The 57,671-nt window shown below is 31.5% G+C and carries 37 protein-coding genes and 1 other RNA gene (1 of these 38 running past the window's edge); 5 read left to right on the forward strand and 33 right to left on the reverse strand.

The window, feature by feature from the left end; translation table 4 throughout:
• Positions 1–386, forward strand: a 386-nt coding sequence (locus OF365_RS01935) for a hypothetical protein (protein ID WP_263817929.1), incomplete at its 5' end; no start/stop codon positions are given.
• Between the two features lie 363 nt (positions 387–749).
• Here the strand turns inward: OF365_RS01935 and OF365_RS01940 are convergent.
• The 9 genes from OF365_RS01940 to OF365_RS01980 all read right to left on the reverse strand — a co-directional run bounded on the left by OF365_RS01940 (position 750) and on the right by OF365_RS01980 (position 20,974).
• Positions 750–1,223: a hypothetical protein gene (locus OF365_RS01940; protein ID WP_263817930.1), complete on the reverse strand. Its 474-nt coding sequence runs from the start codon at positions 1,221–1,223 to the stop codon at positions 750–752.
• A gap of 2 nt (positions 1,224–1,225) precedes the next feature.
• Positions 1,226–6,499 (reverse strand): ABC transporter substrate-binding protein, encoded by a 5,274-nt coding sequence (locus OF365_RS01945; RefSeq protein WP_263817931.1) that lies wholly within the window; start codon positions 6,497–6,499, stop codon positions 1,226–1,228.
• Between the two features lie 12 nt (positions 6,500–6,511).
• Positions 6,512–14,149 (reverse strand): PDxFFG protein, encoded by a 7,638-nt coding sequence (locus tag OF365_RS01950; protein WP_263817932.1) that lies wholly within the window; start codon positions 14,147–14,149, stop codon positions 6,512–6,514.
• A gap of 13 nt (positions 14,150–14,162) precedes the next feature.
• Positions 14,163–15,482: an ABC transporter ATP-binding protein gene (locus OF365_RS01955; RefSeq protein ID WP_263817933.1), complete on the reverse strand. Its 1,320-nt coding sequence runs from the start codon at positions 15,480–15,482 to the stop codon at positions 14,163–14,165.
• Complete coding sequence (locus OF365_RS01960) at positions 15,472–16,887, reverse strand: ABC transporter ATP-binding protein (protein WP_263817999.1); 1,416 nt, start codon at positions 16,885–16,887, stop codon at positions 15,472–15,474. The genes OF365_RS01955 and OF365_RS01960 overlap by 11 nt, the downstream gene beginning before the upstream one ends.
• A 295-nt stretch (positions 16,888–17,182) precedes the next feature.
• Positions 17,183–18,199: an ABC transporter permease gene (locus OF365_RS01965; RefSeq protein ID WP_263817934.1), complete on the reverse strand. Its 1,017-nt coding sequence runs from the start codon at positions 18,197–18,199 to the stop codon at positions 17,183–17,185.
• A 3-nt stretch (positions 18,200–18,202) separates the two neighbouring features.
• Complete coding sequence (locus tag OF365_RS01970) at positions 18,203–19,324, reverse strand: ABC transporter permease (RefSeq protein WP_263817935.1); 1,122 nt, start codon at positions 19,322–19,324, stop codon at positions 18,203–18,205.
• A 20-nt stretch (positions 19,325–19,344) separates the two neighbouring features.
• A complete protein-coding gene (locus tag OF365_RS01975; RefSeq protein WP_263817936.1) occupies positions 19,345–19,785 on the reverse strand; it encodes a hypothetical protein in 441 nt (146 codons plus the stop codon).
• Positions 19,772–20,974: a hypothetical protein gene (locus tag OF365_RS01980; RefSeq protein WP_263817937.1), complete on the reverse strand. Its 1,203-nt coding sequence runs from the start codon at positions 20,972–20,974 to the stop codon at positions 19,772–19,774. The genes OF365_RS01975 and OF365_RS01980 overlap by 14 nt, the downstream gene beginning before the upstream one ends.
• Positions 20,975–21,454: 480 nt before the next feature.
• On the opposite strand from OF365_RS01980, the gene OF365_RS01985 reads away from it, so the two are divergent.
• Positions 21,455–21,703, forward strand: a complete 249-nt coding sequence (locus OF365_RS01985) for a DUF2188 domain-containing protein (RefSeq protein WP_263817938.1) — start codon at positions 21,455–21,457, stop codon at positions 21,701–21,703.
• A gap of 105 nt (positions 21,704–21,808) precedes the next feature.
• Here OF365_RS01985 and tuf read toward each other — a convergent pair whose 3' ends face one another.
• The 18 genes from tuf to sufC all read right to left on the reverse strand — a co-directional run bounded on the left by tuf (position 21,809) and on the right by sufC (position 43,883).
• Positions 21,809–22,990 (reverse strand): elongation factor Tu, encoded by a 1,182-nt coding sequence (gene tuf, locus OF365_RS01990; protein WP_263817939.1) that lies wholly within the window; start codon positions 22,988–22,990, stop codon positions 21,809–21,811.
• A gap of 103 nt (positions 22,991–23,093) precedes the next feature.
• Positions 23,094–25,163, reverse strand: a complete 2,070-nt coding sequence (gene fusA / locus OF365_RS01995; protein ID WP_263817940.1) for an elongation factor G — start codon at positions 25,161–25,163, stop codon at positions 23,094–23,096.
• Positions 25,164–25,189: 26 nt separating this feature from the next.
• Positions 25,190–25,657, reverse strand: a complete 468-nt coding sequence (rpsG, locus tag OF365_RS02000) for a 30S ribosomal protein S7 (protein WP_263817941.1) — start codon at positions 25,655–25,657, stop codon at positions 25,190–25,192.
• 25 nt (positions 25,658–25,682) lie between these two features.
• A complete protein-coding gene (rpsL, locus tag OF365_RS02005) occupies positions 25,683–26,105 on the reverse strand; it encodes a 30S ribosomal protein S12 (RefSeq protein WP_263817942.1) in 423 nt (140 codons plus the stop codon).
• 121 nt (positions 26,106–26,226) lie between these two features.
• Complete coding sequence (ylxM, locus tag OF365_RS02010; RefSeq protein WP_263817943.1) at positions 26,227–26,535, reverse strand: YlxM family DNA-binding protein; 309 nt, start codon at positions 26,533–26,535, stop codon at positions 26,227–26,229.
• Positions 26,528–27,583, reverse strand: coding sequence for a signal recognition particle-docking protein FtsY (ftsY, locus tag OF365_RS02015; RefSeq protein ID WP_263817944.1), 1,056 nt, complete (start codon positions 27,581–27,583; stop codon positions 26,528–26,530). Before ftsY ends, ylxM begins: the two co-directional genes overlap by 8 nt.
• A gap of 2 nt (positions 27,584–27,585) precedes the next feature.
• The gene (locus OF365_RS02020; RefSeq protein WP_263817945.1) at positions 27,586–30,537 is read right to left on the reverse strand and encodes an AAA family ATPase; all 2,952 of its coding nucleotides are present in this window, start codon (positions 30,535–30,537) and stop codon (positions 27,586–27,588) included.
• Positions 30,538–30,650: 113 nt separating this feature from the next.
• Positions 30,651–32,483: a hypothetical protein gene (locus tag OF365_RS02025; RefSeq protein ID WP_263817946.1), complete on the reverse strand. Its 1,833-nt coding sequence runs from the start codon at positions 32,481–32,483 to the stop codon at positions 30,651–30,653.
• Positions 32,484–32,534: 51 nt separating this feature from the next.
• Positions 32,535–32,963: a Holliday junction resolvase RuvX gene (ruvX, locus tag OF365_RS02030; RefSeq protein WP_263817947.1), complete on the reverse strand. Its 429-nt coding sequence runs from the start codon at positions 32,961–32,963 to the stop codon at positions 32,535–32,537.
• Positions 32,956–35,658 carry an alanine--tRNA ligase gene (alaS, locus tag OF365_RS02035; protein WP_263817948.1) on the reverse strand — a complete coding sequence of 901 codons (2,703 nt, stop codon included), beginning with the start codon at positions 35,656–35,658 and terminating at the stop codon, positions 32,956–32,958. Before alaS ends, ruvX begins: the two co-directional genes overlap by 8 nt.
• Positions 35,646–36,971: a thymidine phosphorylase gene (locus tag OF365_RS02040; RefSeq protein WP_263817949.1), complete on the reverse strand. Its 1,326-nt coding sequence runs from the start codon at positions 36,969–36,971 to the stop codon at positions 35,646–35,648. The genes alaS and OF365_RS02040 overlap by 13 nt, the downstream gene beginning before the upstream one ends.
• Before the next feature lie 58 nt (positions 36,972–37,029).
• Complete coding sequence (locus OF365_RS02045; protein ID WP_263817950.1) at positions 37,030–37,962, reverse strand: hypothetical protein; 933 nt, start codon at positions 37,960–37,962, stop codon at positions 37,030–37,032.
• A gap of 56 nt (positions 37,963–38,018) precedes the next feature.
• Complete coding sequence (gene proS, locus OF365_RS02050; protein WP_263817951.1) at positions 38,019–39,437, reverse strand: proline--tRNA ligase; 1,419 nt, start codon at positions 39,435–39,437, stop codon at positions 38,019–38,021.
• A 1-nt stretch (position 39,438) separates the two neighbouring features.
• On the reverse strand, positions 39,439–40,836 hold the full coding sequence (sufB, locus tag OF365_RS02055; RefSeq protein WP_263817952.1) for a Fe-S cluster assembly protein SufB: 1,398 nt from the start codon (positions 40,834–40,836) through the stop codon (positions 39,439–39,441).
• Entirely contained in the window at positions 40,826–41,272 is a 447-nt protein-coding gene (locus tag OF365_RS02060; protein WP_263817953.1) for an iron-sulfur cluster assembly scaffold protein, read from the reverse strand. The genes sufB and OF365_RS02060 overlap by 11 nt, the downstream gene beginning before the upstream one ends.
• Complete coding sequence (locus tag OF365_RS02065; RefSeq protein ID WP_263817954.1) at positions 41,259–42,470, reverse strand: cysteine desulfurase; 1,212 nt, start codon at positions 42,468–42,470, stop codon at positions 41,259–41,261. The genes OF365_RS02060 and OF365_RS02065 overlap by 14 nt, the downstream gene beginning before the upstream one ends.
• Entirely contained in the window at positions 42,470–43,081 is a 612-nt protein-coding gene (locus OF365_RS02070) for a SufD family Fe-S cluster assembly protein (protein WP_263817955.1), read from the reverse strand. The genes OF365_RS02065 and OF365_RS02070 overlap by 1 nt, the downstream gene beginning before the upstream one ends.
• Positions 43,068–43,883 (reverse strand): Fe-S cluster assembly ATPase SufC, encoded by an 816-nt coding sequence (sufC, locus tag OF365_RS02075; protein ID WP_263817956.1) that lies wholly within the window; start codon positions 43,881–43,883, stop codon positions 43,068–43,070. Before sufC ends, OF365_RS02070 begins: the two co-directional genes overlap by 14 nt.
• 128 nt (positions 43,884–44,011) lie before the next feature.
• Here sufC and OF365_RS02080 point away from each other — a divergent pair, with 128 nt between their 5' ends.
• The gene (locus OF365_RS02080) at positions 44,012–47,302 is read left to right on the forward strand and encodes a DUF3713 domain-containing protein (RefSeq protein ID WP_263817957.1); all 3,291 of its coding nucleotides are present in this window, start codon (positions 44,012–44,014) and stop codon (positions 47,300–47,302) included.
• Between the two features lie 2 nt (positions 47,303–47,304).
• Positions 47,305–47,973: a beta/alpha barrel domain-containing protein gene (locus OF365_RS02085; protein ID WP_263817958.1), complete on the forward strand. Its 669-nt coding sequence runs from the start codon at positions 47,305–47,307 to the stop codon at positions 47,971–47,973.
• 45 nt (positions 47,974–48,018) lie between these two features.
• On the opposite strand, the gene OF365_RS02090 is transcribed toward OF365_RS02085, so the two are convergent.
• Positions 48,019–48,813, reverse strand: a complete 795-nt coding sequence (locus OF365_RS02090) for a Vmc-like lipoprotein signal peptide domain-containing protein (RefSeq protein ID WP_263817959.1) — start codon at positions 48,811–48,813, stop codon at positions 48,019–48,021.
• Positions 48,814–49,527: 714 nt separating this feature from the next.
• Between OF365_RS02090 and ssrA the strand changes: the two genes are divergently transcribed.
• Positions 49,528–49,939, forward strand: a transfer-messenger RNA (tmRNA) gene (gene ssrA / locus OF365_RS02095).
• A 76-nt stretch (positions 49,940–50,015) separates the two neighbouring features.
• Here the strand turns inward: ssrA and glpK are convergent.
• The 5 genes in view from glpK to OF365_RS02120 are tightly spaced (at most 27 nt apart) and all read right to left on the reverse strand, a layout consistent with a single transcriptional unit that may run on beyond the window.
• The gene (glpK, locus tag OF365_RS02100) at positions 50,016–51,527 is read right to left on the reverse strand and encodes a glycerol kinase GlpK (protein WP_263817960.1); all 1,512 of its coding nucleotides are present in this window, start codon (positions 51,525–51,527) and stop codon (positions 50,016–50,018) included.
• Between the two features lie 5 nt (positions 51,528–51,532).
• Positions 51,533–52,087, reverse strand: coding sequence for a hypothetical protein (locus OF365_RS02105; protein ID WP_263817961.1), 555 nt, complete (start codon positions 52,085–52,087; stop codon positions 51,533–51,535).
• A gap of 27 nt (positions 52,088–52,114) precedes the next feature.
• Positions 52,115–52,591 carry a nucleoside 2-deoxyribosyltransferase gene (locus OF365_RS02110; protein WP_263817962.1) on the reverse strand — a complete coding sequence of 159 codons (477 nt, stop codon included), beginning with the start codon at positions 52,589–52,591 and terminating at the stop codon, positions 52,115–52,117.
• Positions 52,592–52,609: 18 nt separating this feature from the next.
• The gene (locus tag OF365_RS02115; RefSeq protein WP_263817963.1) at positions 52,610–53,482 is read right to left on the reverse strand and encodes a tRNA 2-thiocytidine biosynthesis TtcA family protein; all 873 of its coding nucleotides are present in this window, start codon (positions 53,480–53,482) and stop codon (positions 52,610–52,612) included.
• A 2-nt stretch (positions 53,483–53,484) separates the two neighbouring features.
• Positions 53,485–57,671 carry the 3' portion of an ABC transporter permease gene (locus tag OF365_RS02120; protein ID WP_263817964.1) on the reverse strand. It continues 970 nt past the right edge of the window, so 4,187 of the gene's 5,157 nt are visible here — the last part of the coding sequence; its start codon lies off the right edge, out of view — the gene reads right to left on this strand; it ends in the stop codon at positions 53,485–53,487.

The raw sequence follows: 57,671 nt of genomic DNA on the forward strand, positions 1-57,671 counted from the left end.
GAATTAATTTTCAATATTATGAAAAAGATTCGCTGTTTGAAATCAAAAATAGTTACCCCGATTTTTTAATTAAATATAATGACCATGAAATATTTATCGAAATCAAAAGCAGTGATGATTTTGATGTTCTAAAATCCGAAGGGATTATTGAAGCGTTTGAGCAATACATTGCTGAATTAAATGATTATCAAAATCGTTATCAACCACTAATTAAGCACTTGACTTTACTAGTTGTTTACTTGGATAGAACCCAAAATAACCGAATGTATTTGCAGGGAGATAGCAACCATTTAGGGATGCAAAAATTGTTGTTAAAACAAAAAGGTTATCACACGACAATGAGTGATTTATTTACTGCGATTAGAAAAGATAGTAAAGAAGTTTAATTTTTTTCTCCAGGTATATTCTTCTTTCAAAAAGAAAACTATTTGTAGCACTACAAAACTTGGAGGATAAGTTATTTGCCCACCCTGTTTTTATTAGACTACGAATTATTTCTTAATTGTGCATATTATTAATTACTCTAAATTAGAGTAAGTTTGATTTTCATCCAATTAATAAATTTCTCTGATTCATTAAATTAATAAATCACTGTTTTCATAATTATGTTGTTCTAAAAAACTAGAAGCAAAGAAGTCAAACATTTGAAAAATCAGAACGATTAATAACATTTAAATAAAATAAATATAAATAAAAAATAAAAAAAGAGGGGTTAGCCTCTTTTTTTGTTTGTGTATAAAGTTTTTTACCTAATATGCTGAAATATATTCGTGCGTTTGAATATTTAAAGCTTTGTTTCAATCATTTAAGTTTGTGTAATAAACCAATAAAATTGGGAAGACAAACAGGTTAACAATTGGGATATAGCTTAAATATAAACAAACTTTTACTTTTCAATTAAATTCTTTTTTAATTTTAGCAATATATTTTTGTAAGAAAGTAGTGATCACAATTAAATTAAAAACATAAGCAGATATAAATAAGAATAATAAGATAGTAAACATAATAATTAAATTCACTATTTGTTGTTGGTATCAATGAATTTCTTGCATTGTATTTAGATCATAATAATCTTGATAATTTAAATCAAAATTTGCTGTTAAATGATTCTGATAACTAACCCAAAAACCAATGGTAATTAATAAGGGAATCAGGAATAAGTTTTGGCATAAATCCATTATGGATACAAACCGTAAACGTCTATTTAATAATCTATCTATCATAACTATACTCCTTCATCTTCTGGGGAAGTTGGTAATCCTGCACGCGGAGGGTGTTTATAGTCATATGCATATTGTAAATAATATGTATATAAATGTTCTACCCCACCTAATGATTTAATTGATCATAAAGTATCTGTATCCATAATTGGTAAAATACCTGCTTGGTCACGGATAATTAATTCTAAATCACGCATGATATTAAAGATATCATTTTCTGATTCTCATCCACCACGGTTTGAATTAAAGAAGTTTTTAATTCGTTCACGGTGTGTTCCATCATCTTCTTTTTTAATTGTGAAGATTTCGTTATCAACAATATCAGTGTTGAATTTATATGGAGAAGAAACTGTGATTGCCCGTTTTTTTGGATCACGTGGATCAATGGCAAAAACCTTAACTAAACTATAAGAAGAAGGTTTTAGTTTTGCATCAATGATGTTAAAACTATAAGGAATTCGCTCTTTATTGGTTTTTCAAATTAATGGACTGTTTTCCTTACCAAAGTATTTTTCTAGATTAGCTTGGTTATAAACATTATCTTCGTCCACATTTAAGACTTTGTTTAAAGTAACAGTATAAACTTCCTGACTAATGTTATCTTTAATTTCGGCAAATAATTCGTGGTGCGCATTTTCTTCTGCAACTATTTTAGATAAATAAACTTTTTGGTTGGCAAAATCCGTTGTTTCACGAACTAATGGTAGTTTGTGTTGTAAAAGTTCTTCGTATTTTTTTAAAAGTTCGTTTTTCTGTTTAATTTGGGCTTTTTTAAGCTTTAATAATTCGTCTTCTAAATTCTTGATTTCAACATCTAAAGTATTTAAATCACGCAATTGTTTATAATAGTTGTTTAATTCGACTGCCGAAACAACATAATTAAATAATGGGAAAGCTTCGTTTTTTAAACTAAAACCTCGTTGATAAGAGATATCAAATTCTTGTGATAATGATCTTTGATCTGCTAATAATTCACTAAAGAATTTTTCTTGATCGTTAGTATAAGTTAATAATTGGTTGATTTTTTCTTTTAAATTATTTAAACGTTCTTGGTAGAAAGCATTTTCTTGAATGAATAAATCACTATCTAATAAGTAATCTTCAATATTGTAAGGAGGATTTTTTTGTACTTCGGATACCTTTTTGGCAAAAATGCTTGCTTCTTTTATTTTATTTACCCGGTTGTATATTAACATTACTCATTTGTAAAGTTTTTTATCTTTTTGATTAACTAGGTTTTCTACTAATAAATTAATCTCATTAGCAGCAGAGTTAAAGTTTGTTCAACTAACAAATTCGTTCGGTTTTTTAGCAGCTGATTGCATTAATTGATCAAGATGATGTATTTTAACTAATAAACCTAATTCATGCAACGCATTCATAATCAACTCATGATCTTGGTCATTAGCAATTGTTAAGAAGGCTTTTAACATAACTGCAACTTTTTCATAATTGGCTTGGGAGAAATCGTTGAATAAAGTCGTTAGTGTCGTAGTAAAATTAACGACTAATTGCTTATTTTTTGCTAAAACTTCAAATTGTTTGAAAGTATTTTTTAATTCATCTAACTTATCAAATGTTTGATCTGGGAGTTCAAATAGTTGTTGAACTTCCTTTTTTTCTTCCTCTGTTAAGACTGGTAATGAAGAGCTATGTAACTTGTCGATTAAGTTTTTATGTGTAGCATAGTGTGTTGATGTTTTTAAAACTTGTGCATATTCATTAAATAATCTTAATAAGTCTTTTCGGTTCACATCTACTACTTTATTTAAAGATGCTGGTAAATGCATCAACTCATTTTGCAATGATGTTTGTCTAAATCCTAAGAAGCTATTCAACAAGTTATGTAAATATGTAAAATTAGCCTCGTTAGCTGTTTGATTTGTAAAGAATACTTTGAAGTCTGCAACATTGTTTAGAAGTTTGAAACCATTAATTAAACTTAAAGTTTGCATCTTTAATTGTGCATCATTTTTTAATGAACTATTATCAATTTGATCAATAAAAGTTTTTAGAATATCAAATTGTTTTTGTGCTTTATTTAAATCTAATTGCTTTTCATTCAGGATTTCAGCTTGTGTATTTAAGAGTTTACTTAATTCAAAATCCTTTTCTAAAAGTTGGAAATCTAAATTAGTTGATTTTAATAAATTTAAAGCTTGCGTGTGCAATGTTTGTTTATCATTAACTAGTTTGTTTTCTAAAGCTGTAAGGAACTTTTGATTAAAGCTATTAATTAAATCAAAGATTGCTGTTCATTTGGCAACCACTTCTTTGGCTTTAGCTTCCATTTCTGCAACTGCAGTATTGGCATCGTTTTGAATAAATAACTCTAATTCAGTATTTTTAGCTTCTAAATCCTTAAGAGTTTCTTGCATCGATGCTAATAAACTAGCCGCTGGATCTGGTTGAGTTTTAAATTGATCATACATGTTAGCAACATTCTTAAATAAGACTTTTTCTTGATCATGATAAGCATTAATTTGAATTAAGCTAGCTTGTAAGCTATTTGCATAACGACCTAGATTAAATAAATAATCATGTCATGTTTGATGATCCTGTTGTGCTGGAGTTTGGATGATATCTTTGTGCGTTTTTTCATCAGCTAATAAACTTTTTTGTTTAGCTGCAATTAATTCTTTAGTTAAACGAATTGGAGTAAGTGAATCAGCTGCATTACTTAGCACTTTGAAAATATTTTGTAGGCGTGCAAAAGCATTGATGTATCATTGGGGAACAAATACTTCTTGAGTTTTTAAATTACCCAGATAAGCTAATTCGCGAATAATATTAGCTTCAGCTTTAGGAATACCTAAACGATCTAAAGCATACTGTAAACTAGCTTCGTCTTTGTATGTTTCAAAGAAATCTTTAAAAGTTCAACCTCCTGAAGGATTTAATTCAAATCCTTGGGTTTTCCGAGTTTCTCAGTTCACTCCATCTTTGAGGAAAAAAGCTCCCATTGGAACAGAGTATTCTGATTTCCCGAATTTATCCAAATTGTTATATGTTAAATCAAATTTTCCTGAATTTAAATAAGAAACATAAGTACTTGGAGGCAAGGCTTTTAGATCAATAACCACTTTAGTTTGGGCATTAGATAACGAACGTTCAACAATATCCTTAAAAGCAATTGCAGCTTTAGCATTTTCTGCTGGCTCTGTTGAATACAAGAAAGTTAGATGAATTTCTTTATCTTTGTATTCTGGGTGATTTTGCACAAAACGATTTAAGTAATTACGACCCATTTCCGGATCAAACCCTTTATCTAAACGTTCAACGTTTTCGAATTTATAACTTTTAGCTGAGTGTGTCATAAAGGTATCATTTTGCATTAAATACTCTTTTAGTTGACCATTTTTATCCTTAAATTCAGATTTAAATTTAACATCATCAAATCATAATTCTAAATTATCCCCTTTAGAATTTTTAATAACACCAAATGCGGTTCAATTCGACACTGGGAATGATGAGGTTCAACCTGTTAATAAAAGAATGTTTTGACGGTTAGTTGCAAAAGCGATTGCTCTTCGTAAATCTGGATCTAATAAAGGAATGAAGTCATCTTTATGAGCCACATAATCTTCATAAGAATCATATCGAGAGTCTTTGTTTAAGTTGAACTGGATAGCTACAGTCCCAAACCCCTGGCTCTTACTCATTAACTTACGCGTATGTTCTTGTGATCAGAATTTTAACATGTAAGATGTCGGCATATCTGTGGCCGAAATAATCCCTTGTTCAAACCACAATGATTTAACTTCGTTTTTTGAATTAAAGTAAATCTTTATATTATTTGGTATGGTTTGGTCTGCTCCGTAATAATTTTTATTTTTACTTAAAGTAATATAACCTTCAGGACCCAAAATTGTTGAGTCGATGTTAAAAGCTGATGAATAAACAAAATTATCTAGGTTGGTTCCAAAATTATGAATTCCCCCATGTGTTTCAATGAACTTTCGGTTAGCAGGTAATAATTCTTGCTTACCGTTTAAATCATTCACAACAGTAATTGAATTAGGTTTTGGCGCAAACGTTTCAAACTCCATTAATAATTCAAATCGTGAACGTGGTAAAGCAAAATAACGTAATAATTCATCCTGGTTAGCCAAATCCCGCACGTGTTTAAAACGACGCGCTTTAATTTGATCAACCGTTAAATCCTTTTCTTTCTTTTCGAAATCTAAATTTTCAACATTGAAAATTTGGCGTTTTGCAAAATAAGGATTTTTTTGCAATTTAAACTTAACTGGTTCAGCATTCGGATCGTTGTTGGGTTTAACATAAATGTATTGCAAGTTATTCAAGTCTAATGATTGGTTTTCTGGTAATGACAAAGCGTTTTTAAAATCTTCATTTGTAATATTTCAAAACATTTGCCCTGTTGATAAACCAATATCTAAAGCCGCCGCTTTAATATCATTAACCTCTTTAGTGTCTAATGGGTTGTGGTTTTCATCAAACATTTGGTTTTGGAAAGGAACAAAGTTTGGATCTTCTTTTCATTCCTTAGTAATTTGATCAAAAATAAATGGTGGGCGACCAAAAGGATTTTTATAGGGAACACCATGTTTACGAATATAAGCTTCTTGAACATCATTCATTCGTTGTGAACCTTTAATATTAATGTTCAACAACGCTGTTCTTAATTGTGAACCTGTATTCAAGTCCATAATATATTGATAACTGTCAATAAAATCCTGGGCTGTTAATTCCTTACCGTCACTTCATTTCGAAGCTCCGTTGTTTAACCCTAATTTGACAGCTACAGTTTTTTGGTTTTTATTGTTAAAAGTAATGAACGATTGGTAATCATCAGAAACAAAGGAAGCTAAAGCTTCAGGTGCAATCCCAAATGATGATAAGTCATAAAATGAAGAGCTAATATTATTTACTGTGAAAGTATTTTCTAAATCACTAGTTGTTATTTGATCAAAGTTTAAACCATCAATTGTACCATCGAATTGTTTAGCATATAACTTCGGTAATCCTAATAAGTTGCCAATTTTTGAATTGGTTGATGGCGCTTGTTTGAAGAAACCACCAACTAAAGTAGGAGAAATTGAACGTAAACTAGTAAATTTTAAGTAGTTAAAAGAGTTGATTGCCGGAATAGCAATTCCGAAATCATATTTTCGGTCACTCTTTTTTTGTAGTTCAGGCGCTTTTTTATTGTCTTTATATTGACAACTTACAGCTACCCCTGCGATTAATGACAACCCACTAAGAACTCCAGCGGTTGTTAATCATAATTTTTTACGAGTGGCTTTAATTTTCATAAATTCCCCCTTTTATAATTTAAATTGATTTTGAATCTTAATTAAGACCATATCATCATTTTCGTTTTTTGGTTTAAAGGCATAAATTGGTGCCGTGTTATATGATTTGTTGTTTTCTGCAATATACTTACGAGAACCTAGTGTTAAGAGATTTTTTCCATCTTTATCTAGTACACGTTGGTTGTTTTCATCAACAAAATATAGTTCAAAATCATTTTCTGAATTAATATTTACCAATGCGTTTGTATAATTGGCAAGAATTGCATAATCACTTGTTCAAGAGACGAAACCTTCATCTAATAAAGTGTGTTTTGTACTTGAATCACCTTGGCGTTTTAAGTAGAATAAGTTGTTCGTGTTATCGAATGTGATATCAATATAAACGACAACTTCACTATTTAATGCTTTGAAAGCTAACTTCTTAATTCGCGGTGCGTCCTCTTTACGTACAAAACCTCAGAATAAGGTAGAGTCTAATTGTTCATTTCGGTGAATACCTGTTAATGTTCTGTTTCCAATCCCCTGTGATTTTAGTGAGTAAATTCACATAGCACGAGGTCGATCTTGGATGATTTGGTTGTCTAAATCCTTAATTTTAATGTGCGTGTCAATAATTGGGTTTCGGTTTTCATCATATAATTCTCAATTTAAAGACTTACGTAATCATCGATCTTTAAAATATCCATTGTTGGTAATTTTTGTTTGACCAATATAACTTAACTGACTTGGGTCAGCTTGACGTAACCCCTCATAATTCTCAAAATCAGTTAAAACTGCATTTGGATTTTGAATTTTCTTCATTAATTCATCTAATGGGTTTTTTAGTTCATTAAAACTAATGAATAATTCATAGATGTGTTTTTGCATCTCAAGTAGCTTAGTTTTAATTTTTTTCTTGTTTTCATCACTAACGACAAGAGTTTGTGCTAAATGTTCTTGTTTTGCACTAATCTTAGTTAAAATAGCTGTGATTTCTTCTTCAGATTGTGCTTTTAAAGTTTTAATAGCTGAATCAACTTGTTTTTTTAAAACATCTAGCATAAATAGCAGATCTTTTATCTCAACTATTTCTTTATCCATTATTTTTTTATTTAATGCGTTTGCTGAAGTAACTAATTCATTAATCGATTTAATTAAAAGTGCTTTTTGAGCAAAATTAACTGTTGACGAACTTAATTCGTTTTTAATAAAACCAAGTAAATCAGCATAATTAGTAATAGCTGTTGCAGCTAAATCACTTTCGATTTTTACTGTTGCTTGTCAGTCTTTAACCAAAAGATCTAAAGAAGCTTTCGCACCACTTAACGGCGAGTTGATCAATACGGCATCTTTTTTTAATAGGTCAATTAGTGCTTTTAAATTTAAATTCGTTGACGCTAGTGTAGTTGTTAAGTCTTTATCAGCAAAGTCTTGCGCTAAAAAGTTTAATCATGCTTGAGTTCATTTTTCTTCATTAAGCAATGTTTTGTTAAAGACACTTAATTGGTTGTTGATTTGTTGATAATCTAAAGCTAAACGCATTAAGTTGGCTGAAACAGCGTTTTGCTTACTTCAACTACTTGTTCCCAGATCATTAATTGCTTTTGTTCAATACAGGGTATTATTTCCAGCAAAAACATATTCAGAACCTGAGTTTCACTCAGATAAATTAGAAATAAAGTTTGGTAAATTATCTAATTCCTGTGTCGAAGGCACGAAAGTAGTTTGGACATAATCTCGTGTTAATACTTCAGGTAAGCTGTATGTATAATCTGAGAAAACTTCGGCTAATTTATCGTATGAACGTTCTGCATTGGTTTGTGTATATCCAGAAGATAAAGCTTTATATTCACCATCAATTTTTTCAATACTTCCGTTTGTTTGTGTATTTGTTACGTTATATGCAAATAAATCAGCATATGTACTAATTGATCTTGTACCTTCAGGGTAAATATAAGTATAACCCATAGTAATATCTGCTAAAATCGCATAGTTAATTTCTAGTTGATCAATGTTCTTTTTAGTTGTGTCAACCATGTATTTTTGCACTAAACCAATAATATCATCAACCTTCCGCTGACCATCTACATTAGGATCTAATTCAAAGACGTTGTTTTTGTTTGGCAAAGCATAAGCTTTAATTTGACTAGCAGGTTGTGCTGTTAGGTTGTGAGGTGTATATGGATTACCAAATGACGCCACACCATCTAACCCCACATTTCCTTCGAAAATGTAGTTGTATTTATTTAAATCCTTTAGTGGGATATTGTTTGATTTAATGAATAATTGGTGATCACGAACTTTGAATTTAAAGTTCTCCATCGCCTCTGAAATCACACTAGCTTTTGAACGAATCCCACCTGTTTGTAGGTCATTTTTGTTCGCATCATAATAAGCGTTTGTGTCAAAGAAATGATTATCAACATATGCATATTCATCTGCGTTTGAAAATTCTATATTCTTTGTTGCTTTATTGTAATGGTATTTAGTAAAGTCTAAACCATAAAAAGCGACCGCTTCCTCCAGAGTGTTAAAACCAATGTAATCTATCGATATGTTTTCATGACGCATTTGACCATAAGTATACTTATTAACTTTTTGGTTAGCTTTATTTAAAATTTGTACAGGGAAATCAAATAAATATGAATATTTTGATTTGCTTACATTAGCGACAATTTTGGCATTTTCAGGATTTTTTAATTCTTGTTGAATGTAAAACAATGGTTGGTTGTTATCCGAATTCACCATAGTTCCTAATGGATAATATTTAAATTCGCCATCAACAAACGTTTGGGCTTTTTGATTAAACATAAACGCATCACTAAAAGCCACGGTTGTTTTGGCAACTACGGCTGATGCAGGACCATCAGTGGGTGCATATGCATAAGCTCGACCAAAGTATTGGTTAAAAGTGTGGTCTGCTTGTTCAAAACGCATTCCCCGTAAAAAAGGATGAGCAGTTGGTTGCAAGCTAAACGGTAAAGCAAGTCGCCCACCATCTACAATTCGCTTGAATCAATTTGAAACAACTGTTGATAAATACTCATAGTGTTGTTTTTGTTGCGGTGTATTCTTAGGGTCACTGATCATTTCGGGTAGTTTTTTTTGCATTAAAGGTCCTAAAACATTTATAACAGTTGGAACGATTGAACTACGGTCTATTACAAATTTTAAGCTTTCAAAAACATTTCCAGCTGCTGTTAAATTTACATCCTGACCAAAAGTTTGCACTAATGGATCAATAATATTAAACGCCTTTTCTTTTTCATAAGCATCTGTATAGGCTTTCTTTTGAGTATAGGCTCATGAAGAACTAATTGGCTCATCAGAATATGATTTACCATCTGATTCTCAACCATTAATTCCGTATTGAGGAGCATCGGTTGATCCTGGTACTAATAATAATGAGTAAATTTGATCAATTAACGCATCTACAGCTTTTAAGAATTTCGAAGCATCAACAAAACCGTTTTCATCGCTAAATGATGTCAAATTTAAAACATCGTTGTTGTCTCGTGTTTTTACATAAATAATAATGTTGGATTTATGTCAAATGTTTTTCTCATCCAATGAAGAATTTTTAAATCCAAAGATTACTGGTTTATTTTCTGAAAACTTAATTTCATTTCCCATTCCATCTTTTAAAATTCCTGCATATTTTGAAAAATCTTTGTTTTTAGCTGGGATTTCAAAGCTTGTTAGTTGAATTAAAGCAGCATCTGCTTCTTTTAACAATTGATCATAATCTGGTTGTTTTTTATTATTCTTATCAGCAATGAAAGCTTCTACTTTTTTTAATAACATTTCAGCCGTTTTAATAGGGTTGAAAGTTTGGTTATTATTTAACACGGTTGTTTTGTCAGTTTTTAAGTGAGCATAACGTTCTGTTAAGTATTTTTGTAAATTATTTAATGATTCATCATATGCTTGTTGGATATGTAATTGAACATCTGCTAAAGAAGCGTTAGGGTTTTGACTACGGTATTGAGTCGTGATTTTTTTAGGATCTACACTAAATGATTTAGTTAAGAAATAACGTGCAGCTAATAAATCTTTAGCAGCTAGAGCTGGTGTTAAAACTGCGTTTGAAATCGAAGGACTTAATGTTCCTGAGTGGTGGTCAAAAGCGTTTAATAAGAATAAATCAGCAATTTTAACCCCTCTCAATTTAGCAGCTTCATCTAATTGTTCATATGATTGTAGAAAACGACGACGTTTATTTTTGTAAAAATTATTTGCCTTATCTGGTGCATCTGCTCCCCAAACATCTGTTGGTTTTTCTCAAATATATTTTGAACGATCATTATCTAAGACAGCATTGATTGAGAAGTTTGTCAACTCCCCATTAGGACTTGGTGTGTAATCGACTTTCATTCGACGTGCACCAATCCCTGAACTTCGTGCATCTAAATAATCTTGTAAAACATTAATGTTGTATAAACTATCTAAACTTAAACCACCACGTGAAGTAATTCCACCTACTTCTGAAATATCCCGAGTATCCGAAATATCTTTAATGTATTGTAGGGTTTGGTGGTGGCCATATTCGTGTGCCCCCACATATTTTAAATAATTGATTCCTGTCGTTTTAAAAGATGGATCAGTTTCGGCAACAATAGATAAATATGGTACACGATCAGTCGCAAAGAAACCATAGTATTCACCATCGACTACCTTAAAGTGCGCAGAACCATTTTCGTCATAATAAACTTCTTGGTGTACACCATTAATTTTTTTCATTAGGTACGGACGTTTGTTAACTACCTTATCAATTAATCCGCTAAAAACGTCAATGTAAATTTCGTACGATTTTTGCATTTCGTTGTCCACGAACTGGCTTTGTTCTTTAATGACTCGAGGCGTAAATGGATCAAAGTAATTAATGGCTACTTTAAAAGTATTAAAAGCATCATCAAAACTCGCATCATACAAGCGCCCCTTAGGATTATCTTTCGTTTTAGCTAATAAAGTATATGTAACTTCTGTTGGTTTTTGGTTATCTAAAACAACGCTTGGGTCATAAGATTTTAAAATTTCTGTTTTAATTTGTAAACGATCAGATTTTTTTACATCAGCAGTTGGTTCACCAAAACCAGCTGATAGAATTTTTACTTTGGTAATATTCTTTTCGTTAAAATCTTTTGTTTCATTTAATAATAAATTGTTAAATGAGTTGTAGAAACGCGGGTTTTCGTGATGATTATCATCATATACAAAGACTTCTTTATCTTTAATTAAATTATCGTAATTATAAAGGTTTCGGAAGTTATGCACATCTGCTTGTTCTAGAAATTTATCAAAATTCTTAATGATAGCATCATTTAAGCTATTAAAGAAAATTGAATCACTTGTCGATAAAAATGAACGTGATAAAGGATCACGTGAAGACGCTGCTACGGCCATTGATTCATCGATTTCACTACCATCGATATTAAATGGTAAAAGGACAAAGTTTTTTTGTTGATTATTATATTCAATATCAAACCCTACACCCGTAATTAATTCATTCGCCTTAATTTCGTGTTTATTTATTTTGTTAATAGTAATCGCGTGTACATCCGTTTCTTTTACCTGAACAAATCGTTGTTTTGCCTGCGGTTTTTTATTTAAACGAACGTTGTAACCATATTTATTGAAAATTTCGTATAAATAATCAGAAGCTAATTGGACAGCTGCTTGTTGATTAGCAGCGCTAAAAACGTAATTAAAACTTAAGAATGAGTGTAATTTGATAATTTTTTCTGCTTGTTCATTCATTTTTTGATTGAAGACTTGCGATAAAGCATTCTGATCATTCAGCGGGAATTTTTGATTAATGATTTTTTGAATTTTTTGAAATTTCGCTTGTAAAACTTGTAAGTTGTGTTTTACAATTTCTAATTCGCTTACTTGACTTAAATCAGCATCTTTTTGATCAAGATACGTCGTATATCATGTGTTGTTTTGTGAATTAAAATTGAAGGTTGATAATAAATAATCGACAAATAAAGTTACATCAACTGGTGGTAGTTCTTCATCTAGTGGTAATTCTTCATCTGTTTTCACAAATGGGTCAAATAAAGGTTTTAGACTCGCTTGCAGTGATGGGACAAAAGTATTTTTTAAATATTTTTCTTCGTGCTTAAAACTTGAAGTTAATTCATCTTTAATAGCCTCTTGATCTTCGTTAAATTTATCTAAAACATTTTTCAAATTTTGGTTTTTTGTAAATAAAGCTTGTAGTTGAGGATTGGTTAAATCTAGTGATTCAACGTCAAAATTAATGAACGCTTTTTTTAATGTAGAAATTTGACTTAAACTAGCTTGGTAAGTAAAATTTTGTTGAATAAAATTTTGTTCAAAAGTAAATACTTCTTGGATCAAAGAAATAAATGTACGAATATTTTGCGTATTTTCAATCGCTTGTGCTAATTGTGCTTTTTGTTCAGCTGTTAAATCAGCTTGTGTACTTTGCGATTGTAAATCTAATAATAAAGCATCCAATTGTTTTAAAAATGAAATAACAGCCGGCAAATCTAGCTGGTTTAAAACTGGTATATTTGTATAATTGTGTTTTTGGTATACAGGCGATTTTTTAGAAGCCTGTGTATAAACATCTAAAATATCAGCTACAGCTTTTTCATTAGTCAGTAATTGTTCTCAATTGTATTCTGATGTTTTTTTCTTAGCATCTTTTTTGGGTTTTGCAGGTCGAGTACCTAAATTGGCGAATGCTTCTTTAATTACGTGAGTATATGAATTATGATTAAAATCTTTGCTGAACGGATCAACTAAATAACTAGCTGCATCAAAGATATATAAATCTTTTGCCTTTACTAGAGCTTCATAGTTAACTACTCCGTGGAAGTCTTTTTGATTGTAAGCAGAAATTAAGTAAGGAAGATTTTTAAGATATTTAGTTAATTCATCCTTATTTAAATTTTTACTATTTAACTTATACGTTAATTTATCGTTGTATTGACCTTGACCTGATAAAGCTGAATAAATTGGCATTGAACCAAAGAAGGCATCAGGAGAGAATTTAATTTGTGTTTTTTCACGCGTTCCACTATGTGAACCTAAGATAATTGAATTCCCCTGTGTTTCCACACCTGGAGTTAACGAAAATTTGGTTAATGTTACTAAATCCGGTCCTCATGATACATTTTGTAAAAATCAGTTTGTATATTCAATGAATTCATCCGGACTTAACGCAGGAATATATTCATTAACAAATTCAATTGGTCCCGTTTTTAAAGTTAAACGCGGTAAATTATAATTATGTGTGTTGATAAATACGTCAAAAAATTCACCATATTTAATAACTTCGCCAGCTTTAAAGCTACCAATATCCTTTAATAATAAAACGGGTGTATTATCACCTTTTTTTACTCAATTTTTTAAAGGGTCAAAGTCTTGTTCGTCTGGGTTAAAGTCATATGAGTTAGTAATTGTGTTAAAAGCATATTTAGCAATGGGTTGTGAGAACTCATCTAATAATAATGCTTCAAGCACACGCCGTTGCTCTATTTTTGATTGTTTAACCGAAACTTTAATATCTACTCGACCTAAGGCCTTTTGAGATGCATAAAGTTTCATAAAACCAACGCATGAAGCCCCTAAAACAGCAATCGTACTGAATGCAATCGCTAATTTAGGAATTAATGATAGTTTTTTTCTATTTTTTTTCATGGTTAGCCTCCTTTTAATATTCGTTATTCTTTCATTTAGCAACTTCTTCATCGGTACCTAAAACTCAATGATCATTACCTAAATGAATTCATTTGGGTTGTAATTCTGCTGTATAGTTGTGCATCAAAGGATCATATGTATAGCCTAATAATGATTCTTTTTCTGATTCAATCGATGGAACAGCCTCCATCAATGATTTTGTATATGGGTGTAAGAAATTATTGACAATTTCTTTAGTTGGTCCGATTTCTAATAACGTCCCTTTATTCATTACCGCAATACGGTCAGAAATATATTCCACCATTCGTAAGTCATGGGCAATAAATAAGATTGTTAGATTATATTTTTCTTTTAAATCTTTAAAAATATTAATTACTTGCGCTTGAATCGAAACGTCTAAAGCTGAAATAGGTTCATCAGCAATTAATAAACGCGGTCGCATTGTAATCGCTCGAGTAATTCCAATCCGTTGTTGTTGACCACCCGAAAATTCTAGTGGATAACGTCCTAACACGGTTTCATCTAAACCAACTGATTTTAAAGATTTTAAAACAATATACTTAACTAGCTTATTGTGTGAAAAATCTTTTGTTTCATTAATTTCAGCAAAAATCTGATCTAACTGTTCTAAACTGATTTTCGTTGGTAAATGTTCTTGTTCATCAATCTTTGCTAATAAACCACGTAATAATTTTTGGTTTTCCTCTTTAGTTTGATCTCAAGCATCTTCTTTAAAAATAACTTTAATTTCCTCTAGAACCGGATTGTTTTGATCTAATTTTTGAGCAAATTCTAAAAAATTTCTACGGTAAATAAAAAAGTCAACGTTTAAAAAACCACGTTTTAGATCTTTTAGGTTATTTAAACCTTCAGCAACTACTGTTTCAATATTTTTATATGGGTTTAACGAGTTTGAAGGATCTTGAAAAATCATTTGGACATTATTCACTAAGAAATTACGCATTTGGTTTGATACGTATTCTTTTTGTTTAGGTAATACCTGACCAGCGATTTTAATTTCACCAAAATTATATTTAACAAGACCAATTAGAGCTGAACCTGTTGTTGATTTACCAGAACCTGACTCACCAACTAATCCTAAAACTTCGCCTTCATAAATATTAAACGACATATCTTTAACTGCACGGAACTTTTTAAAGCCTGAACCATAAACAATATCCATATGACGGACTTCAACTAAACGTTTTTTTTCTGGACAAGCAGCTAAACGTTCCACAGTTCCTTCTGTTACCGGTCGAACTGTTATTTTCGATTTTAATATCGGGCGTTTTTGATAGTTATAAAAGTATTTTTGCTGGTTGTTATCTTTCATCGCTATTTACTCCTTTATTTTTTGCTGCTTGGCGTTTTTTAAATTCGTTTCATTTCTTTTGAATAACTTCGGGTGGTGTATATTCTGGTGCTTGTTTATCTAATAAAGCTGTTTTTGCACGGTGCGTTGGTGAGACATAATACATGTCTGGTTCAATAGTAAAGTCTCGTACCAAAGCATAATCATTACGTATAGCAAAAGCATCACCAACAATCCCGTTCAAACGTGAAGGCACAGAACCTTTAATGGTTGCTAAACGATCTGCTTTGTTCACATCAGGCATTGAAGCGATTAACCCTCAAGTATATGGATGTTGCGGATTTCATAAAATCTCTTCACGTGTTCCTTCTTCAATAATTTGACCTGCATACATAATAGAAATGTAATTAGCAATCGAAGCTACTACCCCTAAGTCGTGTGTAATAAAGATGACACACATTTTAAATTTCTCTTGTAATTCACGAATAATATCTAATACTAAAGCTTGGACAGTAGGGTCTAATGCGGTTGTTGGTTCATCTAAAACAAGAATTTTGGGGTGTAAAGAAACAATAGAAGCAATCACTACCCGTTGAATCATCCCCCCAGATAATTCATGTGGATAAAGCTCCATAACTTCTTCAGGGTTGTTAATTTTTGTTAGTTTTAAGTATTCAATAGATTTAGCTTTAGCTTGTCGTTTGTTTTTAACAATACCATTAATTAACATCCCTTCCATAATTTGCGCCCCAATTTTCATAGTCGGGTTAAGGGTTGACATAGGGTTTTGAAAAACCGCTGAAATAACCTTTCCTAGGTAACGAGAGCGTTCTCATTGCGCAAATTTAAAGTCTTGGACTTCGTTATTATAAAGAAGGACACGCCCTTCTTCGATGTTGGCATTACCACCAGCTAAACCGTATAGTAATGAAGTGATCACTGATTTTCCAGATCCTGATTCACCAATAATAGCATGTACTTCACCTTCATAAAACTGAATCGAAGTGTTTCTTAGAACTAAAGCTTTATCTTTCGGACGTGATGGGTTAGAAAACGTTAAACGAACATTGTCGATTTCAGCAGCAATTTTCTTTTTGCTACCATCTGGAAATTCCTTATATTTAACATCTTTTTCAAAACTAGCAAAATCAAAATTCTTACGTGAATTAACTCAACCTTTTTTAAAAGTTTGAGTACCTACTTTTTTTGTAGGTTTAGGTGCTTTTAGTTCTTGACGTTGGTTTTCTTCAAAAACCCGAGCATTTGTTTCTTGTTTTTCTTCCAATTCATCAGCTTGTAGAAACGCAAAATCTTCTTGAGGTTCAAGCATTTTAACATCATCAGCGACGTTATCTGTTGGAATTTCTAAGGATTTTACTTCTTCGAGTCTATCAACTTCATGCACTAAAGGTTGCACATCATCCATAATATTTATCTCTGGTGATTCATTTAGTACCAGTGGTTCTTGAACTGGAGTTTCTAAAATAACTGGAGCAACTACTTCTGGTGTCGAAGTCACTGATGCTGATTCACCTAATAAAACTTGTTTGTCTAATTGAGTAGCTTGTTTTTCAACTAACTTCTTAAGCACAACTTTTTTGGTTTTTCTTTTTCAACCAAAAAGTGAACGTTTTTCATTTATTACAGGAGTGTAGATGATTTGTGATTTCATTCAATCACGAATTGGTCTTCTTTTTTGGTTTTTTTTCTTAGGTTTATTATTAACGTTGTCTTCGTAAAGCATCTTGTGTCGCTCCTCCTACTAATTGAACACTTGCAACTAAACATACAAGTAAGAATGATGGGATTAAAGTATATCGAGGATATAAAGTAATGATGTTTGAACCAATAGAAATTAAGTTACCTAACGTTGGATTATTAGGATCACTTAGCCCAATAAACGCTAAACTAGCTTCTGATAAAATAGCGCCAGGGATTGTAAATACTAATTGAGTAATAATCATAGGAATTAAGATTGGTACAAAATTTCAAATAATTTTAAACGCTTTAGTTCCCAATGTTTTAGAAGCAGATACTCATAAGAAACCTCGCGCACGTTTTACTTGCGATCGCATTTGGTTAGCCATTCCTGTTCATCCAGAAATTGACATACTAAAAACAATAACACCAAAAGATGGTTTTAAAATAATTGTTAAAATCATTAAAATAATAATTCCAGGAACATTGGTTAAAACCTTAATAATGAATGTCATGATTTTATCGAAAACATTAAAATAACCCATTAAGATCCCAAAGGTTACCCCAACAATTAAATCAATCGCTGAAACACATAAGGCTACCCCTAGTGAATATCGTAGACCTCATCATAACATGGCTCATAGATCTCGCCCCATATCATCTGTACCAAATATAGCAACGCTTTCTTGATTATCAATCGCTGAACGAATTGGAACAAAGTAATCTTTAAAACGATATTCCGGATACAATTGCGTTGGATCATTTGTTGTAAAAGGAATCACAATCGCTAGTATAAATAAGATAAGAATAATTGAAAAACCAATTAGTCCTGAGAAAGAACGACCAAAACGGTTCGCAAATTCCCGAAAGGGACGCGGTTTTGCATGCATGTATGAATTTTCTTTAAATTCAATCATGTCACCAATAATTTTTCATTGTTGGTGTGCAAAGGGTTGTAAAAATTTATTGGGCGCTTCTGATTTCAGTTCGTCCACAAATTCTTGTGTTTTAGTTTTAAAGAATTTTGCAAATTTAGACATAGATTATTTCCCACCTCTTCTGATCCGCGGATCGATAATTTGGTATAAAGCATCCCGTGCTGCATAGCCAATAATTGTTGTAATTGAATAAATAATAATTAATAAAAGGATCACGTTGTAATCTTTAGAAATAATGGCTTGGTAAAATAATGAACCAGAACCAGGAATTTGGAAGATTTGTTCAATAAACATTGCCCCTACAAACGAACCTAAAATTACAAATGGAAAGAAAGTTGCGATTGGGAATAATGACGGTTTTAGAGCGTGACGTCATACAAAACGGTTCCGTGTTGCTCCTTTTAAATATGCAAATTTCGCATGCATTGAGTTTAATTCACGGTTCATTTCCACTTTAATATATTGGACATAAACGATGATTGAAGATAACGATAACGCTAGGCCGGGCAAGATATAAGTTAAGAAGTCTTTTTCCTCAAAAATAAAAGGTAGACCAACTTCTTTTCCGATTAATAAAAGGATTAACCCAAAAACTAATGAGGGTACTGCTGAAACAATTGAGATAAAGACAGTTGATAAACTATCTAAAACACCACCAGGTTTTCGACCAACTAATACCCCTAACGGGATACCGATTGCTAGGGTTAATAACACCGAGAAAATTCCAACGTAAAACGATACTAAATAACGTTCTCAAATAAAATTGTTAATCGGTACTGTAGGACGTAGGGATGTTGATACCCCAAACTCTCCTCTGAAAATATCAACTAAATAATTACCATATCGAACACCAATAGGTTTGTCTAAGCCATATTGTGCAAGAATTGCTAATTTAGCTTCTTTCGAACTAATCCCAATAGTTAATCCGTTTTCACCCGGTACTGAGTTAATCAAAAAGAAAGTAATGGTAATCACGATTCACGCTAATAAGAAAAACTCTCCTACTAATTTAATTAATTTTCATAAAAAACTAACAAATTTAGAGTCAAATGAAAAGAAATCAATTAGCGGATCGACTACACGGTCTCGGTTAGCCGCCGTTTTCAATGAACGACCCATACCTGAAAATAGGACTAAGTTGTTGCTAAAAGCGTAATTTAAACGTCTTTTTTGGTTAATTACTGGCGCTTGATTATTCTGAGCGCTCTGTTCACTAGTTTGATTCATAATCTCTCCTTAAATGTATATTAATAAGCTTGGTTAGCATAATAGATTAAACACACAAAACTATAAATAGTTGCTGGTGTAATAAGCACAGCTAATAGTAAGCGCAAACGAATTCACGCATACTGCAATGACCGGATTTCCAAGGCAGCATCATAATAAAAACGGTCAATTAATTTTTGATCAAATCGACTGATTTGATAGCTATTTTGTTTCCGATAAGCTTTGGCTCATTTTCGGTTTAAATAAAAACCACTAAAAATAATAAAGCTAATGACAATAAAACATAAAATGGCGAATGCTAAAAAAACAATTCAGATTTTGTTCACTAATCATGGATTTTTAGCATATATAAAACCAATATGAAAGATAGCTATTAAGATTAAAAAACTAATCATCAAGATTCAATCTAATGGTTTCATAAACGTTTTCGGGCGCCCCCTTGTATTATTATGTCGTGGCATGACATAACCCATCACTATGACAATGGAAGTTCTTATTGCCTTGTACTAACTCCATTGAAACATCTTGATAAAAGAAAGGATTAATTAAAGCTAAATGATGTTCATCAAATAGAGTTTCGTAATTTACACTCTCAAAATTATTAAATACCTTTCATTGTTCTGTAATTTGCTTTCAAAAGAAAACAGGGTAAACAGAAAGATCGTCAGGTTTAGACGTTTGCGGATACTTTAAAAAATAGGGTATTTGAAAAAATTCATTTTCGTATGCTAAATTTAAAATATCTTGTTTTTGTAGTTCGTGAGGTTTATCCTTGTTAAAACTGTTTTGAATTTTTCGCAACTCGTTTTTTAATTCAACGAAGGAAATTTTTCGAATATCATATTTTTTATATTTAGATAAAGGGAGTGGTTTTTGATAAAATTCAACCAAACCAACCGGTTGAAAAACTGGTGTATTTAAATCTAAGGTTAATGAATTTACTTGAGAAATTTTTCGTTTAATTTTTAAATCCTTTGAGTCATAACCTGACTTGTAAACAATTCGGTCGAACTTCCCGCCATTAAACGCGTATGCTTGCTCAATGATTGGATTATTATTTTCTTGAACATAGGCGGTGTAAATGCTTGTTTGATTATAAGCACAATCCATTTTTAATTTTTGATTAAAATGATCAAGTGCTGCTTGTGCAGTTGCAAAATATAAATTATTCGGACTTAATAGTTCATTAATTTTCTTTAATTGTTGATCAGTAATTGCTTGCACTTTGGATTGAATATGAATACGTAAGTCATATGTTTGATCATCATTAGCTTTAATACTAACCTGAATGGGTTGTAGTTCATATTGTACTTGAGCGTCATTTAAGAGCGCAAAATTATGAATGTAGTATAAATAGTAACTTCGTAAAAAAACACGTTCGGCAAATTTTCGTAATGAAAGAACTAAATCCTGCGATGCTTTTTGTCATTGGTTGTTAATTGTATCACTTTGAGAATTATAAAATTGGTTGGTAAAGTCTTGTTCTTTAACGGTGACTTGTGTAGTTTGAAACAAATTATTATTAATTTCTGGGCCGTTTTTTTCATCATAACGACACGCTGCAGCTATGGCTGGAGTGGTAATAATTATTGGTGTAAAGATTAAAAGTTTTTTGAAAAAACTTTTGTTTTTAAAATTAATTTTTTTCATAGTATGTATATTTATTAATTACTAAATCTTTTGTTAGTAATTATGCTTTTCATTATTATGGTGGTTTTTTAAATTAGCACTTGACTTGGTTCATGCGTCATGAGCCATATATAATCTTCGTAAAACGGTACATAATAATATTGATGTTGAAGGTAAAAATGATTGCTTGACAGCAAATCTTACTTATAATCCGGTGATACATCGTATTAAAAAGCATAAGCATTACCTTCCTTAAACTATATTTAAATTATAATAATATAAGCTGAAAATGTAAATTTTTTTATTTTTCGCCCCCAGAAGTTTCGGAATATTTTAAAAAAATAAACAAAAAGCGCTTTTTTTATCACTCAATTATTGCTGTTGCTAACATTTTTTAAAAATCTTTTTTAATAAATTGGTATTAAATACAGAATAAAAAGTAAAAAATAATTATTGTTTTATAATAATATTGAGAAAAACAAAATAAAGAGAGACGCTTTTATGAAAGCTAATGAACAAATAGAAATACCAAAAAAACCATCAAAAAACATTTATTATCTTTCGCCATACCAAGAAAAAGGGTGAAAGATAATGAAAAAAGGTGGGATACGTCCGACACGTGTTTTTTTATTAAAAAAAGAAGCAGTTGAATATATAAAGACTTTAGGGCGCAACCAAGATGCGGTTGTTTATATCCAAAAAAGAGACGGTTCTTTTCAAGAAGTACGCAACTATCGCGATATGAAGTAAAAAATAACCTTTGCGGGTTATTTTTTTTACTATCTTTTTTTAACTTTAATGATATAAAAAAACCAAACATCGGTTTGGTTTTTTGTTTAGCAGTAATAAGTTTGATTAGTTAGCTTTAATAACTGAACCGTGTCCAACTGTTTTACCACCTTCACGAATTGAGAATTTAGATCCATCTTCAATCGCGATTGGGTGAATTAATTCAACTTCCATTTCCACGTCATCACCTGGCATTACTAATTCAGTTCCTGCAGGTAATTTAATTTCCCCAGTAATATCTGTTGTACGGAAGTAGAATTGAGGACGGTATCCCGCCACGATTGGAGTATGACGTCCACCTTCTTCTTTTTTCAGAATATAAACCTTAGCAGTGAATTTGCTGTGTGGTTTAATTGAACCTGGTTTAACTAATACTTGACCACGTTGTACATCTTCTTTTTTTGTACCACGTAATAAAATACCAGCATTATCACCAGCTTCAGCTTGGTCTAATGATTTACGGAACATTTCAATTCCTGTAACAACAGTTTTTTGAGTGTTACGAATACCAACGATTTCTACTTCGTCACCAACTTTAAGAGTACCACGTTCAACACGTCCAGTAACAACTGTACCACGTCCTGAAATTGTGAATACGTCTTCAATAGCTAATAAGAATGGTTTATCAGTTTCACGCAATGGTAATGGGATTCAAGTATCCACAGCATCCATTAATTCGTCAACTTTTGCTTCTCAAACTGGATCACCTTCAAGTGCTTTAAGACCTGAACCACGAATAACTGGTGTGTTGTCTCCGTCGAATCCATATTTAGTTAATAATTCACGTACTTCCATTTCTACAAGATCTTGCATTTCAGTATCTTGCATGAAGTCACATTTGTTTAAGAAAACAACAATCTTAGGAACACCAACTTGACGAGCAAGTAAGATATGTTCTTTAGTTTGAGCCATAACCCCATCAGAAGCAGCAATAACTAAGATTGCTCCATCCATTTGAGCTGCCCCTGTAATCATGTTTTTAACGTAGTCAGCGTGTCCTGGACAGTCAACGTGTGCATAGTGACGAGTTACAGTTTCATATTCAATATGAGACGCGTTAATCGTAATACCACGTTCTCTTTCTTCAGGTGTTTTATCAACATCTGCATAACTTTGAGCAGTTGCTTGTCCTTTTTTTGCTAGCACAGTACTAATTGCAGCAGTTAAAGTTGTTTTACCATGGTCAACGTGACCAATAGTCCCAATGTTAACATGGGGTTTAGATCTTTCAAATTTTCCAATTGCCATTTTATTTCTCCTTAATTAAGTTTTAATGTTTAATTTGATTTTTAAATTATAATTTTACTAAATAATTATAGCAAAATATAAATATGTTTTTGTAATCTTATGATTATTTTTTCGCTCGTGCTTCCACTATTTCACTAGTTACACTTTTAGGTGCTTCAGCATAGTGGCTAAATTGCATTACATAAGTCGCACGACCTTGCGTATTTGAACGTAAATCAGTTGCATATCCAAACATTTCTGATAGTGGAACTTTTGCTTTAATTGCTTGTGCATTTCCACGTGTTTCTTGTCCTTCAATAACTCCACGACGTTTCGAAATATCGCCCATGACAGTTCCGAAGTATTCATCTGGTGTAGTTACGTCAACTGACATAATTGGTTCTAGTAATACTGGTTTACAGATTTTTGCTGCTTCTTTAAAAGCTAATGAGGCAGCAATTTTATATGCCATACCAGACGAATCGACATCGTGGTAAGAACCATCATAAACAGTGGCTTTGACATCGATTGTTTGATAACCAGCTAATGGACCTGAAACTAATGCTTCAACTAATCCGTTTTCAATTTCTTTAATATATTCTTTTGGAATCTTTCCACCAACAATATTATCCACGAATTCAAAACCTTTATCGTGGTTCGGTTCGAATTTAATTCAAACGTGACCATATTGTCCACGTCCACCTGATTGCTTAATGTATTTACCTTCTGCATTTCCTTCAACAGTTAATGTTTCACGGTAAGATACTTGCGGCGCCCCAACATTCACTTGTACATTGAATTCACGACGCATACGGTCAACTAGGACATCAAGGTGTAATTCACCCATTCCAGCAATAATTGTTTGACCTGTCTCTTCGTTTGTAAATGTTTTAAAGGTTGGATCTTCTTCGGCTAATTTCGATAAAGCTAAACTCATTTTTTCCTGGTCAGCTTTTGTTTTTGGTTCCACAGAAAGTGAAATTACTGGTTCTGCGAAAACCATTTGTTCAAGAACAATTTTGTTCTTTTCATCACACACTGAGTCCCCTGTTGCCGTTTCTTTGAATCCGATTACAGCACAGATATCTCCGGCTCCAATTGTATCAATTTCTGTACGGTTGTTTGAGTGCATTTTTACTAAACGAGAAATTCTTTCTTTTTTGCCTTTAGTAACATTGTAAACATAAGTACCTTTGTCAATTTTACCAGCATACACACGGATATATGTTAAACGCCCAACAAAGGGGTCAGTTGCTACTTTAAAAGCTAAAGCTGCAAAATCTTCAGTTGGATCGTTGTGTTTATAAACATCTTGACCAACCTCGTTCACACCGTGAATTGGTGGAACATCAAGTGGTGAAGGTAGGTAGTCAACAACTGCGTCTAATAATTTCTTAACACCTTTGTTTTTAAAAGCAGTACCACATAATACAGGGTATAATTCTGTCGTAATTACACCTTTACGAATACATTTTTTGATATCTTCGTTCGTTAATTCTTCACCTGATAAATATTTTTCCATGATCTCGTCATCGAAAACAGCGACATCATCAATCATTTGTGCACGCATTGATTGTGCTTTTTGTAAATATTCTTCTGGAATATCTTTAATTTGGTAATCTTCGTTTGCTTCACCATCATAAAAGTAGGCTTTCATTTCAACTAAATCAATGTTTCCTACAAAATCAGCTTCAGCTCCCATTGGAATTTGGATAGCAGTCGCTTTGACTCCTAAACGGTTTTTAATCGTCTCGATTGAGTAGTAGAAATCTGCTCCAGTTTTATCCATTTTATTAACAAAAACAATACGTGGTACATTATATTTAGTTGCTTGACGTCAAACAGTTTCTGTTTGTGGTTCAACACCGTTTTGACCATCAAGAACAGCCACAGCTCCGTCTAAAACACGTAATGAACGTTCTACTTCAACGGTAAAATCCACGTGTCCAGGTGTATCGATTAAGTTTAATTCATAATCTTTTCATTGTGCATAAGTTGCAGCCGCAGTAATTGTAATACCCCGTTCTTTTTCTTGTGCCATTCAGTCCATAGTTGCAGCTCCATCGTGAGTTTCACCAATCTTGTGGTTACGTCCTGTATGGAATAAAATACGTTCAGAAGTCGTAGTTTTCCCCGCATCAATATGTGCCATAATCCCGAAGTTACGGAATTTATTTAAATCTTTAGTGTACATATAAATTTATTTCCTTATAAGTTTTTTTATCAACGTAAGTGAGCAAAGGCCTTGTTAGCTTCTGCCATTTTATGTGTATCTTCTTTTTTCTTAATAGAAGCACCTGAGTTATTTGATGCATCAATAATTTCGTTTGCTAATTTTTCGATCATTGAATGTTCATGACGTAAACGAGCAAATTGAGTTAATCAACGTAAGCCTAAAGTTTGTTTACGTTCTGGGGTAACTTCAGTTGGCACTTGGAAGTTTGATCCACCAACACGACGAACTTTTAATTCAATCGCTGGCATCACATTTTCGATGGCTTTATTAAAGACATCAATCGCTGGTTTGTTTGTTTTCTTTTCAATTAATTCAAAAGCTGAATAAATAATTGATTGAGCTAAACCTTTTTTACCATCATACATTACTGAATTAATTAATTTAGTAACTAGACGAGAATTATAAACTGGATCAGCTAAAACAAAACGTTTTTGTGGTTTTAATTTTCTCATTCTTTTTTCTCCTTATTAAATTTAACTATTTAGCTGCTGGCTTAGGACGTTTTGCCCCATATTTTGAACGTTGTTGACGACGTTTTTCAACACCTGAAGCATCGTTTGTTCCACGTACAATGTGGTAACGAACCCCTGGTAAGTCTTTTACACGTCCTCCACGAATACTTACAACACTATGTTCTTGTAAGTTGTGGCCTTCACCGGGAATATAAGCAAGGACTTCGTAACCGTTGCTTAAACGAACCTTAGCATATTTACGTAACGCCGAGTTAGGTTTTTTGGGAGTCATTGTACCCACCCGAGTACACACACCATTTTTAAATGGTGAATGGTAATTATTTGTTTGTTTAGTTAGTGAGTTGTATGTAAATTGAAGCGCTGGAGACTTAGATTTCTTAGTCTTTGGCGTTCTTTTATTGCGAATTAATTGTGCAATTGTAGGCATTTAAATATTCCTTTCCTTAAAAATTTTCTTATTAACAACTTGTCCGTGTGTATCATTTTTTACAATAATAAAAAAGTCAAAACACTATTTAAGTATAGCATGTTTGACTAAAAAAAGCAAATTATAATGCTTCGATGCGCAAAAAATCATTTTTTAATTGTTCATCATTAAGGCGTTCATACAAATCCATTCGAGCTATATGTTTTTCATACAAATGTAGTTGCATTTCATATTTATATAAGAGTTTGTAAATTTTTTGCAAACTATCGTAAACAGCGTTTTTGCTCACATCAAATTCATCCGCGATTTCGGTTAGTGATCAGTCAGCATAATAATGCTTTTGAAAATAAGCCTGCTGCTTTGTGGTTAATAAGTTTTTATAAAAACCAAATAAACTAATTAAATAAACCCGTTCATTAATTTTATTCACTAAACTTAATTCCTTGAACCATTGAGTCAACATACATTTCTAAATCAAAAACCTTAAGATCTGCTAACCCTTCCCCTAAACCAATTAATTTAACAGGAATGTTAAAAGCATCTTTGATTGCTAGGACAATTCCACCACGACTAGTTGAATCCATTTTCGTTAAAATTATACCACTCACGCGTGCTGCTTCATAAAAAGCCTTAGCTTGGTTAATTCCTGATTGACCTTGTGTTGCGTCAATGACCATTAACGTTTCATGCGGAGCATCGACATCAAATTTATGAATTACATCATAAATCTTTTTTAATTCGTTCATTAAGTTCAGTTTGTTTTGCAAACGACCTGATGTGTCACAGATCACTAAATCATAGTTTTCCTCATAACCTTTTTTTAAGCCACTATAAATCACTGAAGCTGGATCTTGGTTCGCTTTTAAAGGTAATTCGATATCTACGTTCAAACGGTCAGCTCAGACTTTTAATTGTTCAATAGCTCCTGCTCTAAATGTATCAGCGGCAACTAATAAAACTTTTTTATTTTCATGCACAAATTTATACGCAATTTTGGCAATAGATGTTGTTTTCCCTACCCCATTAACACCCACAACTAAAACCACATTAGTTTGGGCATTGTATAATTGTAGGTCAACATCAATATTGGTATCTTGGATATAGTAAAGAAACAACTTATCAATAATTACGGCTTTTATTAATTCGGGATCCTTAATATTTTGATAACTGATTTCTTCTCGAATCGATTGAATGATTTTACTTGTAGCTACGTATCCAATGTCATAGGAAATTAATACTTCCTCAAGGCTTTCGTATCATTCTTCATCGACTTCGACAAAACTAGCAGTCAACTCATTGATTGCATGATCTAATGCGTTTGCTGATTTTTTCAGACCAGAGTTAAACTTATCTAAAGAATCATCCTCTAGTTTTAAAATCCGCTGATCCTCGTTTTTTTCTTTAATATTGTCAATGACTTCTTCGTTTTTATTTTTTCGCTTGAAGATTTTAGTAAATAAATTTTTAAAAAAACCCATTTTTAATTATCCTTTTCTTCAAAAACATACATTTCGTTTTCTAAATTAACTTTTGCTAATATTGAAACATTGTCTTTGTGCATTGTTGTCCCGATTAGTACACCACAATTACGCATTGTTCCTTGTCGGTGCGTAATAATTAAAAACTGTGTGTCTCCGCCGAAACGTTGAATCATGTGGGCAAATTTATCCACGTTAATTTCATCTAATGCAGCTTCAGCTTCATCTAAAATTACTAAAGGGAATTTCGCAACTTTTAATAAGGCGAATAAAATCACTAAAACAACTAATGTTTTTTCGCCCCCACTTAACTGGTGTAAAGCCACGTTCTTTTTATTCATAGGATTAGCAATAATTTCAATACCACTCTCTAAAACATTTTGTTCGTCTTCTAATAAAATTTGGCATGTTCCTTGAGCAAAAAAGTATTCAAAAATTTGGGGGATCATTGTATTGACTTCTTTTAACACTTTTTTAAAGTCCGCTTTTGCTTGTTGGTCAAGTGTTTTGATACTTGTTTTAATCACATCAACCGCTTGAACGCACGTATTAACTTCTTGTTCTAGTACTTCGTATTCTTTTAATTTTATTTCGTATTCATTCAGTATGTTAAAGTTAATTGTTTTAAACTGGCTTTTTTGAATTTTTAATTTATTAATTAATTCTAAAGCTTGCTTATCTGTATATTCAAAAGGTGCATGTAAATATTGTTCAAATGCTTTTTCAATTGTATATTGATAATCTTCAATAATAATAGTTTCATATTTAAGGATTAATTGCTCAATTTGACCCATCTCTGTTTGACATTTATTTTGCTCGCGTAGTAAATGGTTATAGCTTTGGTATTTGTTTTCCCGGTTATTAGCTTCTTGTTGAATAAATTTAGATAACGATTCTAATTCTCTTTGTAAATTTTTCACTAAACCCATTTTAGTTAGAAAACTTTGGTTAATACCTTCATATTCTTGGTTAATAATGCTAATTTGTTTTTCACGCGCCTCTAAACTGGTATGACTATTAGCTAATTTTTCGATATCTAAAGTGATGGTTTTGTTTTGGTAATGTAAATTTTGTAGATTGGCCTTTAATTTAGATAAATCATCATATAATTCGTTTATGTGTGTCTCGTGTAGTGATGCTTGGTATTGATTTTCCTTAATCATTTCCTGGTTTTCATTTGTTTGGTAAATGACTGCTGCTAAATCTTTTTGTAAAGTTTTAATCTTTTCATCAAGATTTAAATTTGTTTTTTTATAAGAAACATCCCCACCCATAATAGCTCCACCAGCAAAGACGACTTGGCCATCTAAAGTAATGACTTTATAGTTTTTATAGGTCGTTTCAGAAATAACTAAAGCATCACTTAAGTTTTGAGCAATTAAAATATTTCCTAATAAATAATCAACAGCAACTTGGTAAGATGGTTTAATTTTGACTAAATCATTAGCTACTCCGACAAAACCTTTTAAGGTCAATACAGCATCATAAAATTCGGGACGAATACTTTTAGCTTTTAGATTTTCTAATGGTAAAAAAACGGCTTGGCCTGCTTTGTTTTTTTTCAAGTATTCTACACACGTTTGAGCCACTTGGTTATTTTGAACAATAATGTTATAAACATTTTTGCTTAAAGCTGTGTTGATGGCTAATTCATGTGCTTGATCTGTTTGAATAGCTTGTAAAACCGTGCTGTGTACACCAGGGATAAAATCCTTAGCGCTTATAATGCTATTTGTTCCTCGCTCACGAGCTAATTCCTTGTCAATTGCATGCTGTAAATCATTAATTTGATATTGTAGATTAGTCTTCTGTGCTGCTAAATTGTTTGATATTTCAAACAAATCTACATTAGCACGTTTGGATTCTTGGATTTCCTGACGGACTTTTTCTAATTGAATTTCTTTTTCTGCAATCATTTTTTCATATTGTGCAGACTCTTGTTCATTTTCTTTTTTTAAAGTCAGAAGGTTATCATAACGCTCTTGAGCTGATATTTGGTCATTGTTTACTTGGGCTTTTAAAAAAGCTTTGTGCTCATTTAAACGACGACTTGCATCCATTAACTGATCATATAACTTTTCTTTAGCATTTTCTTCTAAAGTTAATTGCTGATGCAGTTCTTGCAGTCGAGCATTATTCTTATTTTGTTTTTCTTTTAAAATTTCCATTTCTGGAGCAAGTGTGCTAATGCTTTCGTTAATCTGATGCATTTTTTCAACAAGCTCTTTTTTGTATTTATAATTGTGATCTAAACTTTTAGAATAAAGATTTAACTCAATTTTTTCTAATTCTTTTTGAACTGCAGTATATTGTAGAAATTCTTCTTTTTGTTTGCTATAAGTATTTAAGTCTTTTTTAAGACTATATAAATTATCATTTAAACGATCTAAATCAGCTTGCGATTTAGCCAAATTGACTTCTGCTTCTTTTTTACGTTTAAAATACTTGCCGATCCCTGCTGCTTCATCAAACATCTTTCTACGTTCAACTGGTTTTGCATCTGCAAATCAAGAAACTTTCCCTTGTGAAATGATACCTAAACTACCTTTTAATAAACCACTATCCAAAAACATGTCTTGAATATCTTTGAATTTAACCACTTCATCGTTAATGTAATAAGTCACATCATCTTTTTTTAAATCATAAAATTTAGTGATTTTAACTTCGTTTAAGTCCGTATATAAAATTTGATTGACATTGTTAAAATATAAGCTGACACGAATAAAGTTAGCTTTTTGAACTAAATCATTTCCCAAAAAAGCCAACGAATGCTTGTCGGCTCTTATTGCTGATTTGGAATGTTCACCTAAAACCCATTTTAAGGCGTCAATTATGTTGGATTTGCCCGAACCATTAGGTCCAATAATCCCTGTAATTGGGTGGTCAAAAATAGTTTGAGTGTATTTAGCAAAGGATTTAAACCCTTGTGCTTCGAAACGTTTTAAAAAAATCATTATAGCTCCTTTAAAATTGGCCATATTTTATAATTATAAACTAAAGTTATTTATATACATAACATTATAAACAAAAAAAGAAACCGTTTGGTTTCTTGTTTGTTTTTTCTTCTCTATAAACTGATTTTACGCAATCAGCTAGCAAATCATTCGACATGAGGATCTACTTTTCTCATAATTTCGTGGGTAAAAATTAAAAAATAACCGTCATCATCCACAAGCACAATCACTTCACGGTGATCAATGCCTAAATAATCCAATTGCGTTCTTAATTCTTTTAAAAGTAGATTAACCATATCTTGATTTTTTGTTTCATTTGTTTCACCAAAATAGTCTATGTATTCATTTAAATTTTCATCCAATAAAAATGAAAAACCTTTTTGTAAAGCATTATATAGGAAATAATCTCGTTCACGCTTATGTTTTTTAACATACATCACATAAAAAGGAATTTTGTATGGATCGTATTTAACATACGGTACAGGTACAATGTGCCCGTCAACATACACTTGGTCTATACAATCAATTTTATGATATGACGTTAAATCAATTATTGCATAATCTACACCGAACATGAAATCCTTATATACAATTTCACCAAACGGTATCACTTCACAAGTTGGCTTAAAATGCAATAACCCTTTACTTAATAATTTATTGATTAAAGCAAAATCATCTAAAGTATTTTGATTATCATAAAATTGAGCAAAATCATAAATCGCCATCATTTTATAAGCTTTATTTGGTTCGTATCATTCACGACTAACCACTGGTGATAAATTTGTATATGTTAAATAGTCTAAATATTTACTAATAATTGGTGTTTGTTGAACAACCAGTTGATCTAATAAATGAGCTACTTCACTTTGTTCATCTAATGAGGCAACTAAATCATTAAAAGCAGATAAAGGTTTATTATTTACTGCATTTTCAAAATCTAGGTTACAAATTAAATCATCTTCAATTCAAAAATTCAATCCGGATTTGTGTAAAACCGGTAATTGATTAGTTTGCTGACTTAAAGCGACATAACGTTCTTGGGCTAACGATGTAAAATACTGGGTGATTTTTGTATCAGTTTCTAAATTCGTTTTTGTTGCTCCAATTCCGAATGTTTTCATAAATTCATTATTTAATAAGACGGCATCTTTTTTTACTTTTGTTTTATTTTTTGCTAAAGTAAAATTAAATGTCGGGTCAAAATTAGTGTTTTGAATATAAAAACCGCGTGGATAAACTCGTGGTGTTGGTTCTTCATGTATAGCATGTAAAGTATGTGTTTGTCATTGTTTTTGGAAATAGTTGTACTTTGAAACTGAGATCGAATTCGTTGTTCGAACGATTTCATAACGAAAGAATAACGCATTAATTAAAAATGTATCCGTTGATTTAAATTTAATATGTAAGCCGTTTTGATAACCGACCAAACGGTGTTCAAGACTGCGTAATTCAGACCAGTCGAGATTATAAAAACGATCAGCTCCATATACATATAATCCTAAACTAGCAAATTGTTCCTTTAGTATTTCGTATGGGCGAACCTTACTTATTACCTCTAAAATCTTCTGATTCTTTTCATGATTAATAACAGCGATCTCTTTTAGAGTTTCTTGTTCAATACTGTTATATTTTTTAATAATTCTATTGTTGTCTATCAAAAATTTTAGAAAAAATAACCCAATTAATAAAAAGGAAAAAATAATTATAAATATATTAGCTACCTTACGGCCAACAATTTTTTGTTGTCTTTTATATAAAGTTAATTCCCGTTTTTTATCATATATTTCTTGTTTCTGAGCTAAAACCTTTTCTACTTTAGCTTCTTGCCCACTTATTTTAGAATAAACAATCTTTTTTAATGATTCTTCTAAATTAGCTTGTCCTTCGTTTTTATATAATAGGGGGTTGTCAATAAATTGACTAATTTTCTTGCTATCTATTTGCATTATAAGCTCCACTTCTCATATAGCATATGTTTCTTTATTAAATCATTGGTTTTAGCGATGTAGAAAACTTTCTAAAATGACAACTGCTGCCATTTTGTCTTTAACTTTTTTCCGTTTAGCAGCTTTAATTTGTAAGTCCTTTAATCGTTGTGTTGCAATCCGCGTGCTAAAACGCTCATCCACTAGAATTATTTTAACTGATCGATCTTTTAAATGACCTTTTAAATGTTCATAAAAAGATTCAACCAGTAAACTCCGAGGATTTTTAGATCCATCAAACGCGTTCGTTGGATATCCTAAAACAATTGTGTCTATACTATATTGATATGTTTGTATAATTTCATCAATTTTTTCTAAAATCAAAGACACATCATTATTCGGATAAGCAAAATCACATAAGGGGCTTGCAATGATTCCTAATTCATCACTGATCGCAAAACCACAAACCTTAGTCCCAAAATCAATAGCAAGCTTACGCATTAAAAAAACTAGTGATCATTGTGTTTAATTGTTCTGCAACTTCTGTTGTCGATGATCCACCCTGAATAAAGTTATTTTTTCCACCAGCTTTTACATTTGCAATGGTGTTTAATTGTTTAGCTAGAGTGCGTAAATCGATTTCATGGCGTTGTACAAACAATGGGCTAGCAGCTATTAAAATTTGAATTTTTTCACCTACGTAATTAAAAGAAATAAACACACTAGTTTGGTTTTCGTTAATTAATTCGTTGATAGCATTGAAAATAATTTTGTTATCATGATCTTCGAATTTTAAAAAACGAATGGTTTGTTCACAATTTTTAAAAGTTTCTTTGATTTCTAATAATTGGTTTTTTTGATCATTTTTTTGTGTTGTGATTTTGTCTTCATTAACTTGATTTAATAATTCTTCAAAGCGTTCCTTAACTTCGTTAGAAAGGACTTTGTTTTCTGCAAACAGCTTAACCGATGTTATTAATTGTTGGTTTGTACATTCGTATGATTTAACTAAGGCATCTAATTGATTAAACATATTTGTCAATTGTTCTTGATTATATTGGCAAATTTTTGTGTGTCCACTAATCATTGTTACCCGGTATGATCCCGATCCTTTAGATGTAAAGTCAATAATTTTGATTGCTTCAATATCCTTTGTATTATGTACATGGGTCCCTCCACACAATTCCATAGAAGGGCCCATTTGAATAACCCGCAATTTACCCTTAATTTTTTTGTAATAATCACCAAAGTAAGCTAATGCGCCCATTTCCTTTGCTTCTTGTAATGTCATATACATTTCTTTTGTTTCGTGCGCATCCCGAATGATTTGGTTCATATATCCTTCAATCATTTCTAATTGCTCGTTAGTTAATTGTTTATGGTAATTAAAATCTAATGTGGCACGTTCAGGTGTTTTAGAGGCCCCTTCTTGACGAATATCTAAGCTAATTAATTTCTTTAACGAATGGTGTAATAAGTGTTCAGCTGAATGATTTCGCATCACATCAACTCGATCCTGAGCATTAATGTGTAATCCGACTTTATCCCCTATTTCTAAAGTTGCTGCTTGAACTTGATGGATATTTAACATGTTATTTGATTTAAAAACATTATAAACAGCATATTTTTCTTCGCCAGCTAAAATATAACCTGTATCCGAAACTTGTCCACCAGCTGTGGCATAAAAACATGTTTGGTCAAAGATGACGTATGCATCCTGATTTACAACCTTTTGTACTACATTAAACTCTGAATCTAATAAATAAATAACTTGAGCATCATCAATAACTTCTGTATCATAAAGGAATTTTGACTCAACTTCAATGTTCATCAGCGCTTCATTTTGTACAGCCATCGCTTTAGCTGGCTTTTGGGATTGTGATTTTTCTTGATGTTCTTTAAATAATTGTTCAAACCCTTCAATATCTAAGCTAATTTGTTTTTTCTTTGCTAACTCTTTAATTAACTCAATATTAAAACCATATGTATCAACCATTTTAAATAACATTTTAGCATCAAGTTTTTTAGTTTCTACCACTTGGTCAAAAAGTTTAATTCCTTTAGCATAAGTTTTTTTGAAGGTGTTGACCTCTTGGACTAAAATAGTTTTTACCTTCTGAACTATGTGCGCTGTTAAATATTCATAAAAACTACCCATCTCACAAACAATAGCATCAATAACCACATTAATTCAATCAAGATTTATAATATTCAATTTATAAGCGAAAACTGTTGCACGTCGGATTAAACGACGTAAAACATATCCACGGTCTTTATTAGCAGGAACAGCCCCATCGGCAATAGCAAACAAGCTTGCGCGCATATGATCAACGATGACTTTATATGCAAAATTAATTTCATATTGGTCTTGTTTGTCCTGCTCAAAAAAGTTATTCATGTCGTATTTAAAATCGCTTAAAGCACTAAGTTTTAAAATAACATTATAAAAACCGTCGGCATCAAAATTCGTTGGTACATCTTGTAAAACACAAGCGATTCGTTCTAAACCAGCCCCAGTATCAATGTTTTTACGTTTTAATTCAGTGTAATTATTCTTCCCATCGTTGTTAAATTGGGAAAAGACAATGTTCCAAATTTCAACATAACGGTCGTTTTCTAAGTCTTCTAAAATCAATTTTTCGCCTTGTTTTTGTGGATCATAAATCTCACCACGATCAAAGAAAATTTCAGTACATGGTCCACAAGGTCCTGAGCCAACATCCCAGAAATTACGATCACGATCCCCTTTAATAATCCGTTCGGGGTTAATTCCTAGGTTAATTCATGTTTGATAAGCCTCTGAATCTTCGTTAAAAACCGTGATTCACAAACGATTAACATCCATTTCTAACTCTTTAATTAAAAACTCATAAGCAAATTCAATAGCTTCTTTTTTAAAATAATCACCAATAGAAAAGTTTCCTAACATTTCAAAAAAAGTATGGTGACGAGCGGTATGACCAACGTTGAAAATATCGTTTGTTCGTATGGCTTTTTGAGAGTTTACCAATCTTTGTGATGGGGGGTTTTTAATTCCTGAAAAATAATCTTTCAGAGTTGCAACTCCGGAATTAATTCACAATAATGATGGGTCATTATTAGGAATTAATGAGACAGGTTCTAAAAAATAATGTTGTTTTTGTTTGAAAAAATTAATTCATTTTTGACGAATTTCATTTGTTGTTAATTTGAGCATACATCCTCCACACGCAAAATATCTAATACTGCTGGTTCTTCTTTTAAGGGTTTTGATAAATAAACTACGTTCGCAGTGAAACGATGCACAATTGCTGAATCAATAGGTGCATTCGCGTATAAATGAGCAATGACATCGCCCACTTCTACATATTCATTATCCTTTTTATCTAAATAAATACCAGCTTGTCAATCTAGTTGTTCATTCTTAACTTTTCGACCCGCTTTTAAATCAACAGCTACTAAACCAATTTCGCGTGTCGATTTAAAGCTAATATATCCTTTTTGGGTGGCACGAATAACCACTTCATATTGTGGATTAAAAAGTGTTTCTTTTAAAACCGCTTGGTAATCACCGTGCATCCATTTTACTCAATCAGCAAAAATCTTGAAGGCTTTTTGTTCTTGAATTACTTCATCAATCATTTTTTGGGCACTTGTTTTTGAGTCAGCTTTTTTTGTTTCCACTAAGATATCGATCAAAAAATTGTTAATCAGGTCATATAAATCCTTTGATGCATAATCACCTTGTAAATAACGCATTGCTTCTCGTACTTCAATCGCATTACCCACACTACGTCCTAAAACACGGTTCATATTTGTAATATGTACAATTGTTTTTCGGTTAAAACGTTTGGCTAAATATAAGCATTTTTTTGCTAATAGCGTCGCTTCTTCGAATGAACTAGTAATTGAGCCATCGCCTGTTTTAATATCCAAAAAAATATAATCTGTTAATAACGCAAACTTTTTAGACATAATAGAAGCAGCTGCTAATTCCAAAATACGTACCGTACTTGTTGCATCACGCAACGCGTAAATATATTTGTCAATAACTGCTACATCATTACTTTGTCCAGTTAAAATAAATTTATTTGCTTTATATTGGTCTTGGTATGTTGATAAATCAAAATCAACGTTCATCCCAATTGATTCTAATTTGTCTACCGTACCACCAGTATGAGCCAAACCTCGGCCTGACATTTTGCCGACATAATACCCTAATGCTACAAGCATTGGCGTCATAATTAATGACACCTTGTCGCCGACACCCCCTGATGAATGTTTGTCCACAACAATTTCATTAGCTACACGTAAATCAATCGTTTGACCGGATTCAACCATGATTTTTGTAGCATAATACATCTCATCGTTATCATATTTATTAAAATAAACAGCCATTAAAAAGGCGGCCATCTGGTAGTCAGGAATTTCCCCACCAGCAAAACGATGGTAAAGTCAGTGAATTTCATCGTATGTTAATGCCTGTTTTTGTTGTTTTTTATTAATCAAATCTAAAATATTAAATGTCATAACTATTCCTTTATAAACGTAAAAAATAGATACGAAAGTATCTATGTTTTATTTGTAATTAATTACGTGTGCGTGTTTCAAAAACATACCAAGTTTTCGCTTTTCTCTTTGGGTTTTTAAATTTTTTTTCTACCGGCTGGGCAGTTGGCTCAGCCTGAATGTTTCGGGGTTGTAAAACGCTGATAATTTCTTCGCTGTTTTTAAATTGGTTTGAAAGTGATTCTTTCTCGTTTAATGCTTGTGTTAAACTTTGCTCAATCGATTCAATTTCTCTTAACGATTGGTATTTATCCATGTTTTTTAGTATGTTAGTACGCTCATCAAGAATTGTTGCACGTGGATTAATAATTGGTGTTTCTTTTGTTAAATAAGAGTTAATTAAATCATCTAAACTATTATCTGCAGCGTGGTTAACTTCTTCGCAATAATTATTACAGATTTCTTGTTCATGGATATTTTTGATTACATCTTGATGTTCAAAACTTACAGTGTGTTCAGGAGTTGTAGCTGCACACTCTGTCGTACAAGATGAACTTAAAGAACCCTTTAATCATCATGGCATTTCGTTGTCTGTTTTTGATTCATTATGAGGATCAGGATATCGATTTTCAATTTTATCAATGTTTTGGTAAGCTTCTGGTAAAGTGATTAGACGTAATGAATCCACTGAAAGTTGATCATCAAACATCGACATGTCAAAGTTTTCATCTTCAATATTAATTTTCATTACTTGACGTTTTAAAGTATCATTAGCCGCTGAAAAACGCGCTTTTTCTGGTGCTAATTCATATGATGAAAGACATAACAAACTGTCATCATTTTGGTATTTAGCCATATTTGTTAAAATAAATTCACGTTCATCTAAAATTTTAAATTTATTATTTAGATCAGGATTCTTTTCATCCGAATATTTCTTAATTAATGCTTTTTTTTCTTCCCCTTCGTATAAGGTTTTACCAACAGGGAAAAATCTTTGTAATTTTACGTGCATAACTTACTCCTTTTATTAACAAATTTTATTTGCAATATTAATATTATATTATTAAATTAATAAGCTCTCGCAAATAAGGTTAATTTGTTAGTTTTTTTCTTTGTATAAAAACACTCATGCATTTCACTAGAAATTTCTAAAATGCAACGTGATGAGGCGTTTGTCAGTGCTTTAATAGCTTTATCATCTTCTTCGGTTCCATCAAAATAACATATTGCCATTTGTTTATTTTCAATAGCTTTTTTCAATTCTTCTACATTCTTAACGTGAATTGTATTATTTTGTTGATGAGCTAATGCCTTATTATAAATATTGATTTTGATTTCCTCATATAAATTATTTACAAAATTGTTTAAATCTTCAATATTAACTAAATGTTTGGTTTTATTATCTCGTCGGTACACAGTAACCTGTTTGTTTTGTAGATCCTTAAAACCAACAATAATCACTATTGGTGTCCCAATGATTTCTTGTTCAGCCATTTTAAAGCCAATACCTTTATTAGAATCATCTATTTCGACTCGGTATTTGCTTAAATCATTTTTGAAGACTGCTACTTGTTCATTGATTTGGGATTGGTGTTCTTTGTGATTAATCACTGCAACTGCGATTTGCACCGGAGCAATTGGGGGTGGCAAAATTAATCCCTGGTCATCCGCATGAACCATGATTAAAGCTCCGATTAAACGTGTAGAAACTCCAGCTGACATCTGGTGAACATATAATTGTTGGTTATCATTATTTTGATATTTAATATTATATGTTTGTGCAAATAAGGTACCAAGATAGTGCGAAGTGCCCGCTTGTAATGCTTGTCCATCTTGCATCATCGCTTCAATAGTGTGTGTTGTTTCAGCTCCTGCAAACCGTTCTCAAGGAGTTTTTTGACCTTTGTAAACAGGGATACATAAGAATTCTTTTGCAAAAGTTGCATATTCATCAATGATATCACTAGCAAATTTTTCACAAGCTATTTGATCTGCAAAAACTGCATGCAATTCCTGTCAGTGAAATTCAGAATTTCTTAAGAAAGGTTTTGTCGTTTTTTCCGCACGCATTACTGAACATCATTGGTTTACTTTAATTGGTAAATCCTTATAAGAGTTGACTGCATTTGCAAAGTATTGGCAGAAAAGAATCTCACTTGTTGGACGTACAACATAGTTGACATCCAACGCCTTATTACCAATGCTTGTAATTGTATAAAGTTCAGGGGCAAACCCTTCAATGTGATCTTTTTCTTTTTCAAATTCACTCATTGGAATTAAAGTTGGCATGGCTAAATTACGGACACTATATTGTTTGAAAACTTGGTCCATTGTTGTACGAATGCTTTCTCAAATTGCCCATGCGTTTGGCAAAAAAATCATAGCACCCTTTACATTTGTATACATAGCTAATTTCGCATTGGTCACAATTGATTGGTATCATTGTGCAAAATCTTCGTCTCTTTTAACTATTCTTTCTAATTTCATCTTATCCGATTGCTCCAGTCATATCTAATTTTAATAAACGGTTTAATTCTGCTGCATATTCCATTGGTAATTCGTCGCTAAATTCTTTTAAAAAGCCAAAAACTATTAATTGTTCAGCAACCTCAATACTAAAACCTTTAGTTTGTAAATAAAATAATTGCTCAGCACTAATTTTTGTAATGGTAGCTTCATGGTTCAAGTATGATGAATTATTTTGCACAATTTCTAAAGGAAAAGTATCACTACGTGCTGTTTCATTTAATAATAGTGTGTCGCATTCAACTTTAGCTATACTATTGTGGGCGTTTGGACCAATTTTAACTAATCCACGATAACGCGAATCTCCTGTACCATAACCTACAGCTTTTGAAATAATTTTACTACGAGTATAAGGAGCATTGTGAATCATTTTTGCTCCAGCATCTTGAATCACGTTAGATTTAGCAACGGCTATTGAAATACATTCACTTGAAGCATATGGTTCAGCCAGAATAGAAGCCGGATACTTCATGTTGATGCGCGATCCAATATTGCCATCAATTCAAGTCATATTAGCATTTTCGTAAACATAAGCTCGTTTAGTTACTAAATTTAAGACATTATCACTTCAATTTTGAATAGTTGTATAACGACATTTACTATTTTTATGAACAAAGATTTCGACAACAGCAGCATGCAAATTATCTTTTTGATAAATCGGAGCTGTACACCCTTCGATATAATGTAATGATGAGTCTTCGTCTACAATAATTAAAGTACGTTCAAATTGACCTAAGGATTGTGAATTAATCCGAAAATACGATTGTAAGGGTAGGTCAATGTGCGTATTTTTGGGAACATATATAAATGTCCCACCAGCAAAAACCGCTGAATTTAAGGCTGCATATTTATTATCATTAAATGGTACTAATTGACCAAAATATTGTTGAAATAAAGCAGGATGTTCCCGAGCAGCTGTATGAATATCAGTGAAAATAACACCCTTACGTTCTAATTCTTCTAATAAAGAACTATAAACAACTGATGAGTCATATTGAGTATGCACGCCGTTTAAGAACTTCGCTTCGGCTTCTTGAATATTTAATGCCTTAAAAGTGTCTTTGATTTTTTTAGGAACATCATTTCAAGAACGTTTGATTTCATCTCCAAATCCAGCATAATAAATATAATCATCAAAATTTATAAACGAAAGATCAACGCCTCAAGTAGGATTTTTTAATTCCAAAAAGGCTTGATAAGCTTGCGTGCGGTATTCTAGTAACCAGTTCGGTTCATTTACCTTTTGTGAAATTTGCTCAATGATTTCTTTATCTAAACCCGGACGTGTCTTAAAGTCAGGATTAATATCATCGTTAAAACCGTATAGATACGGTTCTTTTTTAAATTCATTATTGTTCATAAGTTTTAATACATTCCTTTATTGCTAAAATTCCATTTAAACCACAACGGATACGGTTAGCTTGTTTTTTAACATTATAAAAAGCAATTAATTCATCTAACAAGTCTTCGTCATACTCTTGATTTAAAAGCATTTTTTCATATTCGGCAATAATTATTTTTGCATCATTAATTTCTTTATTTAACAAACAATTTAGCATGATATCCGTGGAAGCAGTAGCAATTGCACACCCTGTACCAAGGAATTTAATATCAATAATTATCTGGTCTTTAATTTTCATAAAAACTGTGATGTCGTCTATGCACGATTCTATTCGGTTTCTAAATTGGAAATATTCCTCGCCCAGTGGTTGACTAATTCGATGGTTTGGTTGTTCGTAATGTTGCATGATAATATTGCGCAATAACAGAGGATCTTTATTTTTAAATGAGCCCATCTAATTCATCTCCTTTTTGATATTTTTTTAATACACTAACTAAGGTATCGATATCTTCATATGTGTTATAAATGTAAAACGAAACGCGCACTGCTGCTTGTGTTTCTAATACTTCATTCATTAATTTGGCACATGATAGCCCAGCGCGACAAATAATATTATTTTTACCTAAATAATAAGCTAAATCTTGGGGAAATACTCCCTGAAAATTAAATGAAATCGTTGCTGAATAATGTTCTGGTAAATATAGTGTTATCCCAGGGACTGTTGCTAATTGTTTTTTAGCATAATGCATTAAATTTTCTTCATGTTCATGGATGGCTTGATAACCGATTGAGTTCAGAAATTTCAATGCAGCATAAAAACCATAAATTCCAGCCGTGTGCGGAGAACCACCTTCAAAACGCATAAAATTATCAAATATTCCAAAGTCTTCTTTTTCAATGAATGTATTCATTCCACCGCCGTATTTTAGAGGTTTAATTTTTATTAATAAATAAGGGGCAATATACAGCGCACCTATTCCTGTGGGCCCAAATATTTTGTGAGCTGAACAGACTAGAAAGTCAATTAAATTTGTACTTAAATCTACACTGCGGTGTTGTAATGATTGTGTAGCATCGACTAGAGTTAGGATTTGAGGATTATATTTTTTAACAATAGCACAAACAGCTTGTTCGTCTAGGACATGCCCAACTAAATTACCTCCTGAAGCAAAGGCAACAACCTTTGTCCGTGGCGTTAAAACTTTTATAAAATCTTCTGCTTTTGGTAGTTTATGAGGTTCGTTGGCAAAAACAATTTTAACACCCAATTCATCCCGCAATGCATACCAAGGTAAAAGGTTAGAAGCATGTTCACTCGTCGTTAAAACAATTTCATCACCTTGCTTTAACAAATGACGAATACCAAAAGCTACAGTATTAATCGATTCGGTTGCACCACTATTAAAAATAACACTATTTACATGCGGCGTATTCCATCATTGAGCTACGTATTCGCGCGTTTTTTCAACGATTAAGTTTGCTTTGTGTGTAAAATGAGAGTCATTATTATGTGGATTTGTGGATTGATGTAAATAATATTCATTAATCGCATCAATCACAGCTTGTGGTTTAAGCGATGTCGCTGCAGAATCTAGATAAATATATTTTTCATTAACTTTAAATCACGGGAAAAATTGACGATATTTTTGCATTAAGCAACCCTTTCAAATGTATCCTTAATTAACTGCGCATATTTGTCTTGAACTTCTTGTTCAAAGTGCATTAAAACCTGGTTAAATATCGCACCGACTAATAAAAAAATAGATTCTTGTTTATTAAAACCCTTTAAAGCTAAATAAAATAAAACATCGTGAGAAACATTACCCACTTCATATGCATGCGAAGCTTTTACATCGTTTGAATCTATAGTTAAAGTCGGTTGACCTTTGACTTGTGCATTATCAAATAATGTTGCTTTAATTGTTTGGGCAACTTGATTGTTATGGCAATTCGCATGTAGATGAGCATTTAGAAAAATGGATGTGTGTGAATCATTAAAACCAATAACCTGAACGTAATTAGTTGCTACAGATAGGTCATTATTTAAATGTGCCTGTACGTTAATTTGTTTTTGAAATTTATCAAAATTTAATACCAGGATATGAATTTTAGATTCAACATGATCATATAAATAATGGTTAATATTTGTTGTGTGTGAAAGCGGATCTAATGATAACACATAATAATCAGTGTTTTCGCGTGCATGCAAATTATATTCTTCATCACCATTAATTATGATTAATTCTTTTTTATTTTCTTGCACCACAAACACCTAATTTTAAACTACTTGTTTTAATGGGTTGTTGTTTTTTCATTCGCACGCCTAATTCTGTTTCTACTCAACCATATCCCTCACGTAGGATTTTTTCAGCCAATTCAATATCTCCCGTTTGGACAATGCGTCCATTAACAATTAAAATAACTTTAGTAGGCGGAATTAGATTTAATAATCCATTGTTATGTGAAATATAACAAATAGCTTTTTGTTTATTATGTTGTTCTTGTAATATATTGCTGATCATTTTTAAAGCATCTATGTCAAGACCTGAATCGATTTCATCTAAAAAAATGAAGTCAGGGTCAAGGACAGCTAGCTGTAAGATTTCGTTTTTCTTTTTTTCTCCACCACTAAAATTATCGTTAAATGAACGTTGCAGTAAAGAAACATCTAACGCTAAATCTTGCATACGATCTTTTAGTTTCGAATATAATTCTAAAACGTTCATTTTAGCATCTGGATTGTAATTAGTTAATAATGAACGATAGAAATCTAGCATCATTAACCCCGGAATTTCAATTGGGTTTTGCGTAGCTAAAAAAACCTTGCGATTTGCAATATCATGCGTTTCGCAACCCTTAATACTTGTTTCGTCAAATCAAATATCACCAGTTTCATAGGTTAAACTAAAGTGTTTCATAATTGATTTAAATAATGTTGTTTTTCCGTGACCATTAGGCCCCATAATAGCGATAATATCGCCTCTGTTAATTGATAAATTAATATCTTGCAAAATTAATTCATTATCAATACTAACTGATAAATTTTGAATTTTAATTGATTCCACAATTTCCCCTTTGTCTATAACAAACGCGAATACACGTTTGTTTTCTAGTATAATTATAAAAATATTGATTTATATAAAATGGATTATCCTTTTAATTATAGTATATTTAAAAAAGTCTTGGAGTTGTTATGAAATTAAAGAAAAAAATATTACCCATCCTAATAGGTGCAGTTGGACTAATTGGCTGCTCAGCTTTTTTGGCATCATGTGTAAAAAAAGAGTCCACACATCCTTTTACAACACCTATTGATATTAAAGATGGCCAGAGTTTAACATCTAATCTGACCACAAAAAACGCTTGGAGTAAAATCATGCAAACAAGCAGTGGTTTACAAACGTATTTAACAGCAACTTTAAAAGCGCGACTTTATCAATGAGTTGCCAATAATAAAAATGTTAAATGAAACCGAAGTGTGCAACAATTTATTGAGAATAAAAAAAGCGAATTAGAACGTATCCAGAAAACTGCCAAAGAACGTTTTGGTTCTAATGATGAAATAGCGATTCAAAACGCTATCTACAATAGTTTTGGTGGTACGCGTGATAACTGATTGCATTTCCAAGCAATTGATTTTGCCTACGATTTAATTAACGATACAATCTTTAATGACAAAGACTTATTGTTTGTTAAAAATGATAAAAACGAATATGTTAACGTCAAGACAAACGATGCGGTTCAATTTCTAAATAAAAATAATGCGGTCGAATTTTTTAGCAACGATCAAGATGTTAAAGGTTATGCGCATTTTTTAAACTTTGTTTTGGACGCTTTTATCAAGCAAGATCTTCCTATGACTTTCGAAAAAATCGAATTTACTTATGATGATTTAAAAAGACAAAACATTTATAACAAAGAAATTTTTAAACATTTGCCAGAAAAAGCAAACCAATTGTTCCCATACTTTGATGATCAAGATGTTTTTAATGAAACACTTAAAAAATATCAACATTTTATTAAAGCAGTTAAAGATGGTACATGAAAAACAGATCAAGAAATCAAAAAAAGTGTTAAGTCACAGTCTGTGACATTAACTGATTTAGTTAATAAAAAAAGTATGCAAACCAACGAAGTTTTCAGTCTTTTAAGTATTATTAATCATCTAGGTGATCATTCTTCTGTTCAAGATATTCCTTTAGTAGACGGTTTTAAACCAACACTATTAGAGAATTTCATCAACAAAACGTCATCAAAAATCCCCGGGTTCAGTGATTTCTTTTACCCTTTATCCTTAAATAACCAGTCTGCATTTCAAAAAGAATTAGAAAACGCTCAGCAAATTACTAATCAACTAATTGTACGTGAAAACAATGAGTTCTATGCTTTAAATCTTACTGGCACAGGTGTGGTTATTTATCACTTAGATAACTTCCAAGTATTAAAAGCTCAAGCTAAAAATCAAACAAATTTTTACCAAACATTAAAAACGCGTTTCTTACAACAAACAGCGTTGTTTAATAATAAAAAAGATATTGCTAATACTAGCGCTATTGATGGAATGTCTTTGTTAAAAAATTTCTTTAAGGCACACAAAGAACAATTATTAATTGATTATTACGCACAAAAATTTAATGATCAACATTTCTTATTTAAAACTAATTTAGTGGATAAAGATCAAAAAAAGATTACCCTACAACCTTTTGAGAAAGATCTAAAAGAATTAGTTAATCTATGATTTAAATACAATCAAACCGATAATAATGAAAAATTATTTTATGCAATCAATAACCAGGTTAACACCTATAATCACGAACATAAATCATCATTATTAGCAGACAATATCTTTGATCATGGTCTTAATGTCGGTTTAAAACTAACTTTAAACGATCAACACCATTACCAAATAATTGAAGATTTGTTAAAAACTTATTATTTACAAGAGTCAGCTGATTCAGAAGCGATTTTTCAATTGATTAATAAAGTCGCTGAAAAAGTGGTTTTTGATAAACACCTCATTAATCCTAATGTATTAAAAACTCAACACATCACCTTTAACGATTATGTTGTAAATAGCGTATTTACAAATGGTTATAACTCTGGTAATCTAACTAATCTAATCTTGCGTCAGCAATATGTACAATTATTGAAAAATATTATTGATTTGAACACCCTTAGCTATTTGCCAACTCAGGACCAGGCTTTAATTAACGATGCCATCAACATGTTCATTAAACAAAAAAAAGAATTAATTAGTACGCAAAACACTTATGCGTCTAATGATCATTTACAATTAGCTTTATATGTACAAGCTTATGATCAAGCCTTGCATAAAAATGTTTTAAACGATAAAATCAAAGATTTACTATTAAATTACAATTTAAACGCCTTAGATCTAAAAAACATTTATACCTTCATTAGTTTATTGGGTCTAAAAGAAAAAAAAATTACCCTAAAACCGTTTAAAGAGTATTTAAAGTCGCAATTAAAACAAAGTGATAATCAATTATTTATCGCTTATTCTGCCAATGATGATATTAAAAAAGTGCCAGGTTTTGGGACTAACTTATTAAACGATTATACAAGTCATACATACCAAATTAACCACCCTTTATTTAATACATTAAACATCAAACCACAAGATGTTTATGAAATTGTTGAAAATAAAATTGTTAATAAACCAAACTTCTTAACTAAACAAACATATAGTTCAACTAACAACATTATTAATTACACTTCTATGAATGATAACCACTCAATTTATGGTTTCTTAGGTTTAGTTAGCAAACAAAACCAACGCACAATTTTACCGCCAGAATTTATGAACATCGATTTATATAACAATCAAACATTCACATTAGTTGAAGATGCTAAATTAAAATACAAAGGTGTTTTATACAAATACGGGTCAAAACAAGCCTTAATTCAATCTATCAACTCTTTTGATACATACAACCAATTCTATAGTCTTGCTAGTGAATTAAAACCATTGCTTTTCTCGACCAAGACAAACGATTTATTGGTTTCTATAATTAAAGAAACCAAAGAATTTATCGACTCAAACAATCAAAAACAATCATTGAAATTAACTTTCGATGAATTGCGTACGCGTTTAGTAAATGTTGTTAATGAATATTCCGATTTGATGTTTTCACCGATGCAACTTAATTATGTTTACTACCAAGAAGATACAAAAGTTAGCAATCTGTTTAAAAATAAAGATAATCCGGACCAACGTTATAATTTAATTGTTACTCAAATTAATGACCAAGACGTACAAACATTAGATTTTAGTCAAAATACCCCAGAAAAATTAATGCACTTAAGTAAAGATCAGCTAATTAAAACAGCGTTGCTCGCAGTTTTAAATGATCCAGTAATAAGTATCCAAATATTTAGTCAAATTAATGATGATTATAAATTCGAAATTTTTGACCAACGTTTAAATATGCCCGATTTGAAACCATTTATTAAAAGCAAATAAGTATGTCGCAGTATCTTTATTCACTTTTAGCTTTTAGTGACAACAAAAAAGAGCGTGAAAAACAAATTAAACAATTTAAAACTCACGGATTTACGATTTGCCATTTTGACGTTATGGATCAGATATACGTTGCCAATAAAGCCTTTGTACCAGCTGATTTAAAACTATTGAAACAAAACGGAATCACTGTACACGTTCATTTAATGGTGATTGATCCCATCAACTACATTCGCTTATATCTTCATGAGAATATTCAAGCTTTATCATTTCATTGCGAGATGCAAGATGTAGAAACCAATTTAGCTTGTATTCAAATTCTTAAAAAACAGCAGATTAAAGCCGGCATTGCTTTACACCCTTATGTTAAGATCCAAGATTATTTATATTTACTTAAACAAGTTGATTATGTTACTTTAATGTCGGTTGTTCCTGGTAAGGGTGGTCAAGCATTTCTTTTACAAACTGATGATCGCCTAGCCGAATTGATTAACCTACGACAACAACATGCATTACACTTTGAAATTGAAATTGATGGCGGAATTACGTTAGATATAATCCAAAAATATAGAAACCAAATTAACTATTATGTTTCTGGTTCCTTTTTAGTAAAAAAGATGCACGAATTACCCGATGTTCGAGCAATGTTTAAAACATTGGTTCAAGCAAAATAAAAAAACACACATTAATAATTAATGGTGTTTTTTTATTTTTATTAATTATTTATTAACCGTTTTCTTAACTTGTTTAACTAATGATTTCACTTGTGCAACAACATATTCAACAAGCAATTTGTCCACGTTAATATTTTTTTGATCAACAATGAGGAAGAAGGTTTTATTAGTTGATCAAAAAACAGCGGGTAAAACTTTTGAATTATTTTTTGTTAATTGAGGTTTAAATTGAAAATTAATTGTCAATTTATTATCTTGTAAAGTGTAGTTAGTAATATTTAAACCGGCTGTTTCATCACCAATCACCCCATTCGGTTTTCAAGAATGATGAATGCTGTCTAGTATAATGACGCTCTGCTTAGTTCAGTCAATTTGCATGTTGTTTTTTAACCAAGTTTTCATAGCCTCATTGTCATAATGTTTCTTTTTATCTATAGTGAACGTTTTTGCAAAATCAGAGGCTGATGCGTCCACTTTTTCTTCTTGAACGTTATAATTAATGATTTTTTCTAAATTATAATTGGTAGAATCAATTAAATTTAATCATTTTTCTTCATTCTCAACTACAGTGATAAAAGGGTGATTGTTATGATTGGTTTGCTCATTTAAAATTTGAGAAAACTGGTTATTAGTATGATAATAGTTAATTCTTGATTTAGGTGTGAAATTGGCAGTAGCTATTGTAGCTATTTTTTTATCAGCTGACAAGTAATAACCAGAAACAGGTCCTTTAATTGAAGTGTTCTGCGAACAAGCAACTGACACACTAGCGATTAATCCAGTTGTTATAATCAATAGTGATCCCGATCATAGTATTCTTTTGATTTTATTTTTTAACATATGTTAAATTATCTCCTTGTTATTTGAAAAACTTGAATAAGCATAAGTTTCTAATTTATAAAAACTCCTTTTTTACTGCATATTCTAATAGATCTATATTTTTATTTGTTTTATAGAATAGACACACTTTTATTGTGATCATCTATTAAAATCGAGTCAGTGTGACTTTTTGATTATTTACACCGTACAGGTAAATTATATTGGCTTACAATATTTCTTAATTTTTTAAATCCTTATTCAAGTTTATTGTTAACAACAAAAACATAGGATTGTTATATTTAGGTATACATACACTAAAATCGACATTGTTAACTTAATAGATTATAGTATTTAACAGACATATATATATATTACTTTTTTTGAAACTAACTTATTAAACTGCCTGTAATAGTTAATTTTTTGTATTTTAGATATAAAAGAAAAGAAAATTAATATTTTTTATTTAAAAACCTTATAATGCCTTAGGTAAATGATCAAACTATGAATGATTGACTCTAAAAACTGCTTTTTATAAGTATAAATTTCGAAAGTAAAGATTAAAACATAAATCATTTAATCTTCTTCATTTATTATCTAATTAAAAGTTTATGCTTTATCTTTATATGTCTTTATTGTTTTATTAATAGTTTGATGTCCATAATAAAAAAGCTATGAAAATTCGCATTTTTCTAAAAGGTTATTGGTTTTATGAAAACTATATTATAATATTTAAACGGGGATGAACTTGGATTCGACGTGAAGAATTCGTTTTTAACGGCAGTGGGGTATGCCCCTTATAGCTGTGAGGTTTTTATAAACGCAAAACAAACAAACAAACAAGAAGTTTCATTTGCTCACTTAGCAATGGCTTCTGCTAACAACCAACAATTAGCTTACGCTTTTTAATTAATTGTTAGTTAGTTATTTTAATTATTACTGTTGGTGATTAATCTAGCTTCATTTGACAACAGCGCTTTTTAAAGTTTTTAATTTATTTCTTTAAAACAGTTGAAGGATAATAAATTCTAAAATAATTATAAGTTCGTTTTATTACTTCGTTATTTTTAGTATTTTAAAATAAAACTAAACTGTAGAAGTTATCAATTAATCTTTGCGGAAAGGGGTTCGAACCCCCTCATCTCCACCATCACGAAAATAGTTATAAGACTGTGCAATTCAGTTATTTGTGACCAAAAAACCAAGAGTCTAGACTCTTGGTTTTTCTATTCCTTTGACCAATCAAACACCCGTTGAATTGCTTGATCCCATTTTTTTAAGTGTCGTTTCGCAACAGATGGTTGCATATTAGGTGTATATTGATAATAAGCATTTTTATCATCTTGTAATTGGTTAAAATTAGCAAAGAAGCCAGTTACATAGCCCGCTAAATATCCAGCGCCCAAACTTGTAGTTTCCATTTCCTTATGCACATGAATGGTTTTTTGCACAATATCACTTTGAAATTGCATTAACGAAGTCGATTGACTAACCCCACCATCCACTTTAATATCTTGAAAATCTATCCCTAAATCATCTTGAATTGCTTTGAGTAAGTCTGATGTTTGATAAGCGATCGATTGTAAACAAGCTCAAACGATATGCTCGCGTTTTGTATCTAGATCTAAACCAAAAATAGCTCCTTTCGCATAAGAGTTTCAATATGGAGCACCTAGGCCATAAAAAGAGGGAACTAGATAAACCGGGTTTTCTTGTTGTTTCACTAGATTAGAGTAAAAATCGCATTCCTTAGCATTGTAGATAATTCGCAAGCCATCCTTTAATCATTCAATGGCTGCTCCTGCGATGAAAACAGAACCTTCTAATGCATAAACAATTGGTTGATTTTCAATTTGTCATGCTACTGTAGATAATAATTGGTGTTGTGAATTAATAATTTGATTCCCAGTATTTACAAGCATAAAACATCCGGTTCCATAAGTGTTTTTAACAGTACCAGGTTGTAAACACAAATGACCAAATAAACTGGCTTGCTGATCGCCCAAAACACCTGTGATTGGTACTTGCACATGATTATTCACGCCCCATAAACTAGGATCAACATAACCAAATAAACTCCCTGATGGTTTTACTTCAGGCAAAATCGATTGAGGGATATTGAATAAATCTAATAATTCTTGGTCATATTGCATTGTATGAATATTAAATAAAAGGGTTCTTGAAGCATTAGAAACATCAGTAGCATGAACCTTACCTTTTGTTAATTTCCAAATTAATCAACTATCGATTGTCCCACACAATAAATCATTGGTTCTTAATGCTTTTTGTGCTGCTGGCACGTTATTGAGAATTCAAGCAATTTTCGAAGCGCTAAAATAGGCATTTAAGACTAATCCGGTTTTTTGTTTAATCATCGGTGCGTATGCTTCTAAAGTGCGACAAATATCTGCTGTTCGCTGATCTTGTCAAACAATAGCATTATATACTGGCATGCCGGTTTTTTTATTTCAACAAACAATAGTTTCTCGTTGGTTTGTAATCCCCAAACAAGCGATTTGTTCCACTTTAAGATTAGCGTTTGCACAAACAGTTAGCAAAGTGGATAATTGCGTGTTTCAAATTAAATTAGCATCCTGTTCAACCCATGATGTTTGGGGGAAAATTTGGACTATCTGGTTTTTTTCAACATGCTCAATATAACCATTAGAGTTAATAATAACACTACGGCACGAAGTTGTTCCTTGATCTAAAGCAATCACATATTTGTTAATTTTCATAGCTTCTATCCTCTAACTTGTTTTAATTTAATAGCTTTATTCAAACAGTTAAATGGTTGGGAGATAACATTTTTTTGTTCGTCTAAAAAAACTGCACGCTTTCATAAATAAGTATCTATTTGTAGGGGGTTTAGTTGGTTTAAAACGTGCAATACGCGACGTTTTTTTATTAAATCAACAACCGTTATCGGAATTTGTCAAACTACTTGCTGCTGCGTTTTTTCATTTTCTAAATCCATTTGCAAATAAGCAATGTCGTTCATTGTTTTGTGGTTCAAAAAAATATCTTTAATTAATGGTTCATAAAATTTAATTAATTTGAGTTCTAAAACAACAGATGAACCTTGTAAAACAAATTGAGCAATCAAAGTATTACCTAAAATATGTGCTAAATCTAAAGGATAATGATAAGATTGCACCTCATAAGGGATATCTCTGGGTTGTTGAAAATTATAAATGTTTTTTTGATAATCATCAGGGTTTTTCCCTTGTTGATTTGTACAAGCTACTAAACAAGGAATAATAATCAAAAAACCCATAGATCCTAATAAACACTTCAATGTTAATTTTTGCTTGTTGGTCATAAACTAGTGAGCATTAATCATTTGAATTAATTCAGCAACGTTACTAGCAATGCTTCCGTTTGCTTTAACTGCTCCAATAACAAATAAATTAACATACGCATATTGTGATTCGCACGGTTGCATTAACAACTGTGCTTTTGCTTGTTCGTCCTGTCAATTATACATACGTCGTGAGTCTGTGTATAACCCAATAATTGGTTTTTTCAACGCCGCAAAATAACCAATTTCAGTACATACCCCATTATCAATTGTTAAACCATCTAACACTGCTACTAATAAATCACATTGGTCTAATTCATTTTTATCAGCCTCATAGATTTTTAGCGAGTCTGCGCATTGTGTTTTATCATTAATAGCAAAGTTTTCTTGTGGTAAATATACACTATATTTAGTTTGTTGACGAATAGCGTCAACAACCTTCTTATTAAAATCTAGTTCAGCTTCGCTAAATAAAGCGTTGGCAAAATAAATTCGCTCCATAAAATTCTCCTTTAATTTTTATTCATCTTCATAATCTGATCGGTCATCAGTTCAATCGCAACCTGTGGTTTCTGTTTTTTTAATTGCACAGCGATCATTGACAGCTAATGATCGTAAATCCAAATCGGCCACTTTTTTATCTTCATCAACAAACCACAAGTTGCACTCTTTTCCGTTCATCAAAGCGGCCATAAAATTATTATATGCTAGACGGAGTTTTTTATCATCCGCATGATAAAAATTACGATTTAAAAAATCTTTCATGCCATCACGTGTTGTAAAACCTTCCATTGGGCACCCACACGGGACAACAGGCATGTTGTCAATTGTTTTCGCAGCTCTAATAATGTCTTTTTCGCGACACAAAATTAATGGACGAATAAACATCATTTGTTCTTTATCCATAAACATGGACGGTTTAAACGTAGCAATCCGGCCTTCATATATCATGTTCATAAAAAAGGTTTCAATTGCATCATCAGCATGATGCCCCATAGCTACTTTATTGCAATTTAATCTTTTTGCAGTCTGAATTAAAATTGCCTTTTTTAATTTCGAGCATAATGAACATTGAATTTTATTCTTATGCATATTAGCTCGTAAAATTTCACCCATATTTGTCTCTTCAATATGAAAGTAAATTCCTTGTTGTTTTCAGAAATTAATAATTGGATCATAATCAATGTGACATAAATTCATTTTTAAATGAATGCCCACCACTTCGATATCTCAATTATAATTTTTCTTCATCATTTTTTTGAAAATCCCCAAGGCATATAAAAGCGTCATTGAGTCTTTTCCACCCGAAACGCCAACACAAATTTTATCGTGATTTTGAATTAAATCAAAAATCTTGTTGGCTTTTATAATATTACCAATGATTTTACGCATATTTATTCCCTCTTAGATGCACTAGCTACATCTGATTTTTTCAATGCATAATAAGCAATAGCTCACAAGGCAATGAAGATAATTGTTAAAACTAAAATAATAATCACAAAGTGTCAAACAACAAAAACACTTGGAATGAAAATAGTAAAGGCATTAAAGACCGCTTGGTTAAACATCCCAATCAATCCAATACTAAATGGAACAGCTAAAACAATCCCAATCAGTAACGCAGGAAGGAAAGATAAAAGGAATAAAACAGCATTTTTTTGGTTTGAATAACCCATATTTTTTAACATTCGAGCAACTTTTAACAAATCATTAAATGAATTGGTAATCATTAAAATAATGGTTAATAGGATAATGAGCATAAATAAGAAAATAATAGTGATCTCAATTTTATTAATCGTGTTGTTAGCTGTTTGATAAACATTAAACATCACATCAACGGGTTCAACATTACTGATTAAGGCTTGGTATGTACTATAACCGTATTTTTTAACTAGTAGATCTATTACATGTGCAGCTTGTGCTCGTTCATCACCTATTGGTCGTAAATAATATTTTAATTCAACCATATCCTTAAAGTCTTCCAAAGCATTTAATAATAATTTTTGTGAACGATAAATTAATGATTGCACTTGTTGTGGATCATTCGCCTTCATTAAATCGTCTGAACTTGGATTAATAATATTATTTATAAGATCGATATTTTGTTGAGATTTACTTCATCGCTCCTGTACTGGATATAATCCGCTTAATGAGAAAATCGGGGTAATATTAGTTAGGATATCAGGGCTTTTTTTGTTTGTAAATATTCCATTGAATGGATAGGTTGTGTTGTTTGCTTGTTTAGAACTATAAGGGTCAGCATGTAAATCTAATAAATTGGCTGCCTGGTGAATATTCGTATATATCTGTAATTCTTGATTATTATCGCTAATCGCCACCACTTTTAAAACAGCTATATGGTTTTGTTTATGGGATGACAATCGGTCAGTATGATTATTGATTTTAATGGCCAACGTCCCGCCTATCCCTAGATTATAGTATTTAGCAAAAACGTTATTAATAATTACAGGGATAAAATCTTTTTCTTCATTCGTGAATAATAAATGATTAATACTCGTGCCGTTATGACTTAATAAAACAGCGTGTGAATCATCGACTAAACCAATCACTTTAATTGCTTTTTGTTTTTGTTTTTCATTTGTTAATTGTTTATTAATGTGTGTGACATTAGCATCAACATACACAAAAGGTTCGTCGTATTCCTCGTTTTCGTTTTTATACGGGTCTAATACTAAGGTATTAAAACTAATTCCCCCTCATTTTTGTTTAAATAAAGGATTTCAGTTAGGATGGGTTAATAAAACATAATGAATATAATCTAAGTGCACCTTGTTTGCGATGTTATTATTTTCGGCCTGGTTTGTGGCTTTTCGTGAATCAATATCGTAGTGTAAATAATAAGATTGGTTGGTTAAGCTAATCTGGTTATTAGTTTTTTTATTGACAACACGATAAACTTCTTGATCATTAACCATCTGAGTACTAAATTCTAAATCAGACCAGTCATCAACAGGTAATTCGAAAGTCATTTTTTCTTTTTTATCATTAAACAAATCAAACGTGATTTTTTTATTTAAATACTTACTTGCTATAAAAGCTTTAAAAATCGGAAGAGTAAAATTTTGTTTGTATCTAAAAGCCCCTTGATCACTTTCTTTTAAGAACCGGGCTCTTAAATAGGAACTAAATGATACTTGGAAATTATTAAATTTACGATCTTGGTTGTATGTATCAAAATATCAATCATCAAAGAATTTAAAATTAGGAATTAAATCGTTTTCAAACTTAAATGCCTCCTCTTGTGCTTCTTTAAAGTAAGCATGTGCTAAAGCTAATGGACTAAGAACATGATTAATTTCGAAAAGCTGGCTAGTTGTTCATTGCTGTTCATTAGGATCAAATCTTAGTTCCAACTGAATATTTTGAAAGTTAATTTGATCATCTAATAAGCGAATGTCAAAGACATAGTTTTTTGTTTTATCTAAATGGTGTTGGTCATTTTGTTTGATTAATGTTCGTAAATAAGTTAATAAATCATTGGTTGAACGCACCATTTTTAAATTTTGGTAGTCCTTAATTTTTAAGACTTCATAGGCCAATTTCGCTAAACGGTTCTTAGTTTCTTGATCTGTGTTAGTCGCTTTAAATTGGTTATTTAAAATACTATGATTATTTACCGCTGTTTTTGCTCACGAATCATATTGGCGATTCACCATATACAATGAATTTTCTGGAATTAATGATCGAGTAATCTCCCACGGATTTGTAATTTGGTTGGCTAAACCAAAATTGAAGTCTAAAAATTGTTTAATTTGGAAAGCGTTAGTTAAATAACCAATATCATATTTAGTTCGTAAATCATCTTTTTCGCCAAACAATTTTAAATTCAGATAATTATTTAATAACGGAGAGGTGCGTACGTCATTCGCGTAATCAGAAACAGCATAATTCTGGTTTAAATCCTGATTATTATCAGGAATGCGTAGGTTAACACCTAATTTATCAGATCAAACACTATGGAATTGGCCTGATTGTTTTGTGGGTGAATTGAATTCAATGGCAAATCGGTAGCGTTTCGTTGTTAGACTCGAATTCATTGAGTCAACAATTTTACTTCTTGTGTTGGTTACAAACAAGATTAAACCAAATGAAAACATAATCATGAGTGATAATAAAATAACCCGCGATAAAGAAGAGAAGGATAAAATAAAGGCATATCGCGTGAAACCCATATTTTCGCGAGCTGGACGTTTCGTTAGTAAACGAACAAACCATGATACCTTATTTGTTTCTATCCCCCTCATTAAGTCTGTCGCGTTTTTATTTGTTAATTTCCATACCATTAAGCTAACAATTGTGGCAAAAATTAAGAACGGAATAATGATTACTGTTATTAATTCTCCGAAATTAAAAGCAATTGTTTCAGTAGGAACCATTCAATAATCTTTTAAAAGATCTATTGCAAAAGATTGAGAAAAGTGAGCACTAATAAAGGCGATAATTCCCATAAATAAACACGGAATAATACCTATCGTTAAAAAGCTTGCGATGATTTTTCAACGATTGACCCCGTTTGCCATCATATTTCCGATAATAATTTTGTTTTGAGCAATAAAACGATTAACTATAATTACAATTACAAAAATTGATAGAGCTAGAATTAATAAAGTAATTAAAGATGAGAATGTTTGGATTGTTGTAGTAATCTTGCGAACAAACACTAAACGCAATGGGGCTGGTGTAATTTTGTTGTTTGTATCCTCTGCCATATAAGCAGCATCAATTTGCGAAGGCCAACTCATCACTTCGTTTGCTACAATTCATTTGTTTAAATCCAAAGTAAATTGCTTAATTAGTCCTTCATCACGTGTGTTTAAACGAATATACAGATTTTTTTCCACCGGATTTGATCGGAAACCATCAAAAGTTCGTTCAAACCCGTTATTATTAACATAAATTAAAGCTTCTTTGGCTGGGTTAGGTATTAGCGAAGAAAAGTTAATAATCGGGAACATATAGTTTGGTGTTAACCCTGTTTTTATTATTAAATAAGGCGTAGTGTCAATATAAACCTTAAAATCATCGCTAATGCTGTTAAAGTATTTTTCAAAAGCTTCTTGCGTATGAATTTTAGCAATATTTTCTAGATAAAGATTAGCATCATAAACTTTTTTATTATGCTGTTTCAAAAAGAAGGGTGTAGATACAGCTAAATACGATGTTTGCATATCAAAATATGCGGGGATCGGCACTCCCGCTGGGACGAATGAAAAACTCATCCGGTGTGCTTTAGCAACGACATTGATTTCTTGGTTCGAAGCTATGCCTTTTTTTGAAGGATACAAAATCAGCAGGAACTGCGTTGCTACTTTTCTTGCCGTCTGTGCATTAAAAGTAGGATCATTATGGTAAGTTTTTAAATCTAAAGGATCATATTCAGGGTGGCTTTGAGCGTATTTATTAGCTTGGAGAAAATCAGCATACAACTGATTATTATCCCCCCATTTAGCATATACTAACTGTGCCAAAATAAATCGTCGCGCTGCTAGAGAATTGGGCAAGTTAGCCATTTCATCAACGCTTATATTATTATCTTCTTTTTTAAAGTTAGCATCAATTT

This window comes from Ureaplasma zalophigenitalium (genome assembly GCF_025780055.1).
GTDB lineage: Bacteria > Bacillota_I > Bacilli_A > Mycoplasmatales > Mycoplasmoidaceae > Ureaplasma > Ureaplasma zalophigenitalium.